The following is a 55,462-nucleotide window of genomic DNA, read 5'->3' as shown; positions in this document are numbered from 1 at the left end:
AGGGAGCCGATCGGGGGCTTTTCAAATCCTGAGTTCGACACCGGTTTTTCAGGTCGATGTAGCTCGAAAGAACAAATCGGTCGGCCCCCTCTCCTCAGAGGGGAGAGGGGGAAAGGGAGCCGATCGGGGGCTTTTCAAATCCTGAGTTCGACACCGGTTTTTCAGGTCGATGCAGCTCGAAAGAACAAATCGGTCGGCCCCCTCTCCCCTCTGGGGAGAGGGCTGGGGTGAGGGGTGGTTCTAAAGCAGAACGAAAAAATCCGCCCCTACCCCAACACCACCAACCGATTCGGCAATTCATTCCTCACCTGCGTCACCGGCACATGCACCTTGAGCAATTCGCCGCACGCTTCGATGCAGGTCACAAACCCTTGCAACGTCTGCCCCTGTTTCACCTGTTGGGTGAACGCCGCGACGATCGCGTCCCAGCTCTTGTTATCCAGTCGCTTGGAAATACCTTCGTCCACCAGGATTTCCACGTAACGCTCGGCTTCGCAGACAAAAATCAGCATCCCGGTACCACCGACGGTGTGATGCAGGTTCTGCTCCAGAAACTGTCGGCGCGCCAGGTTCGACGCACGCCAGTGGCGAACCCGACGCGGAATCAGGTGGGTGGTGACTTTGGGAATGCGAAACACCAGGCACAGCACGATAAAACTGGCCCATTGCACCAGCAACAGGCTGTGCATGGTCAGCGCACCAGTCAGGTAATGCACGACACCCGGCACCACCAGCGCCAGCAAACTGGCCCACAGCAACGGGATGTACGCGTAGTCATCGGCGCGGGCCGCGAGCACGGTGACCAGCTCGGCGTCGGTTTCGCGCTCGACCCGGGCGATCGCCTCGGCGACTTTGCGTTGTTCGTGTTCAGTCAGTAATGCCATGGTTAAAAATGCTCGTTCATTATTATTCTCACCAGCCGCCCGACGAACCGCCGCCCCCAAAACTGCCCCCGCCGCCGCTGAAGCCCCCACCGCCTCCACCGCCGCCGCCGAAACCTCCACCGCCGAAACCGCCGCTCGAACCACCGGAGCCACCCCGGCCGGCCGGCAGGATACCCAGCATTTGCAGGACGAAAATAGTCAGGATGAACAACATGACCAAAAAGATGAACACGCCGGGATGCCGCGAAACGAAATCGCTGTCCTCATCACCTCGCGGCTCATAGACAGTCGATGGCTCGTCCAGCGAACTGCCGCCCAACACCACCAGCATCGCCGCGACGCCATCGCTGATACCCTTGCTGAAATTGCCGGTCTTGAATGCCGGGGTGATCACCTGGTTGATGATCACCGAACTCTGGGCGTCGGTCAGGCGATCTTCCAGGCCGTAACCGACTTCGATGCGCAGCTTGCGCTCATCCCGAGCGACGATCAGCAGCGCGCCGTTGTTCTTGTCCTTCTGGCCGATGCCCCAGGCGCGACCAAGTTGATAACCGAAATCGGCGATGTCGGTGCCCTGCAAATCGGGCAGCGTCACCACCACCAATTGCTCGCCGGTCGCGGTTTCGTGGGCCTGGAGTTGCTGGGTCAACTGCTCGCGCACCGCTGGCTCGATCATCTGCGCGTTGTCCACCACCCGCCCGGTCAGCGGCGGGAACTTCAACTCGGCCTGGGCCGTGATCGCAACCACCCAGAGCAACAGCACCAGGCCCATCTTCAACACGCGCATTGGCAACCTCATCCGTGTACCGCCATCAACACCTCCCGTAGGAGCTGCCGAAGGCTGCTCCTATGGGGTTACTCGTCCGCCATTAAGCGGCGTCGATCAGAACTTCACTTGCGGCGCTTTTTCAGCATCCGGGCTGGTCGCCTCAAAGGTTTCGCGGATCGGCAAATCGCTGTACATCACGCTGTGCCACAGGCGACCGGGGAAGGTGCGGATTTCGGTGTTGTACTTCTGCACCGCGAGGATAAAGTCCCGGCGGGCCACGGCGATGCGGTTTTCGGTGCCTTCAAGTTGCGATTGCAGCGCCAGGAAGTTCTGGTTGGCCTTGAGGTCCGGGTAGCGTTCGGACACCACCATCAAACGGCTCAGGGCACCGGTCAGCTGATCCTGGGCTTGCTGGAACTGCTTGAGTTTTTCCGGATTGTCCAACGTATTGGCATCGACCTGGATCGACGTTGCCTTGGCCCGGGCTTCGATCACGGCGGTCAGGGTGTCTTCTTCGTGCTTGGCATAGCCCTTGACCGTTTCCACCAGATTGGGAATCAGGTCGGCGCGGCGCTGGTACTGGTTCTGCACCTGGCCCCAGGCGGCTTTGGCTTGTTCATCCAGGGTCGGGATGTTGTTGATGCCGCAGCCGGCCAGCAGCGTGGTCAGCAGCATCAGCGCTGCAACTTGCAGGCTCGAACGATAGTTGAGTCGAACATTCATGTAGGTGATGCTCCCGTGCACATTCCGTTGAAAAACAACCTGCGGCCTTCAAACCCGGCGGATGAGGCATAATCTGCCGCCACCACTGGATTGCATCGGGCCAATGGGCTAAAAGATGCCCTGCGCGAAAAAGAGTTCAGAAGTGTGCTGCATTTTCCTGAACAACGCCCGAACAACAATAGTCGCTCCCTAAATTTTGGCTGACCGGCGCGTATCCACTGCCGTTTAGGCCTTTGAGAAAACTATTCATGAAGAAGCTGTGTTTGCTGGGCCTGTTCGTCAGTCTGGCCAGTCATAACGTACTGGCCGCCACGACCCCCGCACCCCTGGAGAACAAGGACGCCTTCATCAGCAACCTGATGAAGCAAATGACCCTCGATGAAAAAATCGGCCAGTTGCGCCTGATCAGCATCGGCCCGGAAATGCCTCGGGAGCTGATCCGCAAGGAAATCGCCGCTGGCAACATCGGGGGCACGTTCAACTCGATCACCCGCCCGGAAAACCGTCCGATGCAGGACGCGGCCATGCGCAGCCGGTTGAAGATCCCGATGTTCTTCGCCTACGACGTGATCCACGGCCACCGCACCATTTTCCCGATCCCGATTGCCCTGGCGTCGAGCTGGGACATGGACGCCATCGGACGCTCCGGGCGCATCGCCGCCAAGGAAGCCGCGGCGGACAGCCTCGACATCACCTTCGCGCCGATGGTCGATATCTCCCGCGACCCGCGCTGGGGCAGGACTTCCGAAGGTTTCGGTGAAGACACCTACCTCGTCTCGCGCATTGCGGGCGTGATGGTCAAGGCCTTCCAGGGCCAGGGCGCCAATGCGGCCGACAGCATCATGGCCAGCGTCAAGCACTTCGCCTTGTACGGCGCGGTCGAAGGCGGTCGCGACTACAACGTGGTCGACATGAGCCCGGTCAAGATGTACCAGGACTACCTGCCACCCTACCGCGCCGCGATTGATGCCGGCGCTGGCGGGGTGATGGTTGCGCTGAACTCGATCAACGGCGTGCCGGCCACCGCCAACACCTGGCTGATGAACGACCTGTTGCGCAAGGAATGGGGCTTCAAGGGCCTGGCGGTCAGTGACCACGGGGCGATTTTCGAGCTGATCAAGCACGGCGTCGCGGCGGACGGTCGTGAAGCGGCGAAGCTGGCGATCAAGGCCGGCATCGACATGAGCATGAACGACACCCTCTACGGCAAAGAGCTGCCGGGGCTGTTGAAGTCGGGCGACATCGACCAGAAGGACATCGACAACGCCGTGCGTGAGGTGCTGGCAGCCAAGTACGACATGGGCCTGTTCAAGGACCCGTACCTGCGTATCGGCAAGGCCGAGGATGACCCGGCCGATACGTATGCCGAAAACCGCCTCCACCGTCCGGAAGCTCGCGACGTGGCGCGCCGCAGCCTGGTGTTGCTGAAAAACCAGAACGACACCCTGCCCCTGAAGAAAACCGCGAAAATCGCCTTGGTCGGTCCATTGGCCAAAGCGCCGATCGACATGATGGGCAGCTGGGCCGCCGCCGGTAAGCCGGCGCAATCGGTGACCCTGTTCGACGGCATGAACGCCGCCGTGGCCGACAAAGCCACGCTGATCTACGCCCGTGGCGCCAACATCACCAGCGACAAGAAGGTCCTCGATTACCTCAACTTCCTCAACTTCGATGCCCCGGAAGTGGTGGATGATCCGCGCTCGGCCCAAGTGCTGATCGACGAAGCGGTGAAAGCCGCCAAGGATGCTGACGTGGTGGTAGCAGCGGTGGGCGAATCCCGTGGCATGTCCCACGAATCGTCGAGCCGTACCGACCTGAACATCCCGGCCAACCAGCGCGAGCTGATCAAGGCCCTGAAAGCCACCGGCAAACCGCTGGTGCTGGTGTTGATGAACGGCCGTCCGCTGTCGATTCTCGAAGAGAAAGAGCAGGCTGACGCGATTCTGGAAACCTGGTTCAGCGGCACCGAAGGTGGCAACGCCATCGCCGACGTGCTGTTCGGCGACTACAACCCGTCGGGCAAACTGCCGATCACCTTCCCGCGTTCGGTGGGCCAGATTCCGACCTACTACAACCACCTGAGCATTGGCCGGCCGTTCACGCCGGGCAAACCGGGCAACTACACCTCGCAGTATTTCGATGACACCACCGGGCCGCTGTTCCCGTTCGGTTTCGGCTTGAGCTACACCACGTTCAGCGTGGACGACATGGCGCTGTCGTCGACCACCTTGAACAAGACCGGCAAACTCGACGCCAGCGTGATGGTGAAAAACACCGGCCAGCGCGACGGCGAAACCGTGGTGCAGCTGTACATCCAGGACGTGACCGGCTCGATGATCCGCCCGGTCAAGGAACTGAAGAACTTCCAGAAAGTCATGCTCAAGGCCGGCGAACAGAAAGTCGTGCACTTCACCATTACCGAGGACGACCTGAAGTTCTTCAACGCCCAACTCAAGTACGGCGCGGAACCAGGCAAGTTCAACGTGCAGATCGGCCTGGACTCCCAGGACGTGACGCAGCAGAGCTTTGAACTGCTGTAATTATCCAAACGCCACAAAACCTGTGGGAGCGAGCTTGCTCGCGAAAGAGGCCTGTCATTCAAAGTATTTATTGAATGTTAAGCCGCCTTCGCGAGCAGGCTCGCTCCCACAGTTGTTTCGGGTAGCGATCAAATTCTGCGCCCGACGCCAATCCCCCTGTAGGAGCGAAGCTTGCTCGCGAAGAGGCCGTCACATTCAGCATCTCTGTTGACTGTCAGGCCGCTTTCGCGAGCAAGCCCGCTCCCACAGTTGTTTTGAGTTGAAATCAAATTCTGTGCCCGACGCCAATCCCCTGTGGGAGCGGGCTTGCTCGCGAAAGCGGTGTGTCAGTCGACATCAATTTTGAATGACACACCGTCTTCGCGAGCAAGTCGAATCGTCGCACCGCCGCTCCCACATTGGCATGGGGTGTTAGCGATTAGCCGCGTCGATCCAGCAGGTTCACCACCAGCCGATCCACCCATCCCCAAATCCTTTGCTTTACCCGCCGCCACAGCGGTCGGCGTTGCCACGCCTCCAGGCTGACTTCCTGGCTAAGCGCAAAGTCCTTCTCGAAACTCGTTACCACCGCCGCCGTCAATCCGGGGTCCAGCGCTTCGAGGTTGGCTTCCAGGTTGAAGCGCAGGTTCCAGTGGTCGAAGTTGCACGAACCAATGCTGACCCAGTCGTCCACCAGCACCATTTTCAGGTGCAGGAAACACGGCTGGTATTCGAAGATTTTCACCCCGGCCTTGAGCAGCCGCGGGTAGTAGCGATGCCCGGCGTAGCGCACTGACGGGTGATCGGTGCGCGGTCCGGTCAGCAGCAGGCGCACGTCGATGCCCCGCGCGGCAGCCTTGCGCAATGAGCGGCGGACTTTCCAGGTCGGCAGGAAATACGGCGTGGCCAGCCAGATACGTTTCTGGCCGCTGTTCAACGCGCGGAACAGCGACTGCAGGATGTCCCGGTGCTGGCGGGCGTCGGCATAAGCGACCCGGCCCATGCCCTCGCCCATGGACGGCACTCGAGGCAAACGCGGCAGGCCGAAGTGCGATGCGGGTTTCCAGGCGCGGCGATGGCGGTTGGCGATCCATTGGCGGTCGAACAGTAACTGCCAGTCGAGCACCAGCGGCCCGCTGATTTCCACCATCACTTCGTGCCATTCGCTGGTGTCTTCGCCCGGCGTCCAGAATTCGTCGGTGACACCGGTGCCACCGACCACCGCCAGGTTCTGATCCACCAACAACAGCTTGCGGTGATCGCGATAAAAATTGCCGACCCAACGCCGCCAGCTCAGGCGATTGTAGAAACGCAGCTCAACCCCCGCCGCCATCAAACGTTGGCGCAGATTCAGCGTAAACGCCAGGCTGCCATAGTCATCGAACAGGCAACGCACCCGCACGCCGCGCTCGGCGGCTTGCACCAGCGCCTGGACCATCGCCTCGGCGCAGGCCCCCGCCTCCACCAGATACAGCTCCAGTTCGACCTGTTCTTCGGCGCGGGCAATCGCCACCAACATGCGCGGAAAGAACTGCGGACCGTCGATCAGCAACTCGAAATGGTTGCCTTCACGCCACGGAAATACGGCACCGGCCATGTCAGCGGGCCGTGAAAATCAGCACCGCACTCACCGGCACCGACAGACTGATGGCCGACAAACCGGCGACTTTACGCAAACCTTCCAGCCCCGGGGCCAGGTCGAAATCTTCAGCGTTGATCACCAGCGGCTCCAGGGTCACCACTTGAAAGCGCCGGTCATCGAGCCGGGTCGCCAACAGTTCGGCGGTGTATTCGTGTTGTTTGCCGTGAAGGTTGACGGTCAGCGGCAAACGCAATTCCAGCTGCGCGCCCGGTGCCAGATCGTTGATCGGGCGCAGGTCGATCTGCGCGGTGATCAGCGCTTCGGGGAAAGTCTGGATCTCGAACAGGTCCTTGCGCATCCGCTCGTCACGCAGCGGGATGCCGCTGTTCACCGAGTCCATCTCGACTTCCACGCGCGCCAGGCCCGTCGGCTCGACCTTGCCGTGCAGCACCAGAAAGCGCTGCACCTCGGACATATTGGCGTTTTTAGTGCTGATGAACGACAGCCGCGAAGACTCGCCGTCCAGGTACCAATCGGCCTGGGCCGACAGCGAGGCCCCGGCCAGCAGCAGGAAGGCGAGGGTTTTGCAAAGGGAGCGGTTGAACATAGACACTCGGGGGGCAGATAAACCTGAGCGAACCTTAACCGGGCGGAGACGGGTTGCAAACCATCAGTCACTGACACCCTGCTTTTTGTGGCGAGGGGGCTTGCCCCCGCTCGGCTGCGCAGCAGTCGCAAAACCTGTATACGCGATCTATCTGGAAGAAATCATTGTCCGTTTTTTGGGAGCGCTTCGCGCTCCAACGGGGGCAAGCCCCCTCGCCACAGCAAGCCCCCTCGCCACAAAAAGCATCATTGCCATCAGGGTTGCAGGCGGCAGCCCTGGCGCTCGCCGATCCACTGCGCGCTATTGCTGCGCCCCATGCCGCTGACCGTCACGCGTTTGGTCGCTTCATCATCGGTAAACCCGCTGAAGGGCAACCACTGCTTCACGTAGCCACGGCAGTACCCGGCGTCATTGTTCATCACGTAACGACACGAGCAATATTCCTTGGCGGTGTAGGCGCTGATGATGTCCGGAAACGCCCATAGCGCCACTCGCTCCTGCCAGATCCAGCCGAACAGCAAAATCAGCAGCAACAGGAAAACGCTGGTAAAGGGACGGCGGCGAATAAAGCGGCTCATGGCTGCCCCTTCCCGGCAAACGCCTTCAGCGCAAGCTTGAGCAATTCGTTGTGCCGGTAGCTGCCGTCGCGATCATCGCCATAGCGGACGATCACCAGATGCTCACTGGGAATCACATACAGCGCCTGACCCCAATGCCCCAACGCAGCGAAAGTATCGGCTGGAGCATCGGGCCAAGGTTGCTCCGCGCCATCCACCGCGCGATTGAGCCACCACTGGCCGCCGGGCACCGCCTCGTCCTGATGGGCGCGATAACCGGCAAACGGTTCGCGATTGAACGCGACCCAATCCTTGGGCAGCAATTGCCGATCACCCCAACGTCCATCGCGGGCCATCAACAAACCGACACGCGCCAGATCCCGAGCAGTGAGGTAGGCGTAGGACGAGGCGACGAATGTACCCGTCGCGTCGGTTTCCCAAACGGCATGGCGAATCCCCAAGGGTTCGAACAACGCCGTCCACGGATAATCCGGATAACGGCTCGGGCCGACGATGTTTTTCAGCGCCGCCGAGAGCAGGTTGCTGTCGCCGCTGGAATAGCGGAACGCCTGGCCCGGCGCTGCATATTCATCGTGCCCGGCGGTGAACGCCGCCATGTTCGAATGCCCACGGGTGTAGAGCATCGCCACCACCGAGGATTTCAGCGGTGCGTATTCGTAGTCTTCCTGCCAGTCCAGCCCGGACGCCCAGTGCAGCAGGTCGGCCAGGGTGATCGTCGGGTGATTTTCCAGCGCTGGGTAAAACTTCACCGCCGGGTCCTGCAACGAGAACAAGCCTTCGCCATACGCCACGCCGAGCACCGCCGCCATCAGGCTTTTGCTGATGGACCAGGTCAAGTGCGGGGTGTCGGCGGTGGTCGCGCCGGCGTAGCGTTCGTAGATCAGTTGCCCGTCGCGGATCACCAGCAAGGCGTCGGTGCGGATGCCGGTTCGCGTGGCGTCATCGCGGGTCGGGAAGGCGTAGGTTTCCAGGGCATCAAGGGCCGGGCCGGTCATTTCCGGGCCTTGCGACCATTGTTCGGCGGGCCAGTTTTCGGCGTGGGCCGTCAGGCTGAGCAGGAGTGTGAAAAGAAGGGACACGCCTTTGAACATGGTGGGTGCTCGGGGGGAAGGGCCTGCTGAGACTAGTTGAGGTTGGTTACAGTTTTGGCATTTTCAGTGTTTATGAGGCCGCTTTCGCGAGCAAGCCCGCTCCCACAGGGGATCTTCAGTGATCACAATATTTGTGTGCAATGGAGATCCCCTGTGGGAGCGGGCTTGCTCGCGAAGAGGCCAGTCAATCCAGCGAAGATCCCGCCAACGCCTTGGCCAGCCGCTTCCCCCGCGCCCCCGCCGCCAGATCCATCACCGCTTGATCCCGCTGCCACATCGCCGCCCACAACGGCGGCCCACCCGCCAACGCCTGATCCACCTCAGCCTTGAGCCCATCGAACTGCGCAAACAACCCTCCGAGCACCACATGCCCGGCCGCACTACTTGGCGCCTGGCGACTGGCCTCAGCACACCCGGCCAACAGCGCCAGCAAGCGCAGTTGCAGAGTTTGCGGCCAGTCACTGTCCTGACCGACGCCATACAACCACGCCGTCATGGCGCTCAGCACATAGATGTCTTCCAGGGTGCGGAACGGCTTGACGTAAGCATCCCAGCCATCCCCCGCCAGTAATTCGCAAAAAGCATTGTCGAGAAACACCCGACCATGGCTGATGTCCGGCATCAACGGGATGGCCGGAAGTTTTTCCAGGCGCACGCCCGGTTCGCCGGGATACACCACCGCCAGGCTCAGTCGCGGCTTTTCACCGGGCTCCTCGCTGCGGGCGGCAATCAGCAGCCAGTCGGCCGCATCGCCAGCGGTGACGAAATCCTTGCGCCCATTCAGCCGCAGGTCCTTGAGCCGGGTCTGCATGTCCGCCGGACGCAGGCTGCGTTGTTCGGTCGCGCACAGGGCGCCGAGGCTCTGCGGTGCGCTCGGCCAGAGCACGCGCAACGCCGCTTGATAACCCACCAGAAACGCCAGCCCCGGCGTCGCCATCAAGCGTGCGCCGGCCACCGCCAGTTCGAACGGCGTGACCGTGCCCAACTGATGCAACAAGGTCGCGAAGCCTTCGCCCAAGTCAGCGTTGGCGGGCAGGCGTTCGCGGCGATTGAGCAGGGTTTGCCAGGGCATAAGAGGCTCCTTGTGGGCTGTCATATAAGCATCACCAAAGCTTCATGGCGATGACACCGGGGCTACATAGCCTGACTTTGCACAACACGGCTGCATAAAGAAAGTCGATCGGCTGCAACCCACGACGGGTGCCCGGCCCGTACGGAGATTCGCAATGACTCAGATCGCCCGCATCAGCGACACCGGCAATGAACGCCGCCTGCAAGCCGAACGCCTGATCGGCAGCGAGGCCTTGCAAGAAGCCCAGGCCTTGCGCTTCAACGTGTTCAGCGGCGAATTCAACGCCAAGCTGAAAGGCGCGGAACGCGGTCTGGACATGGATGACTATGATGTTCACTGCGCCCACATCGGCGTGCGTGACTTGAACACCGGCCGTTTGGTGGCGACCACCCGTTTGCTCGACCACACCGCCGCCAGCAGCCTTGGCAAGTTCTACAGCGAAGAAGAATTCAGCCTCCACGGCCTGGTTTCTCTGAAAGGCCCGATCCTGGAAATCGGTCGCACCTGCGTCGACCCGGCCTACCGCAACGGCGGCACCATCGCCGTGCTCTGGGGTGAATTGGCCGAAGTCCTCAACCAGGGCGGCTACAGCTATTTGATGGGCTGCGCGAGCATCCCGATGCAGGACGGCGGGATTCAGGCCCACGCGATCATGCAGCGCCTGCGCGAACGTTACCTGTGCACCGAGCACCTGCGGGCAGAGCCGAAAAAGCCGCTGCCGACCCTGGATATTCCCTCGAACGTGATCGCGGAAATGCCGCCACTGCTCAAGGCTTACATGCGCCTGGGCGCGAAGATCTGCGGCGAGCCGTGCTGGGACGAAGACTTCCAGGTCGCCGACGTGTTCATCCTGCTCAAGCGCGACGAACTCTGCCCGCGTTATGCCAAACACTTCAAGGCGGCCATGTAATGAGTCGTCTTCGGGTGTACGCGCGAATTGCGCGAGTGCTTTTCGTGGTCGCGTTGGGGTTGACCATGGCCAGTGTGTTCGGCTTGTTCGAACGCGCGGGAATTGCTCATTCGATGGTTCGGCGTCAGCGCTGGTCACGGTTTTTCATGGCGCGGTTGAGCAACGCCCTACCCTTTCGCGTAACGGTTCACGGTGAGCTACCGAAGACGCCGATGCTGTGGGTCAGCAATCACGTGTCCTGGACCGACATTCCGCTGCTGGGCATGATCACGCCGCTGTCGTTCCTGTCCAAGGCCGAAGTGCGCACCTGGCCGGTGGCCGGCTGGTTGGCGGCCAAGGCTGGCAGCCTGTTTATCCGCCGGGGTTCGGGCGACAGCCAGTTGATCCGCAAACAGATGACCCATCACTTGGAACAACAACATCCGCTGCTGATGTTCCCGGAAGGCACCACCACCGATGGCCGCTCGCTGCGTACCTTCCACGGTCGTCTACTGTCAGCGGCGATTGATGCGGAAGTGGCGATGCAGCCGGTGGCGATTCGTTATTTGCGTGACGGGGAAATCGATGCGCTGGCGCCGTTCATTGGCGACGATGATCTGCTCTCGCACCTGATGCGGTTGTTCGCCAATGATCGGGGGGATGTGGAGATTCATCTGCTCAAGCCGATTGCGTGCGAAGGTCGCGAGCGTGCGGCGCTGGCATTCGAGGCGCAGCAGGCGGTGCAGAAGGCGTTGTTTGGGGCGATCCCGGAAAAACAGCAAATCCCGATGCGTCCCGCGATTGCAGCTTGATCCTGATCTCCCTGACAAAACAATATCCCCTGTGGGAGCGGGCTTGCTCGCGAATGCGATGTGTCAGTCGACAGCAATGTTGAATGTCAGTCCGCTTTCGCGAGCAAGCCCGCTCCCACATGGGTTTGTGCAAACTGTTGCAACTGCGGATAGAACAACCTGAAATCCTCGCTCAACGGCTCATACAACCCCCGCAATTCCTGCATCGCCCCGGCCAGTTCCTCAGGCTTGCTCAAGCGCCGGGAAATCCCCCGCAGCACCTGCGCCAGCACTTCGAAATCCTCATAAGAGCCCAACCAGTCATTCGCCACCATGTGCGGTGCAATTTGCGCCAGGCGTTCCGGCAGTTGCGGCTCGCTGGACAGCACCCGGTACACATCCGACGTAAACAGTGCCAGCGGCTGGTCGGCGTAAAGCGTCCAGTCCCGAGCCAGGCAATGATCGAAAAACACGTCGAGGACGATCCCGGCATAACGCCGACGGGTGACGGAAAACCGCGACAAGGCGATGTCCACCAACGGATGGCGATCGGTAAACACGTCGATGCTGCGATGCAGCTGGATGGCGGCTTCGATCTCCGGGTCGAACTGCCCTTGCAGCCGCCCTTTGACGAAATCGCCGTAGAGGCTGCCGAGCAATTGACCGGGGCGCTGGCCACCGAGATGCAGATGTGCGAGATAATTCATGGGCGCAGCTTAGCACTGCGCATTCGTATCGACATCCAACGTATCGTTATAACCCGATATACCGATTTATGCGGTCGTCAGACCAAAATCATATTGGTATATCGGGATATAGCGATTTAAAGTTCGCCCCATCGCGATATAGCGTTTTACTCATCACGAGCCCACACCATGACCCTAGACCTCGACGAAATAATAAAAGCCCTGGCACACCCAGTACGCCGAGACATTCTCATCTGGCTGAAAGACCCCAAGGTCCAGTTCCCGGAACAGATCCACAACCACGAGTACGGCATTTGCGCCGGGCAGATCGATCAACGCTGCGGCCTGTCGCAATCGACCGTGTCCGCGCATTTGGCCACGTTGCAACGTGCGGGTCTGATCAGCAGCCAGAAAGCCGGTCAATGGCACTTCTTCAAACGCAACGAGGACGTGATCCAGGCGGCCCTCGACGCCATCGTCAAAGAGCTCAGCGCTCCGACAAGGAATTAACAATGCCCCTCTCGCTACTCATTCTGGCCCTGAGCGCCTTCGCCATCGGCACCACCGAGTTCGTCATCATGGGCCTGCTGCCCGATGTGGCGGCTGACCTGGATGTATCGATCCCGGGTGCCGGCTGGCTGGTGACCGGTTACGCCCTGGGCGTGGCCATCGGTGCGCCGTTCATGGCTCTGGCCACCGCCCGCTTGCCGCGCAAAGCCGCACTGGTAGCGTTGATGGGGATTTTCATCATCGGCAACCTGCTGTGTGCCCTGGCCAGCGACTACAACGTGCTGATGTTTGCCCGTGTGGTCACCGCCCTGTGCCACGGTGCGTTCTTCGGTATCGGTTCGGTGGTGGCGGCTGGCCTGGTGCCGGCCAACAAACGTGCTTCGGCCGTGGCTTTGATGTTCACCGGTCTGACCCTGGCCAACGTCCTCGGCGTACCGCTCGGCACCGCGCTCGGTCAGCAAGCCGGCTGGCGTTCGACTTTCTGGGCGGTGACTGTGATCGGCGTGATTGCACTGATCGGCCTGATCCGCTTCCTCCCCGCCAAGCGCGATGAAGAAAAACTCGACATGCGCGCTGAACTGCGTGCCCTCAAAGGCGCCGGGATCTGGCTGTCGCTGAGCATGACCGCGTTGTTCGCCGCGTCAGTCTTCACCCTGTTCACCTATGTGGCACCGCTGTTGGGCGAAATCACCGGCGTCTCGCCACGCGGCGTGACCTGGACCCTGATGCTCATCGGCCTGGGCCTGACCGTCGGTAACATCATCGGCGGCAAGCTCGCGGACAAAGGCATGGCGGCGACGCTGATCGGTGTGTTCATCACCATGGCCGTGGTGTCCACCGTGCTGACCTGGACCAGCGTTGCGCTGATCCCCACCGAAATCACCCTGTTCCTCTGGGCCACCGCATGCTTCGCCGCCGTCCCGGCCCTGCAAGTGAACGTGGTGACCTTCGGCAAAGCAGCACCGAACCTGGTGTCGACCCTGAACATCGGCGCGTTCAACGTCGGCAACGCACTCGGTGCCTGGGTCGGCGGCAGCGTCATCGCCCACGGCTTCGGCCTGACCAGCGTGCCGCTCGCGGCTGCCGCACTGGCGGTACTTGCCCTGCTGGTAACCCTCATTACTTTCCGTCAGAGCGGCGATCCCGAACTGGCCCCTGCCACTACTAATTGATCTTCAAAAGAGAGCTATTTTCATGACGACTATTTTCGATCCGATCAAACTGGGCGACCTCGAGTTGGCCAACCGCATCATCATGGCTCCGCTGACCCGCTGCCGCGCCGACGACGGCCGTGTGCCGAACGCGCTGATGGCCGAATACTACGTACAACGTGCCTCGGCCGGCCTGATCCTCAGCGAAGCCACCTCGGTCACGCCGATGGGCGTCGGTTACCCGGACACCCCGGGCATCTGGTCCAATGATCAGGTACGTGGCTGGGCCAACGTGACCAAAGCGGTCCACGCGGCCGGCGGCAAGATAGTCCTGCAACTGTGGCACGTCGGCCGGGTTTCCCACCCGTCGTACCTGAACGGCGAAGCGCCGGTTGCACCGAGCGCCATCCAGCCGAAAGGTCACGTCAGCCTGGTTCGTCCACTGGCCGACTATCCAACCCCACGTGCCCTGGAAATCGAAGAAATCGCTGACGTCGTCGACGCTTATCGCGTCGGTGCCGAAAACGCCAAAGCCGCCGGTTTTGACGGCGTGGAAATCCATGGCGCCAACGGTTACCTGCTCGACCAGTTCCTGCAAAGCAGCACCAACCAGCGCACCGACAACTACGGCGGCTCCCTGGAAAACCGTGCTCGCCTGCTGCTGGAAGTGACGGATGCCGCGATCGAAGTCTGGGGCGCCGGCCGTGTCGGTGTACACCTGGCGCCACGCGCCGACTCCCATGACATGGGCGACGACAACCTGTCCGAGACCTTCACCTACGTGGCTCGCGAACTGGGCAAGCGTGGCATCGCCTTCATCTGCTCCCGCGAGAAAGAAGCCGGCGACAGCCTGGGCCCACAATTGAAAGAAGCCTTCGGCGGCCCGTACATCGCCAACGAGCGCTTCACCAAGGACAGCGCCAACGCCTGGCTGGCTGAGGGCAAGGCTGATGCGGTTGCGTTCGGCGTGCCATTCATTGCCAACCCGGACCTGCCTGCGCGTTTGAAGGCCGACGCACCGCTTAACGAAGCGCGTCCGGAACTGTTCTATGCCAAGGGTCCGGTCGGTTATATCGACTATCCAACGCTGTAAGGATGTCCGACGGCGCAAACGCTGCGCCTGCTGTCATGAAAAAGCCCCGGTTCGAAAGAGCCGGGGCTTTTTTTCCACTTTTTTACAGGTCTTCACAGGGCGGAAACAAAATCCCTACAAAATACGTAGCTCGCTACCTATCAACCTGCTACTAGTCCGTATATAAAAGCACACCACAACGCGAAGGTGAGCCAAGCTGTTTCTGCCGCCTGGCGTGTTGACACAACCTGTTCCAATTACGCATTTTGTTTCATTTGCGCAGGCTGGGGCTCAAGCGCAGCATATCCAACCCTGTATCGACCCACCGCTCGGCTTCGGCGTGCAGCTCAAAGCTGTCCGGCGCCAGCAACCACTGGTACAGGATGCCGTCGATGTAGGCATGCAGGCTGATCGCCGCGCGGGCCGTGTCGAGATCTTCCGGCAACTGCCCCCGGTTCACGGCATTGGTCAGGGCCAGGGCAATTCTCACATTGCAGTCTAGGCTGACCGCCCGACGTTGCTGGCGCAGGTCACACATTTCATCGGTGAATTCGCACTTATGAAACAGAATTTCGTTGATGCGTCGGGTCTTCGGGTCCAGGGCAACTTGATGAAACAAATGAGTCAGCAGCTTGCGCATGCAGCCCAGCGGGTCGAGCTCGTGCTCGCTCTCACTGGCCTTGGCCATTTCATCCAGTGGCTCATGCAGGGTATCGAGCATCGCCTGCACCAAGTCCGCCTTGTTGCTGAAATGCCAGTAGATCGCCCCGCGAGTGACGCCAGCCAGGGTAGCGATGTCCGACAGCGTCGTGCGCGCCACGCCCCTTTCATAAAAGGCTTTCTCTGCCGCTTCGAGTATCTGGCTACGGGTTTCTTGAGCTTCCTCTTTGGTACGACGGACCATGGCAGTACAACCTCAATCAGGATGCTTCAGCGATGTCTGAACAACCGCTGAATAAAAGTGGGGCGAGCGCTCTTGGGAGTCGTCCCCGGCCTACAATTCAAACCTTCGAACGGCTTTTGTAACGGTATGGGTACGCAGCCAAGGTATTTACAAACAACCATGAACGAAGTATATTCCTTAGCAAGCTACTTATCCACTCAGCGCACATTTTTTACCCTTCCACATTTCTAGTGCGCATCTTGCGCGCCTGACCCGAGGATTTTCATGCAATTCAAGCCAGCTGTTACCGCTCTGGTCACCGCCGTCGCCCTCGCATCGCTGCTCAGCGGATGTAAAAAGGAAGAGGCTCCTCCTGCCCCTCCCGCCCCTCAGGTCGGCGTCGTAACCCTGCAACCTCAAGCCTTTACCCTGACATCCGAACTTCCAGGCCGTACCAGCGCGTACCGCATCGCCGAAGTCCGTCCACAGGTCAACGGCATCATTCTCAAGCGCCTGTTCAAGGAAGGCGGCGACGTCAAGGCTGGCCAGCAGCTCTATCAGATCGATCCGTCGGTCTATGAGGCCACCCTGAAAAGCGCCGAAGCCAATCTGCAACAGACCAAGTCGATCTCCGATCGCTACAAGCAACTGGTCCAGGAGCAAGCCGTCAGCCGTCAGGAATACGACACCGCCACGGCCAATCGCCTGCAATCGGAAGCGTCCCTGCAAAGCGCCCAGATCAACGTGCGCTACACCAAGGTCTACGCACCGATCACCGGTCGCATCGGCCGTTCTTCGGTGACCGAAGGCGCGCTGGTCACCAGCGGCCAGACCGACGCGATGGCCGTCATCCAGCAACTGGACCCGATCTACGTCGACGTTACCCAGTCCTCGGTCGAGCTGCTTGAACTGCGCCGCGAACTGGAAAGCGGTCGCTTGCAAAAGGCTGGCGACAACTCCGCAGCGGTCAAACTGACCCTGGAAGACGGCAGCCAGTACAAGCAGGACGGCAAACTGGAGTTCTCCGAAGTCTCGGTTGACCAGACCACCGGTTCCGTGACCCTGCGCGCCGTGTTCCCCAACCCTGATCACACCCTGCTGCCGGGCATGTTCGTGCACGCCCAGCTGCAATCCGGTGTGAACAGCGCGGCGATCCTGGCTCCGCAACAAGGTGTGACCCGCGACCTCAAAGGCACCCCGACCGCACTGGTCGTCGGTCCTGACAACAAGGTCGAGCTGCGTCAGCTCAAGGCCAGCCGTACCGTCGGTAGCCAATGGCTGATCGAAGACGGTCTGAAGGCGGGCGATCGCCTGATCACCGAAGGGCTGCAATTCGTCAAGCCTGGCATTGAAGTCAAGCCCACCGAAGCCACCAACGTTGGCGCAAAGAACCCGGCCCCCGCTCAAACAGCTGACAAGGCTTACAGCGGCAAAGGGGAGTAAACCATGTCGAAATTTTTTATCGACCGTCCGATTTTCGCCTGGGTAATTGCCCTGGTGATCATGTTGGTCGGGGCACTATCGATCCTCAAACTACCGATTAACCAGTACCCGAGCATTGCGCCACCGGCCATTGCGATCCAGGTAACCTACCCAGGCGCGTCCGCACAAACCGTGCAGGACACCGTGGTGCAGGTCATCGAGCAACAGCTCAACGGTATCGATAACCTGCGTTATGTCTCGTCGGAAAGTAACTCCGACGGCAGCATGACCATTACCGCCACCTTCGAGCAGGGCACCAACTCCGATACCGCGCAGGTTCAGGTCCAGAACAAACTGAACCTGGCCACCCCGCTGCTGCCGCAAGAAGTGCAGCAACAGGGGATCCGCGTGACCAAGGCAGTGAAAAACTTCCTGCTGGTCATCGGCGTGGTATCGCAAGACGGCAGCATGTCCAAGGACGACCTGTCCAACTACATCGTGTCGAACATGCAGGACCCGATCTCCCGGACCGCCGGTGTCGGTGACTTCCAGGTCTTCGGTGCCCAGTACGCGATGCGCATCTGGCTCGACCCGGCCAAGCTGAACAACTACAACCTGACCCCCGGCGATGTCAGTGCCGCGATCTCGGCGCAGAACGTTCAAATCTCCTCCGGTCAACTCGGTGGCTTGCCGGCCATGCCTGGCCAGCAACTGAACGCCACGATCATCGGCAAGACCCGTCTGCAAACTGCCGAGCAGTTCAAGGCGATCCTGCTGAAGGTCAACAAGGATGGTTCGCAAGTCCGTGTCGGTGATGTCGCCGATGTCGGTCTGGGTGGCGAAAACTCCAGCATCGCGGCGCAGTTCAACGGCAAACCGGCTTCCGGTCTGGCGGTGAAACTGGCCAACGGCGCCAACGCCCTCGATACCGCCAAGGCCCTGCGTAAAACCATCGACGACCTGAAGCCGTTCTTCCCGCAAGGGATGGAAGTGGTGTTCCCGTACGACACCACTCCGGTGGTGACCGAATCGATCAAGGGTGTGGTTGAAACCCTGGTCGAAGCGATCGTGCTGGTGTTCCTGGTGATGTTCCTGTTCCTGCAAAACTTCCGCGCCACCGTCATCACCACGATGACCGTGCCCGTGGTATTGCTGGGTACGTTCGGGATCCTCGCGGCCTTCGGTTTCAGCATCAACACCTTGACCATGTTCGGTATGGTGTTGGCCATCGGCTTGCTGGTGGACGATGCCATCGTCGTGGTGGAAAACGTCGAGCGGGTGATGAGCGAGGAAGGCCTGTCACCCAAGGAAGCCACCAAGAAATCCATGGGGCAGATCCAGGGCGCGCTGGTCGGTATTGCGCTGGTGCTGTCGGCGGTACTGCTGCCGATGGCGTTCTTCAGCGGTTCCACCGGTGTGATCTACAAGCAGTTCTCGATCACCATCGTCTCGGCAATGGCCTTGTCGGTAATGGTCGCCCTGATCTTCACCCCGGCGCTCTGCGCCACCATGCTCAAGGCGATTCCGAAAGGTGAGCACGGCACCCCGAAACGCGGCTTCTTTGGCTGGTTCAACCGCAACTTCGACCGTGGCGTTAGAAGCTACGAGCGCGGTGTCGGCAACATGCTCAAGCACAAGATCCCGTACCTGCTGGCTTACCTGCTGATCATCGTCGGCATGATCTGGCTGTTCACCCGCATCCCGACCGCGTTCCTGCCGGAAGAAGACCAGGGCGTACTGTTCGCCCAGGTGCAAACCCCGGCCGGTTCCAGTGCCGAACGCACCCAGGTTGTCATCGACGAGATGCGTTCCTACCTGCTGGAGAAAGAGTCCGGCGCGGTGGCCTCGGTGTTCACCGTGAACGGCTTCAACTTCGCCGGTCGCGGCCAGAGCTCCGGCCTGGCGTTCATCATGCTCAAACCATGGGGCGAGCGTAACGCTGACAACAGCGTGTTTGCCCTGGCAGGCCGTGCCCAGCAGCACTTCTTTACCTTCCGCGATGCGATGGTGTTTGCCTTCGCCCCGCCGGCGGTACTGGAGCTGGGTAACGCCACCGGTTTCGACGTGTTCCTGCAAGACCGTGCCGGTATCGGTCACGACAAGCTGATGGCTGCACGTAACCAGTTCCTCGGCATGGCGGCACAGAGCAAGGTGCTGTATCAGGTGCGTCCGAACGGCCTGAACGACGAGCCGCAATACCAGCTGGAAATCGACGACGAGAAAGCCAGCGCCCTGGGCCTGACCCTCTCCGACATCAACAGCACGCTGTCGATCTCCTTCGGTAGTAGCTACGTGAACGACTTTATCGACCGTGGTCGGGTGAAGAAGGTTTACGTACAAGGCAAGCCAGGCTCGCGGATGAGCCCGGAAGACCTGAAGAAATGGTATGTGCGCAACAGCGCGGGCACCATGGTGCCGTTCTCCGCGTTCGCCAAGGGTGAGTGGGTATACGGTTCGCCGAAACTGGCCCGTTACAACGGCGTGGAAGCGATGGAAATCCTCGGGGCTCCGGCGCCAGGCTATTCCACCGGTGAAGCCATGGCTGAAGTCGAAGCCATTGCCAAGAAACTGCCGGCGGGCGTGGGCATTTCCTGGACCGGCCTGTCCTACGAGGAACGACTGTCCGGCTCCCAGGCCCCAGCGTTGTACGCCTTGTCGCTGCTGATGGTGTTCCTGTGTCTGGCGGCCCTGTATGAAAGCTGGTCGATTCCGATCGCGGTCATGCTGGTGGTGCCGTTGGGGATCATCGGTGCGCTGATGGCTACCAGCCTGCGCGGGTTGTCCAACGACGTGTACTTCCAGGTGGGTCTGTTGACAACCATCGGTCTGGCCTCGAAAAACGCCATTCTGATCGTCGAGTTTGCCAAGGCGCTGCATGAGCAAGGCAAGTCCCTGCGCGAGGCGGCCATCGAGGCCTGCCGCATGCGTCTGCGACCGATCATCATGACGTCGCTGGCCTTCGTTCTCGGTGTGGTTCCACTGGCAATCTCCACCGGCGCCGGTTCGGGTAGCCAGCATGCGATTGGCACCGGGGTAATTGGCGGTATGATCACCGCCACGATCCTGGCGATCTTCTGGGTCCCACTGTTCTTCGTCACCGTGTCGTCCATCGGCCAGCGCAATAAAGCTGATGAGGATGACGCCAATGAAACTCCTAAAGAGGCTGGCCAATGAGCAAGTCGCTACTCTCCCTAGCTGTTGCCGCTTTCGTGCTCGGTGGCTGCTCGCTGATTCCTGACTATCAGCAGCCCGCGGCACCGGTGGCGAATCAGTTCCCGCAAGGTCCGGCGTATTCGCCGGCCCAGGCGCCGAGCCAGGCTGCGGCCGAACAGGGCTGGAAGCAGTTTTTCCATGACCCGGCATTGCAGCAGATGATCCAGGTCGCCCTGGAAAACAACCGTGACCTGCGTGTCGCGGCCCTGAACATCGACGCTTTCGCGGCGCAGTACCGCATCCAGCGCGCCGATCTGTACCCGGCCATTTCGGCCAATGGCACCGGTAGCCGCCAACGTGTTCCGGCGGATGCTTCGCAAACCGGTCAGGCGGGCATCACCAGTTCCTACTCGGCCACCGTCGGCATCAGCGCCTATGAACTCGACCTGTTCGGTCGGGTTCGCAGCCTGAGCGAAGAGGCTCTGCAGAAATACTTCGCCACCGAAGAAGCACGGCGCAGTACCCAGATCAGCCTGGTGGCCAGTGTGGCCAACGCCTACCTGACCTGGCAGGCCGACAAGGAACTGCTGAAGCTGACCCAGGACACCCTCGGCGCGTTCGAGGAGAGCTACAAGCTCACCTCGCGCAGCAACGAAGTCGGTGTCGCCTCGGCGCTGGACCTGGCGCAGTCGCGTACCTCGGTGGAAAACGCCCGGGCACAACTGGCCAAGTACACCCGTCAGGTTGCCCAGGACGAAAACAGCCTGGTGCTGCTGCTCGGCACCGGCGTCCCGGCCAACCTGCAAGCGGCCAAGCCTTTGTCTGATGACCTGCTGAGCGACGTACCACCCGGCCTGCCGTCGGACTTGCTGCAACGTCGTCCGGACATCCTCCAGGCCGAATACAACCTGAAGGCCGCCAACGCCAACATCGGCGCCGCGCGGGCTGCGTTCTTCCCGAGCATCAGTCTGACCGCCAATGCCGGCACCCTGAGCCCGGACTTGTCCGGTCTGTTCAAGGGTGGTTCGGGGACGTGGTTGTTCTCGCCACAGATCAACCTGCCGATCTTCAACGCCGGCAGCCTGCGCGCCAGCCTGGATTACTCGAAAATCCAGAAAGACATCGGCGTGGCGAACTACGAGAAGTCCATTCAAACGGCCTTCCAGGAAGTCGCCGACGGCCTGGCCGCGCGCCAGACCTACACCGAGCAGCTGCAAGCCCAGCGTGATTTCGTCGCCGCCAACCAGGACTACTACCGTCTGGCCGAGCGTCGCTACCGCATTGGTGTCGACAGCAACCTGACCTTCCTCGATGCCCAGCGTCAGCTGTTCAGTGCCCAACAGACACTGATCACCGACCGCCTGGCGCAGCTGAACAGTGCCGTGAATCTGTACAAGGCGCTGGGGGGTGGCTGGAACGAACAAACGGCGAAGAACGAGCCGTTGAAAGAAGAAGCGCCGAAGTTGAAGTTGTTCTGATAGCGCTTTGAACACAAGAAGCCCACCGATTGGTGGGCTTTTTGTTGGCTGCCAGAAAGTGTGCGTTGTCTGGTCTGGCGCCTTCGCGAGCAAGCCCGCTCCCACATTCGAATGCGTTCCTTCAGGGAGAACACGGTCACCTGTGGGAGCGGGCTTGCTCGCGAAGAGGCCAGCACATTCACCCCAAAATTCAAGCCAATCTTACGTTCGATAACCGCCCAAAACCCGCTTCCCCCAATTGAATCCCTCCGCCCATCCCCCGCACCATTCGCCCCACAAAACCAATAACAACAGGTTCGACACCATGCCCCCGCGCCCTGCCCTGTCCGGCTGATCCCGCCCGATTCCTCGACGATTTCAAACCTTGTGTCTGCACCCTCAGGTTGCGGCAGCGCCCCGTTTCACCCCTAACAATTAGAGAGACCCGAGCCCATGAAGCCTTCCACCGCGCAGTACGTGTTTCCCAGCCTTATCGCCGCCGCACTGGCCGGCAGCGCCCTGCCTGCCACCGCCGAGGAATCGGGTTTTGTCGATGGAGCCAAGGTCAACCTCAACCTGCGCAACTTCTACATCAACCGTAACTTCACCAACCCGACCAAAGCCCAGGGCAAGGCTGAAGAGTGGACACAGAACTTCATCCTCGACGCCAAGTCCGGTTTCACCCAGGGCACGGTCGGGTTCGGCATGGATGTGCTGGGGCTGTACTCGGTGAAGCTCGACGGCGGCAAGGGCACCGGCGGTACGCAGTTGTTGCCGCTGGATCACGACGGGCGCCCGGCGGATAACTTTGGCCGCACCAACGTGGCGTTCAAGGCCAAGCTGTCCCAGACCGAAGTGAAGGTCGGCGAATGGATGCCGGTGTTGCCGATCCTGCGTTCGGACGACGGCCGCTCCTTGCCGCAAACCTTCCGTGGCGGGCAGATCACCTCGAAGGAAATCGATGGCCTGACGCTCTACGGCGGCCAGTTCCGCGCCAACAGCCCACGGGACGACAGCAGCATGAGCGACATGTCGATGGTCGGCAAAGCGGCGTTCACCTCCGACCGCTTCAACTTCCAGGGCGGCGAATATGTGTTCAACGACAAGCACACCCAAATCGGCCTGTGGAACGCCGAACTCAAAGACATCTACAGCCAGCAATTCGTCAATCTGATCCACACCCAGCCTCTCGGCGACTGGACCCTGGGCGCCAACCTCGGTTTCTTCTACGGCAAGGACGACGGCAGCGCCCGGGCCGGCGAGCTGGACAACAAGACATGGTCCGGGATGTTCTCGGCCAAATACGGCGGCAACACCTTCTACGTCGGCCTGCAGAAACTCACCGGCGACAGCGCCTGGATGCGCGTAAACGGCACCAGCGGCGGCACCCTGGCCAACGACAGTTACAACAACAGCTACGACAACGCCCGGGAACGCTCCTGGCAACTGCGCCACGACTACAACTTTGTCGCCCTCGGCATCCCCGGCCTGACCTTGATGAACCGCTACATCAGCGGTGACAACGTGCACACCGGCGCCATCACCAACGGCAAGGAATGGGGCCGCGAGAGCGAACTGGGCTATACGGTGCAAAGCGGCACGCTCAAGGACTTGAACTTCAAATGGCGCAACTCGACCATGCGCCGGGACTTCAGCAATAACGAGTTCGACGAAAACCGCTTGATCGTCAGCTACCCGGTCAGCCTGCTGTAAGGCAGAACCCAATGTGGGAGCGGGCTTGCTCGCGAAGGCAGTGTGTCAGGCACATTGATGTTTAATGTGCCGCCGCTTTTGCGAGCAAGCCCGCTCCCACATTGTGTATCGGCGGCCACCCGTCAGCTCGGCTGGCACTTTGCCGCCCATCCATTACAGTAAAAAAACCTGACAGGACTCAGGTGTTGTTCAACCCTCCCCGCTTCCGTTATCTGTTGTTGTGGGTCCCAGGACTTAGCCAGGCTGTCATCGGAAGACACCGCTGATCACCAGAGGACCACCTCATGATCACTCGACCCAACCCCGCACCGGGCAATAACCGGTGGGATGCCAAGGCTTACCAGCAGTTTTCCGGCCTCAGGCAACGACCGGTCAATGAATTGCTCGACCGCGTCCAGCTCAAACACCCCAAATGCATCTATGACCTGGGCTGCGGCACCGGCATTGCTACGCAGCTACTTGCCAAACGCTGGCCCCGGGCCCGATTGATGGGCGTCGACAGCTCGGAGCAAATGCTTTCCGAAGCCCGCAACCTGCCCATCAAGGCCTTGTGGAAACACTGCGATCTGCTGGACTGGCAACCGGAACAACCGGCCGATTTACTGCTCGCTGCGGCAGTGCTGCACTTTGTCACCGGCCACGAGCAGCTGCTGCCAGGGTTGCTTGGCCAGCTAAATTCCGGTGGTTGCCTCGCCGCCCACATGCCCGACTGGCGGGATGCGTTGTGGTATCAACTGATGCTCGAAACCCTCGACAAAGGTGGTCCGGGTGGCGCGCCCTTGGGCTCACTGGAACTGCGCCAGAAAATGGCCGCGCGACCGTTACTGTCGCTGGAAGACTATTACCGATGGCTCGCGCCGATCACCCGGACACTGGACATCTGGGAAACCGAACAGCTGCAGGTGGTGGACGGCAAGTCGCCGATCTACGACTGGGTCAAGGTCTCGGCGCTACGCCCGGTGATGCAGGGGCTCAAGGAAGACGAACTGACACGCTTCATTTATCACTACCTGATGCGCGTGCATAAGCATTACCCGCCAGAGCATGACGGGCGCACGTTGTTTCCGTTCAAACGGGTTTTCATTGTCGCCACCGTCTAAAGCCACCGAAAACCTTGTGGGAGCGGGCTTGCTCGCGAAGGGGCCATGTCAGGCAACATCAATGCCGACTGACACACCGCCTTCGCGAGCAAGCCCGCTCCCACATTGAATCTGTGCATCAACACAAATCCCTGTGATTGCCCCCGACGCTTACTCCCGCGACTCAACCCCCAACTCATCCCACACCGATTCCGCCAGGTGGAACGTGGCATTCGCCGCCGGGATCCCGCAGTAGATCGCGCTTTGCATGATCACTTCCTTGATCTCGCCACGGGTCACGCCGTTGTTGGCGGCGGCGCGCAAGTGCAGCTTGAGTTCTTCGTTGCGGTTCATGCCGATCAGCATGGCGATGGTGATCAGGCTGCGGGTGTGGCGCGGCAGGCCGGGGCGGGTCCAGATGTCACCCCAGGCGTGGCGGGTGATCATTTCCTGGAACTCCGAGTTGAATTCGGTCAAGGCGTTCAGGCTGCGATCGACATGCGCATCGCCGAGCACTGCGCGACGGACTTCAAGGCCCTCGTCGTAACGTTGTTTCTCGTCCACAAACATTTCCTCAATGATTCGCCAGAAACGCCAGCACCCGCTCGCTGAACGCGGCGCCGGCCTGGACGTTGGACAGATGCGCGGCGTAGAACTCGGCGTACTCGGCGCCCGGCACGTGTTGCTGGATAAAGTGCCCACCGGACGGCGGCGTGACCGCGTCTTCGGTGCCGGCGATCACCAGCAGCGGCACCTTGATCGAGGACAACTGATCACGGAAATCGGCATCGCGCACGGCGGCGCAATTGGCTGCGTAACCTTCAGGCGAAGTGGCCGCGAGCATGTCGGTGATCTTCTTCGCCGCCGCCGGATTGGCTTCGGCAAAGTCCGGGGTAAACCAGCGCGCAATCGATGCATCACGCAAGGCCACCATCGCCGCCGGACCGTCCCGCAGCACGGTTTCGATTCGCGGATTCCACACCGACGGATCGCCGATTTTCGCCGCTGTGTTGCACACGATCAGTTTGTTCAGCCGCTCGCCGGCATTGACCCCCAACCACTGACCAATCAAGCCGCCCATGGACAAGCCGCAGAAATGCGCACGCTCGATGTGCAACGCATCCAGCAGCGCCAGCACGTCGTGGCCCAGTTGCTCGATGGTGTACGGCCCCGGCGTCACCAGCGACTGGCCGTGACCACGGGTGTCGAAACGCAGCACCCGGAAATGCTCGGTGAACGCCGCAATTTGCGCGTCCCACATGTGTAGGTCGGTGCCCAACGAGTTGGACAGCACCAGCACCGGCGCATCGTCCGGGCCATTGAGTTCGTAATGTAGTTCGCCCTCGGCGAGTTGTACGAATGCCACAGCAGTCTCCTTCAGGCAGTCAACGCAAAATGTTCAGCCACGGCACGCTCGACCCAGGTATGGGCCTGGCCGAGGTAATGGGCAGGGTCCAGCAATTGATCCAGTTCAGCGTCCGACAGTTGCGCCGTCACATGCGGCTCATCGCCGAGGACCGCACGCAGATGACGTTGTTCGGCCACCGCGCGTTTGCAGCAGTGTTCCAGCAGATGATGCGCGGTATCGCGGCCAACCCGCTGGGCGAGGACGATGCTCACCGCTTCGGCCAGCACCAGGCCCTGGGTCAGGTCGAGGTTGCGTGTCATGCGGGTTGCGTCCACTTCCAGTCCATCGGCCAGCAGCAACGCTTGTTTCAGGCTGCCGGACACCAGGCAGCAAATCTCCGGCAGGGTTTCCCACTCGGCATGCCACAGGCCGAGGCTGCGCTCGTGTTCTTGCGGCATCGCACTGAACAGGGTCGAAAGCAAACCCGGCACCCGGGTTGCCGCGCCGATCAACACCGCCGCGCCCACCGGGTTGCGCTTGTGCGGCATGGTCGAGGAACCACCCTTGCCCGGCGCCGCCGGTTCGAACACTTCACCGGCTTCGGTCTGCATCAACAGGCTGATGTCGCGACCGAATTTGCCGAGGCTGCCAGCAATCAAACCGAGCACCGCACCGAACTCCACCAGGCGATCACGCTGGGTGTGCCAGGGTTGTTCCGGCAGCGTCAGTTGCAGCTCTTCGGCCAAGGCGTTGGCAATCGGCATGGCCTGATCGCCAAGGGCCGCGAGGGTCCCGGAGGCACCGCCGAATTGCAGCACCAACAAACGTGGCTTGAGTTCGCGCAGACGCTGGCGACTGCGGGTCACCCCGCCCAACCAACCGGCGATCTTCATGCCGAGGGTCACTGGCGTGGCGTGTTGCAACCAGGTGCGTCCGGCCAGCGGCGTAGCGACGTAGCGCCAGGCCTGGGTCGCCAGGGTTTCCCCCAGTTGCGCCAAATCGTTTTCGATCAGCTCCAGCGCCCGGCGCAGTTGCAGCACCAGACCGGAATCCATCACGTCCTGGCTGGTCGCGCCCAAATGCACGTAGCGCTCGGCCTCGACATCGTTCGCAGCAATCTGTTTGCCCAAGGCCTTGACCAGTGGAATCGCCGAATTGCCCGCCGTGGCGATCGCTTCACCGAGGGCGGCGAAATCGTAATGCCCGGCCTGACACGCCGCCTCGATGGACGCGACAGCGCTGTGCGGAATCAAGCCGACCCGCGCTTCGGCCCGGGCCAGCGCCGCTTCGAAATCGAGCATGGCCTGCACCCGGCCCTGATCGCAGAACACGTCGCGCATATCACGGGCAGTGAAATAGGCATCGAACAATTGATTGTTCGGTCGCTGGTTCATAAACAATCCTTGAGGGCGTGGGCCGCTGGGGCCCACGGGTAAAGATCAAAGGTCGTGGTGCAGATATTTCGCCTGTTTCGGCAGGCGCAGGCTGAACAGGAACGCCACCGCCATCATCACCGTCACGTACCAGTAGAAGGAGTTTTCCATGCCCACGGCTTTCAGGCTCAGGGCCACATATTCCGCCGAGCCGCCGAAGATCGCATTCGCCACTGCGTAAGCCAGGCCCACGCCCAGTGCGCGCACTTCCGGCGGGAACATTTCGGCTTTCACCAAGCCACTGATCGAGGTGTAGAAACTGACGATCGCCAGCGCCACGGTAATCAGCACAAAGGCCAGGAACGGACTGCTGACACTTTTCAGGCTGAGCAGGATCGGCACGGTAAACAGCGTCCCCAAGGCACCGAACCACAGCATCGAGTTACGCCGGCCGATCTTGTCCGCGAGCATGCCGAACAGCGGTTGCATGCACATATAAAGGAACAGCGCGCCGGTCATGATGTAACTGGCGGTCTTGGCGTGCATGCCGGCGGTATTCACCAGGTATTTCTGCATGTACGTGGTGAAGGTGTAGAAAATCAGCGAACCGCCGGCGGTGTAGCCGAGCACGGTGATGAACGCGGCTTTATGGTCGCGGAACAGCGCACGAATGCTGCCGGCGTCCTTGTTTTCGCGCATTTCCTTGCTGGTGGTTTCCTTGAGCGAACGACGCAGGAACAGCGAAATCACCGCCGCCACCGCGCCGACCACGAACGGAATCCGCCAGCCGTAGGCACGCAGGTCATCTTCGGTGAGGAATTGTTGCAGGATCACCACCAGCGACACCGCCAGCAATTGCCCGCCAATCAAGGTCACGTACTGGAAAGAGGCGAAGAAACCGCGCTGCCCCCTGAGGGCGACTTCGCTCATGTAGGTCGCGGTGGTGCCGTATTCGCCGCCCACCGACAAGCCCTGGAGCAGGCGCGCGAACAGCAACAGGATCGGCGCCCAGACGCCAATGCTGGCGTAAGTCGGCAAACAGGCGATGAGCAATGAGCCGAAGCACATCATCAGCACCGAAATCATCATCGAGTTCTTGCGCCCGTGCTTGTCCGCCACACGGCCGAAAATCCAGCCACCAATGGGCCGCATCAGGAACCCGGCGGCGAACACACCGGCGGTGTTGACCAACTGCACCGTGGGGTTGTCGGAGGGAAAAAAGGCCGGCGCGAAATAGATGGCGCAAAAGGCGTAAACGTAAAAGTCGAACCATTCGACCAGGTTGCCGGACGAGGCGCCGACAATGGCGAAGATGCGCTTGCTGCGCTCTTCCCCGGTGTAGTGCTCTGTAGAAGCAGTGGTAGTTGTCATTGTTTTTCACTCAATGGGGACAGTGAGAGTCTAGACACACTTCGCAACAGTCCCGTTCCGCAGATGCATTAGCTGAACGCAACATAGCCCTGTGGGAGCGAGCCTGCTCGCGAAAGCGTCGGCACAGGCAACATTGATGGTGACTGATACGACGCCTTCGCGAGCAGGCTCGCTCCCACAGTTGGACAGCGTTACTTAATAATCGAAGAACACCGTCTCCGCATCGGTGCCCTGCAAAATCACATTCCACTGGTAAACACCTGCCGCATCAGCCTTGGCCAGCAAGGTATCGCGACGATCCGCCGGCACACACTCCAACAACGGATCCGCCACGTTCGCCGGCTCCCCGTCAAAGTAAATCCGCGTCAGCAAGTGCTTCACCAACCCGCGTGCAAACACCAGCACCACCAGGTGCGGCGCCTGGGTCGTGCCGTTCAAACCTTCAACCGTACCCGGTTTGATCGTGGTGAAACGAAAGCGCCCTTCGGCATCCACCGGCACCCGGCCAAAGCCTTCGAAGTTCGGGTCCAGGGGTTTGTCCTGTTCGTCTTCGGGGTGGTCGTACTTGCCGGCGGCGTTGGCCTGCCAGACTTCCAGCATCGCGTCGTTGACGACATCGCCATTGCCATCGACAACTTGCCCGGTGATCGCCACCCGTTGGCCGAGGGTCTGTGCGACGGTCAGGTCTTCGCGGTTCAGCCAGGTCAGGCCGATGTGGTAATACGGCCCGACGGTGTGGGACGTGGTCGCGTTCAGCGTCATCTTATTTCTCCATCGGCGTGGCTTCGCGGCCGCGCAAGACGATGTCCCAGCGATAACCGAGGGCATAGGAAGGAATGGTTTTTTCCAGGTCGAAACTGGCGATCAAGCGCTCTTTGGCGCTGGTATCGGGTACGCAGTTGTAGATCGGGTCATAGGCCAGCAACGGATCACCCGGGAAATACATCTGGGTGACCAGGCGCGTCAGAATACTCGGCCCGAACAGTGAGAAATGGATGTGCGCCGGGCGCCAGGCGTTGTGGTGGTTGCCCCACGGATACGCGCCGGGCTTGATGGTCTGGAACTGATACCAGCCGTCGGCGTCGGTCACGGTGCGGCCGGTGCCGGTGAAGTTCGGGTCCAGCGGCGCATCGTGCAGGTCGCGGGCATGGTTGTAGCGACCGGCGGCGTTAGCCTGCCAGATCTCCACCAGAATCCCCGGCACCGGCAAGCCGTCTTCATCCAGCACGCGGCCGTGAATGATGATGCGCTCGCCCAAAGGTTCGCCCGTGTGCTGGGCGGTCAGGTCATTGTCCTGCTCATTGATGCGCTCGGCGCCGATGGTCGGACCGGTGATTTCCGACAGCGAATGGGGCAAAAACACCAACGGCTTGGACGGTGAACGTTTGTTGGTGGATTGGTAGGTCGGGTGCAGGTATTCCGGCTGGGTGCCTTCCTTCGGACGACGGTAACCAGGCTTGTCAGTCATTTCGCTTTCCTCTGTTCTTATTAGTCGGCGGCGGTCAGACGCGTTCGATGGCGAGTGCCAGACCTTGGCCGACACCGACGCACATGGTCGCCAGACCTTTCTTGCCGCCGATTTTTTCCAACTGATGCAGCGCGGTCAGCACCAGACGCGCACCGCTCATGCCCAACGGATGGCCCAAGGCAATAGCCCCGCCGTTCGGGTTGACCTGCGGGGCGTCGTCCGCGATGCCCAGTTCGCGCAGCACGGCCAAACCCTGGCTGGCGAAGGCTTCGTTGAGTTCGATCACGTCGAAATCGCTGACGGCCAGACCAAGGCGTTCGGTGAGTTTGCGCACTGCGGGCACCGGGCCGATGCCCATGATCCGAGGAGCGACGCCGGCGCTGGCCATGCCGAGCACTTTGGCCCGGGCAGTCAGACCGTGTTTCTTCACCGCTTCGGCGGACGCCAGGATCAGCGCCGCCGCGCCATCGTTCACACCTGAAGCATTACCGGCAGTGACGGTTTTGTCGGGACCGTTGACCGGTTTCAGTTTGGCCAGGGTTTCCAGGGTGGTGTCGGCACGCGGATGTTCGTCCTGGGTAACGACAGTTTCCCCTTTCTTGTGGGCAATTCGCACTTCAACGATTTCTTCAGCGAAAAATCCTGCGGCTTGCGCGACGGCTGTGCGCTGCTGACTGCGCAGTGCGAAAGCGTCCTGATCCTCGCGGGACACTTCGTAGTCGTCCGCCACGTTATCAGCGGTCTGCGGCATCGCATCGACGCCGTACTGGGCCTTCATCAGCGGGTTGATAAAGCGCCAGCCGATGGTGGTGTCTTCCAGTTTCATGTTGCGCGAGAACGCGGCATCAGCCTTGCCCATCACGAACGGCGCGCGAGACATCGACTCGACGCCGCCGGCAATCGCCAGCTCCATCTCACCGCTGGCGATGGCACGGAACGCGGTGCCGATGGCGTCCATGCCCGACGCGCAAAGGCGATTGAGCGTGACGCCGGGAATACTTTCCGGTAAGCCCGCCAGCAGCAGCGCCATGCGCGCCACGTTGCGGTTGTCTTCGCCGGCCTGGTTGGCGCAACCGAGGAACACTTCGTCGACCGCGCTCCAGTCCACCGACGGGTTGCGTTCCATCAACGCCTTGATCGGCACGGCGGCCAGGTCATCGGCGCGAACCGCTGAAAGGCCACCGCCGAAACGGCCGATGGGGGTGCGAATCGCGTCGCAGATATAAACGTCACGCATCACGCTTCTCCGGGTGCTTGGCCGTGGGCCGCAGCGGTGCGGGCTTCCAGATCCCGCAGCGCCTTGAGTTCGATCTCGGTAGGCTCGGCGGTGTTTTCAACGTGCTCGGCAAAACGAATCGCCCAACCGGTGGCGGCAGTCACTTGCTCGCGGGTCACACCCGGGTGCAGCGCGGTGACCACAAATTCATGGGTGCCGGCTTCCGGCTCCATGATGCACAGGTCGGTGATGATGCCAACGGGACCGGCGCCCGGCAGGCCCAGACGCTTGCGCGAATCACCGCCCTCGCCATGGCCGACCGAGGTGATGAAGTCGAGTTTGTCCACAAACGAACGCGCCGACTGTTTAAGGATGATCAACACACTCTTCGCCGAGCCGGCAATCTCCGGCGCACCACCGGCACCCGGCAGGCGAACTTTCGGCTGGTGATAATCGCCAACGACCGTGGTGTTGATGTTGCCGAAGCGGTCAACCTGCGCCGCGCCGAGAAAACCGACGTCGATGCGCCCGCCCTGCAGCCAGTAGCGAAAAATCTCACCGGTCGGGACTACGGTGTCAGCGGTTTCCGCCAGTTCGCCGTCACCGATCGACAGCGGCAGTACGCTCGGCTTGGCACCGATCGGACCCGATTCGTAGATAAGGACTACGTCTGGCGAGGAAGTCAGCCGCGCCAGGTTGGCGGCTTTCGACGGCAGGCCGATGCCGACGAAGCACACCGAACCGTTTTTCAAACGGCGGGCTGCGGCGACGGTCATCATTTCATTGGTGGTGTAAGTCATTATTTGGCCTCCGAAGCAGCGGCCAGCTTGGCCTGGAACTCGCTGAAGTCAGCGCAGCCGTGGATGTACTCGTTGATCCAGGCGGTGAAGGTGTCGCGGTCCCGGGCAATCGGGTCCCAGGCCTGGTAGAAGCGGTTGTCACGCTCGTTGTAACCGTGGGCGTAGGACGGATGCGCGCCGCCGGGGACATGGCACACCGCGCTCAAGGCCCAGGTCGGCAGCACGCAGGAGTTCATCGGTGCATTGAGGTCATCGACAATTTCTTCAACGGTGACGATGCAACGCTTGGCGGCCAGCGCCGCTTCTTTCTGCACACCGAGAATGCCCCAGAGCAATACGTTGCCCTTGCGGTCAGCCTTCTGCGCGTGAATCACGGTGATGTCCGGGCGCACGGAAGGAACGGCGGCCAATACTTCGCCGGTAAACGGACAGGTCACGGTTTTGATCAGCGGGTTGACCTTCGGCAGGTCGGAACCGGCGTAGGCCCGCAGCACCGCGAACGGTAGGCCCGAGGCACCGGCGACGTAGGCATTGGCCAGGTCGGCGTGGCTGTGTTCTTCGATTTCCAGTGGATGCGGCCACTGTTTCTCGACGGCGTCACGCAGACGGTGCAACGAACCCACGCCAGGGTTGCCACCCCAGGAAAAAATCAGCTTGCGAGCACAACCGGCGCCGATCAACTGGTCGTAGATCAAGTCAGGCGTCATCCGCACCAGCGTCAGATCTTTCTTGCCCTGGCGAATGATTTCATGACCCGCCGCCGTCGGGATCAGGTGAGTGAAGCCTTCGAGCGCGACGGTATCGCCGTCGTTGACGAATTGCTTCACCGCGTCATGCAGCGAAAGGATTTCAGCCATGGGGCAGGCTCCCGAGTTGTGTACCGACAGTGAAAGAAAAAGGCGCGAGGTTCAGCGCCGAAGTCACTGAAGAGTAAGCCGCGGAAAATCGCCAAACAATCCGATAATCGACTGAGTGTTCGTTTATCGAACAGATTGTTGTTTGCCTATCGACCCTTAAAAGCTTCGCGAGCAGGCTCGCTCCCACAGTAGATCGCGTAACCCTGTGGGAGCGAGCCTGCTCGCGAAGAGGCCCTAACACTCAACGAAGAATCAGAAACCTGCCTCAGGTCGCATCCGCATGACTGACCATGCCCTTGATCACCACCGCCGTGGTCGCCAATGCCGCCGGAATCACCAGCGCCGTCAGCACCTGCTCGAAATTCCAGCCCAGGCCCAGCAACGTCGCGCCCATCCACGCCCCGAGAATCGCGCCGAAGCGACCAATCCCGAGCATCCACGACACACCGGTCGCCCGACCCTGGGTCGGATAAAACCGCGCCGCCAGGGAAGGCATCGCTGATTGCGCACCGTTGACGCACATCCCCGCCACCAGCACCAACGTGGCCAACAGCGTGATGTGCCCCAGGCTCTGCCCGACCGCGTAGGCAAACACCCCGGCCAACAGGTAGAAAGTGCCGATCACCTTATGCGGATTGAACCGGTCCATCGCCCAGCCGACACCGACCGCGCTCAACACCCCGCCGAACTGGAACAGCGCACCGATAAACGCGGCCTGCTCCATGCTCGCGCCGCTATCCCGCATCAGCGTCGGCAACCAACTGGTCAGCAGGTAAACGATCACCAGGCCCATGAAGTAGGTTAGCCACAGCAGCAAGGTGCCGGTGCTGTAGGTGCCGGAGAAAATCACCGCGAACACATTGCGCGCCTTCACGGTTTTCTGTTCCGGCACGCTGAAGCTGGAGGCCTGGGCCACCACTGTCGGGTCAATCGGCGCCAGGGTTTTGCGTACTTTGTCGGTGCCGCGGTTACGGACGACAAGGAAACGCGCCGATTCCGGCAGCCAGAACAGCAAAACCACCGCAAGGATCAGCGGCAGAATCCCACCGATCAGCAACAGGCTGTGCCAGCCGAACGCCGGGATCAGCTTGGCGGAAATGAATCCGCCACCGGCCATGCCGAGGTTGAAGCCGCAGAACATGCTGGTCACCAGCAGCGACTTTTTGCGCTCCGGGGTGTATTCCGACAGCAGCGTGGTGGCGTTCGGCATGCCGGCGCCCAGGCCCAGCCCAGTGAGGAAACGCAGCACCAACAATTGATCGACGTTGCTGCTGTAGGCCGAGGCCAGGCTGAAGATGCCGAACAGGAAGACCGCGCCCACCAGTACGACTTTTCGCCCGAAGCGGTCAGCCAATGGCCCGGAACCGAGTGCGCCGAAGACCATGCCGATCAGCGCGGCGCTCATGACCGGGCCAAGGCTGGCCCGATCGATGCCCCAGTCCTGGGACAGGGCCGGTGCAATGAAACCCATGGCCGCGGTGTCGAGGCCATCGAGGAAGACAATCAGGAAACACAGGATCACCACTCGCCACTGGTAGCGCGAGATGGGTTGGGCGTTGATGAAGGACTGCACGTCGAGGCAGTTTCCTACAGCAGACTGAGGCTGATTCATTATTTTTATTCCACGCAAGGAGCGCGTGGCCTCTTCTCATTATTATTGGGGGGGTCGTCGTCCGGCGTGACTGAGGGTCGAGAGTGCCGGATGACGCTGCCGCGACATTAATGATCCGAGGGAAACAGCGTCAATTCGATAAACGCGACTCTGTGCGTTTATCGAACAGCTTAGGCGAAGAGTTGCGCGCTCAGATCGCGGCTGGCGCTCAGTAAACCGGGCAGGAAGCGCTGTTCCAGCTCGTTGCGACTGACCCGTCCGGCGTGGGTGCTGACATTCAGCGCCGCCACCACCTGGCCGGACGCGTCGTACACCGGCACCGCAATCGAGCGCAGGCCTTGTTCCAGTTCCTGATCGACGATGCACCAGCCTTGCTGTCGCACCTCTTGCAGGCATTCGAGCAACGCCTCGGGGGTGTGCAAGGTGCGGCTGGTCTTGGCTTGAAATTCCGCGTGATCGAGGTACTCCCCCAGCGTCGTGTCGTCCAGGGCCGCGAGCAGGATTCGACCCATGGACGTGCAATAGGCCGGCAGACGCCCGCCAACCGACAGGTCCACGGAAATCAGGCGCTGGGTGGTCGCGGAGCGGGCGATATATAGAATGTCATCGCCTTCCAAGGTCGCCATGTTGCACGCCTCGTGCAGTTGCTCGCTCATGCGGTCCAGATACGGCTGCGCGGACACCGCCAGTGGCGTCGAAGACACGTAGGCATGCCCCAGGGTCAGGACTTTGGGCAGCAGCGAATAGGTCCGGCCATCGGTGGTGGCGTAGCCGAGTTTGATCAGGGTGTGCAGGCAACGTCGCACCGCGGCGCGGGGAATTTCCGTGCGGTGGCTGATCTGGGCGATGGTCAAGTGGCGCTTGCGCTCCTGGAATGCTTGCACCACCGCCAGGCCACGGGCCAGGGAGGTCATGAAGTCCGGGTCGCCGGTCATGGCCTGTATTCGCTTGGCGGGCGAGGCGACGATCGGCGGCGCCACTGAAGCGAAGGAGTTGCGCAGTTGATCGTTCATATCAGGTCCTTTTCCTACACGTATCAATGGCTATTACAGGCGGCTCACGGTCGGGACACAAGCCGCCGGTAGCAAGATTGGGCGATTATCGAACCATCGACCGGCAATCGCAATCGACAGCCGACACGTGCGAGGCTGTTGTTCTTACTCACGAGCGGCACGGACTTACAGATAACTGTAACGGTTAGAACTTGTCCGACTTGTTGGCGTCAGAAACAGGGCGCTGAAAAGTAGCGCCCCGGAACACATTAATTACCCGCAAAAGTTACGAGTAACAAAATCATCACACACCAGGAACCACTTTTAACTCGGCGGAGATAGTGTTCTTCGAATCGACCGCTATAATGCACCTCAGTGGCCGGCCGGTTTCTTACTTGCCGATGACGCCACCCGGAGCGCGATGTCCCATCGCCGCCGCCCGCAGCAAGCGCCTGACGCTCATTTGTTATGCACCGCCAACGCGCACGCTGAAACAGGATACTGAAGCTACGTCAGCTGTTTTTCTCTGGTGCCGTGGCCGCCTGCAACATGGAAGTGTTGATTATTGTGTCGTTAAAAGCCGATGCCCTTTCCGGTATTGTCCTTTCGACGAACGTGGTCAATAAACTTGGTGCAGCGCGTTTCACCAGAATTTATCTCAACTCAATCAGGTAGCACTGTGACGAAAGACGAACTGCGCGCGGAACTTGAGCGCCAGGAACAACGTTACAAGGAAGTTTACGGCGGGGAAGTCACCACCTACGCCGCCCAGCCCGAACCGGAGCGCAAGCCCTGGCGTAAACGCGCCACCGTTCAGGATCAGGCTTTCACCCAGGAACTGCAGAAGATGGAAAAGGAACTCAAAGCCGAAGAGCCTTGACCGGCCCGGCCTGAATCCTTCAAGGGTCTGCGTCTGCATCCGCTAAAAGCGCGGTGTATCGACCATGCCTTTCGCGCCCGCTACAAGCGGGCAGCGGCCACCTCACCCACCGGATGAGGCAAATGGCGCATGTCCGACCCTCTTCTCAGATATTTCACACAAGCGTTTTCGCCTCTCGCGTCTTCGAGAGAAGCCCTTGTGGATGCTCGCTTTTCAAAGAAAATCAACAAGTTGCAAAACCCAGTAAAAACCTGGGGCTTAGGGCTTTGCAACAAACTAATTCGTTGAAGAATGTTACCGATGAGCAGCTAGTGCATCGATTTCTAGTCTTTTCTGGCATAATCGCGCCCCCTTACGACCGGGTCAGAAAACCTTCATGATCGATTTATTCAGCGGACTAGATGCTTGGGTGCTTGTGAGCCTCTTGCTCGCCCTGGCCTTTGTCCTCGCCTTCGAGTTCATCAACGGCTTTCATGACACTGCAAACGCGGTGGCCACTGTTATCTACACCAAAGCCATGCCGCCTCACCTGGCGGTGTTCTTTTCCGGTGTGTTCAACTTTCTCGGCGTTCTGCTGGGCGGTGTGGGCGTGGCATATGCCATCGTCCATTTGCTGCCGGTAGAGCTGCTGATCAATGTGAACACCGGACACGGACTGGCCATGGTGTTCTCGTTGCTCGCCGCCGCCATCACCTGGAACCTGGGCACCTGGTACTTCGGTATCCCCGCCTCCAGCTCCCACACGCTGATCGGTTCGATCCTCGGTGTCGGCCTGGCCAACGCCCTGATCAACGACATTCCGTTGGCCGATGGCGTGAATTGGCAGAAGGCGATCGATATCGGCGCATCCCTGGTGTTCTCGCCAATGGCCGGCTTCATCGTGGCCGCGCTGGTGTTGATCGGCCTTAAATGGTGGCGTCCGCTGTCGAAGATGCACAAGACGCCGGACCAGCGCCGCAAGCTCGACGACAAGAAGCACCCGCCGTTCTGGAATCGCCTGGTGCTGGTGATTTCGGCCATGGCCGTGAGCTTCGTGCACGGGTCCAACGATGGCCAGAAAGGCATCGGCCTGATCATGCTGGTGTTGATCGGTATCGTGCCGGCGCAGTTCGTTCTCGACCTGAGCAGCACCACCTACCAGATCGAACGTACCCGCGACGCGACCCTGCACTTGAGCCAGTTCTACAAGCGCAACGCCGACACCCTGGGTGAGTTCCTGGCCCTGGGCAAAAGCGTGGAAGGCGATCTGCCGGAGAAATTCCGTTGCAACCCGCAACAGACCGAACCGACCATCAGCGCCCTGCTCGACACCCTCAAGGGCGTAGCCGACTACCATTCGCTGCCGGCGGAAAGCCGTATCGAAGTGCGTCGCTACCTGCTCTGCCTGGACGACACCGCGAAGAAAGTCAGCAAATTGCCAACCCTGGCCGCCCGTGAAAAGGCTGACCTGGACAAGCTGCGCAAAGACCTGACCACCACCACCGAATACGCCCCGTTCTGGGTGATCCTGGCCGTTGCACTGGCCCTGGGCCTGGGCACCATGGTTGGCTGGAAACGCGTGGTGCTGACCATCGGCGAGAAGATCGGCAAGCAAGGCATGACCTACGCACAGGGCATGTCGGCGCAGATCACCACCGCCTGCATGATCGGCCTGGCCAACATCTTCAGCCTGCCGGTGTCCACGACCCACGTCCTGTCTTCAGGCGTGGCGGGCACCATGGTCGCCAACAAAAGCGGCCTGCAAGGTGGCACGGTCAAGACCATCCTGCTGGCCTGGGTCCTGACCCTGCCAGCCACCGTGGCCCTGTCGGCCGGCCTGTTCTGGCTGGCGTCGAAGGCGCTGGGTAGCTGATCCATCGCTGCAACGAAAAAGGCGCGCCTCGCAAGAGTCGCGCCTTTTTCATGTCTGCTGCTTTCTACCAAACACTGTAGATCTCACAGGGGGTTGGTGTGATCCCTCTAAATCGCGGGCAAAAAAAAGGGCAACCGAAGTTGCCCAAAATGCCTTGCGTGCTCATTGCTCTGGAAAGAACTACGGTTTGCGCTTATGCGAATCCTTCCAGATGAAATATCCAAACCCTGCAAAAAACAGAACCATGAGGCCGACTGTCAGCACTCCGGCGATCACCACGTTGTCGAAAAACATGACTGGCCTCCTGCACTTGCCCTGTTGCGATGGGGCTAAGTTAACCAATCGGGCAGGAGAGAAAATTGACCGGGATCAATGTCGCCCGAGACTGGGCGTAAAGGAGGGGAAATAACTGACCTGCATCAAACGATGCAGGGGGTTTCAACGCTTTTTCGGTTTGTTCTTCGGCTTTTTCTTCGCTTTACCCAACGGCATGGCCTGTTCGAAGGCCTGGCGCACTTCGTTCAGGCGCTTGTCGTTGAGGTCATGCACCCGCTTGGCGCGTTCGGCATTCAGGTCGATCAGTTTGTCGTCTTGGCTCATGGCGTTCAGTGCATCGCAGTAAAAGGACGTTCAGTCGGGAATGCGTCAATAATGCGGTCTGCCGCCCGCGCTGACCAGTCACCCGCGCAACGGGCCGTTAACAAAATATGTGCTCAGGCCGGTTTTTCACCGCACAATCGGCGCTTTGCGATGGACCCAAAGGACCCGACCGTGGAATTGCACCAGGATCTGCCGCCCTTGATGGCCCTGCGCGCCTTCGAGGCCGTGGCGCGCCATTTGAGCTTTATCAAGGCTGCCGATGAACTGTCGGTGACCCAAAGTGCGATCAGCCATCAGGTGCACAAACTCGAAGAATTCCTTAACCAACGGCTGTTTATCCGGCGCACCCGGGCCATCGATCTGACGCCGGCCGGCGAAACGTACTACCGCAAGATCCAACCCGCGCTGGAAGCCATTGCCTCGGCCACCCGCGAACTGCGCGGTCACGAACAGCAGGAAACTTCCCTGCGCATCGGCCTGCTCGCTTCGTTCGCCACTTTATGGCTGGCCCCGCGACTGGCCGGGTTCAACGCGCGCCATCCGCACATTCATGTGGAACTGCTGCCTTCGGTGCAACTGGCCGACGTCAATGGCGGCGAAGTGGACCTGGCCATCCGTTATGGCAAGGGCGGCTGGCCCAAGGTCAGGGCCCGCCGCTTTATGGGAGAAACACTGACGCCCGTATGCAGTCCGGCGTTCAAGGCCCAAGGCGTCGACAAAGGCCCGCTGTTGATGGCCAAGTCCCTTCAGCCGTTCGAGTGGATCGATTGGAGCGCGCAAAACGGTATCGACCTCGGCCCCTACCCCAGCGTGATGCTTCACGACTACAACATCGTCGTCGAAGCCGCCGTGGCCGGCCAGGGCATCGCCATGGGTCGCCAGCGCTTGATCGAGCGCCGACTCAAGGAAGGCGCATTGGTAGAAGCCTTCGACACTCCGCCGTTCAACAGCGAGATCGGCTATTGGCTGGTTACCCCGGATCGCCCGCCGAGCCATGCGGCCGAATGCTTCGCCCAGTGGCTGGACGACATCGCCGACACATGAGCCATATGAATACGTCGGATTAAATCTATCCGTTTGTCGCGCCGCCCAGACGCCAACATGCTGAACCCTTCATTCAGGAGGATTCACCATGACCGACTCTCTCGCACAACGTGTCCAGCAACTCGGCCTGGCCCTGCCAACCCCGAGTCAGCCGGCCGCCAACTATGTCACTCATGTGATCAGCCAGAACCAGCTGTTCATTTCCGGGCAGATCCCGTTGCTCGATGGCAAGCCAGCGTTCATCGGACGCTTGGGTGAGTCGATCAGCGACGAAGAAGGGGTTAACGCCGCCGAACTTGCTACCCTCGGCCTGTTGTCACAGCTCAGCAACATATTGGGCGATGACCTGAGCAAACTGGTGCGCATCATTCGCCTCGGCGTGTTCATCGCCAGCGCCGGTGATTTCAAGAACCAGAGCGCGGTGGCCAACGGCGCGTCCAACCTGGTGGTCAACGCCCTCGGCGAAAAAGGTAAGCACGTACGCACGGCGGTCGGCGTGTCCAGCCTGCCCGCCGGTGTAGCGGTTGAGGTTGACGCGATTTTCGAGCTCAAACCATGAACCGCGCCGAAGTGGCGCGTGTGCGGGCCACCACTCCAGGTTGCGCCAGCGTGATTCACTTCAACCACGCGGGCGCTTCGTTGCCCAGTCAGGCGACCCTCGACGCCATCCTTGAGCAATTGCAACGCGAAGCCCTCGGCGGCCCAATGGAGGCCGCCGATCAGACCATCCAGGCCCGCGCCCGCGCAGCGGCAGCCAGACTGCTGAATACCGTGCCCGAGGCCATTGCCTTCGCCAGCAGCGGTTCGGCGGCCTGGGGCATGGCGTTCAATGCGTTGGGGCCGTGGCAAAACGGCGACCGGATTCTGATCGGTCGCCACGAATGGGGCGGCAATCTGGCGTGCATCGCCCAGGCTGTCGCCGCCGGGGCACAACTGGAGGTGATCCCTTGCGATGAGTCAGGCGCCGTGTCTGCGACCGCTCTCCAGCAAATGATCGACCCGAAGGTGAAGCTGATCGCCCTGACCTGGCTCCCCGCCAACAGTGGCCTGATCAACCCCGCCGAAGCGATTGGCGCCGTGGCGCGAGAGCACGACATCCCCTATTTCATCGACGCGGGCCAGGCGCTGGGGCAACTGCCTTGTGATGTACAGGCGCTGAACTGCGATGTGCTCAAGGGTGCCGGACGCAAATTCCTGCGCGGGCCACGGGGTACGGCGCTGCTTTATATACGGCCGGGATTTATGCAGCGGCTCCAACCCACGCAACTCGATGTGCTTTCCGCCCCTTGGGACGGCGAAGGGTTTGCCTTGCGCGGCGATGCCCGGCGCTTTGAAACCAGTGAAGTGTCCGTGGCGTTACTGGCCGGGTTGGCCAATGCCCTGGAGGAATGCATCGGTTTGGGACCGGCCAATATTCGTCAGCGAATTGATTCGCTCAACCGAGGTTTACGCGAACGCCTGAGAACAATACCCGGCCTGACGCTGCACAACCTCGGCCCGGCGGACCATCAATCCGGGCTGATCGCGTTTACGCTCAAGGGCTGGGACAGTGTCGAGCTGAAGCAACGGCTGGCACACAACGGGATCAATATCGGCGCCAATGGCGTGGCATATACGCCGCTGGATATGCAGGCTCGCGGCCTGGACAGCATTGCGCGGATTGCGCTGAGTTACTTGAACACTGAGGAGGAGATCGAGGTGTTGCTCGGGCGTTTGCGGGCATTGGCCGATGAGGGCGGCGTCTGAAAAGATCGCAGCCTTCGGCAGCTCCTAAAAGGGCCGAGTCAGATATCAGATCTGGATATCGACCCAGAGGCCCTGGCGCGGCTCGTCTTCGATCAGCGGCACGACCGGCACGGTGTTGTCGGCATTGAGTTCGTCACCGGGGATCGCCAGGTGGACTTCCGGGTCTGCGTCGGCTTCATGGCGACGGCGATCCTGTTCCTGGCGGCGGCGTTGTTCCTCGCGCAGTTGCAGGGCGGCCTCTTCCGGGTCGCGCTTTTGCAGGTCGATCATGCTTTCGCTGGAGCTTTCCTGCACAGGCACCACCGGCGGAATGTCCGGGCGCTGGCGGATCGGGTCCTGCTGAGAGGTGATCGGCACGGCACTCAAGGGGAGCATCGGTTGCAGCATAATGTTTAGTCTCCTGTCTTCAGGCTGTCGGCTGCTGCTGCGGCGACTTGAGCCATCGGTCGCAAAGTTGTGAACCAGCGCACGCGCGAGCAGCGATGTTTTATCCGACAACACAGAACTCAGGTGTTCCCGAACATCGAAAAATCGCGGCCTTCACCCGCACCGACGCGAGTTATCCTTTGGCCCTGAAGGCTCATTCCGTTAAGATAGCCCGCTTTTTCAAGGTGGGAGTCAGGCAGCATGGCGCAGCAGTATCAACCGGGGCAACGCTGGATTAGTGACAGCGAAGCCGAGCTGGGTTTGGGCACCGTTCTGGCACAGGACGGCCGCTTGTTGACCGTGCTCTATCCGGCCACTGGCGACACTCGTCAGTACGCGCTACGGAATGCGCCCCTCACACGTGTGCGGTTTTCCCCGGGTGACTCGATCACTCACTTCGAAGGCTGGAAACTGACCGTACAGGAAGTCGACGATGTCGATGGCCTGCTGGTCTACCACGGCCTCAACGCGCAAAACGAAGTGGTGACCCTGCCGGAAACCCAACTGTCGAACTTCATTCAGTTCCGTCTGGCCAGCGACCGTCTGTTCGCCGGGCAGATCGACCCGCTGGCTTGGTTCTCCCTGCGTTATCACACCCTGGAACACACCAGCCGTCAGTTGCAATCTTCCCTTTGGGGCCTGGGCGGCGTGCGTGCACAGCCGATCGCGCACCAATTGCACATCGCCCGTGAAGTCGCTGACCGTATCGCGCCGCGGGTTTTGCTGGCGGACGAAGTGGGCCTGGGTAAAACCATCGAAGCCGGTCTGGTGATCCATCGTCAACTGCTGTCGGGCCGCGCCAACCGCGTGCTGATCCTGGTTCCAGAGAACCTGCAGCACCAGTGGCTGGTGGAGATGCGCCGCCGCTTCAACCTGCAAGTCGCGCTGTTCGACGAAGAACGCTTTATCGAAAGCGATGCCGCCAACCCGTTCGAAGACACCCAGCTCGCCCTCGTGGCACTGGAGTGGCTGGTGGACGACGAGAAGGCCCAGGACGCGCTGTTCGCCGCCGGTTGGGACTTGATGGTGGTCGACGAAGCCCACCACTTGGTCTGGCACGAAGAGAAGGCCAGCGCGGAATATTCGCTGGTGGAGCAACTGGCCGAAGTCATTCCCGGCGTGTTGCTGCTGACCGCGACCCCGGAACAACTGGGTCAGGACAGCCACTTCGCGCGTCTGCGCCTGCTCGACCCGAACCGTTTCCATGACCTGCACGCCTTCCGCGCCGAGAGCGAAAACTATCGCCCGGTGGCCGAAGCCGTTCAGGAATTGCTGGATAAAGGGCGCCTGTCGCCCGAAGCGCACAAGACCATCCACGGTTTCCTCGGCAACGAAGGCGAAGCGCTGCTCACCGCCGTCAACGATGGCGACGTCGAAGCCAGCGCCCGTCTGGTGCGAGAGCTGCTCGACCGCCACGGCACCGGCCGAGTGCTGTTCCGTAACACTCGCGCCGCCGTGCAGGGTTTCCCGGAGCGCAAACTGCACCCGTACCCGCTGCCGTGCCCCGACGAATACCTCGAACTGCCCCTGGGCGATCACGCCGAGCTGTACCCGGAAGTCAGCTTCCAGGCCCAGCCGGACGCCAACGAAGAAGAACGCTGGTGGAAATTCGACCCGCGCGTCGAGTGGCTGATCGATCAGCTGAAAATGCTCAAGCGCACCAAAGTGCTGGTGATCTGCGCCCACGCCGAAACTGCGATGGACCTGGAAGACGCCCTGCGCGTGCGTTCCGGCATCCCGGCCACGGTGTTCCACGAGGGCATGAACATCCTCGAACGTGACCGCGCCGCCGCTTACTTCGCCGACGAAGAGTTTGGCGCGCAAGTGCTGATCTGCTCGGAAATCGGCAGTGAAGGTCGCAACTTCCAGTTCTCGCACCACTTGGTGTTGTTCGATCTGCCGTCCCACCCGGACCTGCTGGAGCAGCGGATCGGGCGTCTGGACCGGATCGGCCAGAAGCACATCATCGAACTGCACGTGCCGTACCTGGAAACCAGTCCGCAAGAGCGCCTGTTCCAGTGGTACCACGAAGCGCTGAACGCCTTCCTCAATACCTGCCCGACCGGCAACGCCTTGCAGCATCAGTTCGGCCCGCGCCTGCTGCCGCTGCTGGAAAACGCTGACGATGGCGAGTGGCAAGCGCTGATCGACGAAGCACGCAGCGAGCGTGAACGTCTGGAAGCCGAGCTGCACACCGGTCGCGACCGTCTGCTGGAACTCAACTCCGGCGGTTCGGGCGAAGGCGATGCGCTGGTCGAGGACATTCTTGAGCAAGACGATCAGTTCGCTCTGCCGATCTACATGGAAACCCTGTTCGACGCGTTCGGCATCGACAGCGAAGACCATTCGGAAAACGCCCTGATCCTCAAGCCGAGCGAAAAAATGCTCGACGCCAGCTTCCCGCTGGGCGACGACGAAGGCGTGACCATCACCTACGACCGCAACCAGGCGCTGTCTCGCGAAGACATGCAGTTCATCACCTGGGAACACCCGATGGTGCAGGGCGGCATGGACCTGGTGCTGTCCGGTTCGATGGGCAACACCGCCGTGGCGCTGATCAAGAACAAGGCGCTGAAACCTGGCACCGTATTGCTGGAACTGCTCTACGTCAGCGAAGTGGTCGCCCCGCGTTCACTGCAACTGGGCCGTTACCTGCCGCCGGCCGCCCTGCGCTGCTTGCTCGATGCCAATGGCAACGACTTGTCGGGCCGGGTGTCGTTCGAAACCCTGAACGATCAACTGGAAAGCGTGCCCCGCGCCAGCGCCAACAAGTTTATCCAGGCCCAGCGCGATCAGCTGACGCCACGGATCAACGCCGGCGAAGAGAAGATCGCCCCGCGTCACGCCGAACGTGTGGCCGAGGCGCAGCGTCGCCTGGCCGCCGACACCGACGAAGAACTGGCGCGCCTGACCGCGTTGCAAGCGGTCAACCCGACCGTGCGCGACAGCGAGCTGGTAGCCCTGCGTAACCAACGCGAGCAAGGCCTGGCCATGCTCGACAAGGCGGCGCTGCGACTGGAAGCGATTCGGGTGTTGGTGGCGGGTTAATCGCCCTCCTCTACTCCGTAGAAACAAAGAAGGCCCACAGTGATGTGGGCCTTTTTTTATGCTTTGCCTTTGTGGTGTGGCTGATGGCGCCTTCGCGAGCAAGCCCGCTCCCACAGGGGAATGCATTCCAAATGTGGGAGCGGGCTTGCTCGCGAAGGCCGTTATGCAGTCACCGCAGTAACCTCTGGTTCAACGACAGCCACCAACCCTTCTTTCATCCGCTTCGCATCCCGCACAAAACACCGCGACGCCATAAACAGAAACACCATGGTGAGAAACAGCGCCACCGGGATCAAATACATCGCGTCATGCAAGCCGACCGCCTTGAACGCCTCGGTCATCTCTGCGGCGCCCGCCGCCAGCATTGCGGTGTGGGCAAAGTGATCGGACAAACCGCCCACCACCACCGGCCCCAAGCCACCACCGAGCAAATACAACCCGGCAAAAAACAGCGCCATGGCCGTGGCCCGCAGGCGCGGTTCGACCACGTCCTGAATCGCCGTGTACACGCAGGTGTAGAAGTTGTACGCGAACAGCCAACCCAGGCTGAACACCGCGACAAACAGCCCGATGTCGATACGCCCGGCATGCAGCGCCCAAGCGGTGCACACGGTGGAGATGATCAAACTGAACGCGGCAAACAACAGTCGCCCATTGGCCACGCGTTGATGGATCTTGTCCGCCACCCAACCGCCCAGCGTCAGGCCGAACAGCCCGGTCACGCCAACGATCACGCCAGTCGCCACCGCCGCTTCATGCAACGGCATCAGGAAATAGCGTTGCAGCATCGGCACCAGGAAGGAGTTGCAGGCATAGGTCGCGAAGTTGAAACACAGCCCCGCCAGCACCAGCCACAGGAACGTCGGCACCGCCAGCACCCGACGGATCGGCCGGTCCACACGTTCCTGGGAGACTTGCACGCTTTCCGCCGCGCCGCGTTTCGGTTCTTTAATGAAGAACATGAAGATCGCCAGGATCAGCCCCGGCACCGCCGCGATGAAGAACGGCGCCCGCCAGCTATCGAACGCCTTGACCATCGCGCCGATGGTGAAGAACGCCAGCAACAAGCCCAATGGCAGGCCCAGCATGAAAATGCCCATGGCACGGGCACGGCGGTGGGCCGGGAACAGGTCGCCGATCAGCGAGTTGGCGGCGGGGGCGTAGCTGGCTTCACCGATACCGATGCCCATCCGCACAATCAGGAAACTCCAGAAACTGCCCACCAGCCCGTTGACCGCGGTGAGCCCGCTCCAGACCGCCAGCCCCCAACCCATCAACTTGGCCCGGGAACCGGTATCGGCCATCCGCCCCAACGGCAGGCCGGCAATGGCATAAACGATGGTGAAGGCCGTGCCGATGATTCCCAGCTGAAAGTCGCTGAGGTGCCATTCCATGCGGATGGGCTCAATGATGATGGCCGGAATGGTGCGATCGAAGAAGTTGAACAGGTTGGCCAGGAACAGCAGGAACAGAATGCGCCAGGCATTCGCCGCTTGGGTCGAGTTCTGCATGGGGTCCGTCTCTTTTATTGTTATGAAGGCGTCGCTGCCCCCGGAATCTGCAATCTAGTCAGGCGCGCCAGAGCTGTCTGTAATTATTCGTAATGCTGATACCTGCCCATGGCAACCGCCCCCTCCAAACACCACAAAACCCTGTGGGAGCGGGCTTGCTCACGAAGGCGTCGTATCAGTCGATATCAATTTTGGCTGACACACCGCCTTCGCGAGCAAGCCCGCTCCCACAGGGGAATTGTGGTGTTTTCCATCGTCCGACCAACCGTTGAAAAATACCTGCGCGCCCCCCTTCCAAACCCCAAGCCGAAGCCTAGAATAGCGACCTGTTCTGCCCCACCGTGTCCCCCATCCCTCTTTGACTATCGCCCATGTCCGAAGCCAGTCCGTGTCTGAATTGCGGTGCCTGCTGTTCTCATTTTCGCGTGTCTTTTTTCTGGGGTGAATGCACCTCGGCCGGGGGAACGGTGCCCGACGAGCTGGTCGCGCCGATCAGCCCCAGCCGGGTCGCCATGCTCGGCACAGACTGCAAACCTACCCGCTGCATCGGGCTGGTGGGTGAAGTCGGCAGCCAGGTGCAGTGCTCGATTTACGATCAACGGTCCAGCACTTGCCGGGAGTTCGACGCGTCCTGGGCCAATGGCGAGGCGAATGTGGATTGTGATGCGGCGCGGGCGGCGTTCGGGCTGCCGGCCCTGCAACCGGCGTTTGAAATCCCGTTTGAACAGAGCGCTTGAGGCTTAGCGCCAATCGCTATTAGTGCCATACCGAAATCATTGGCGTCACCGTGCCATCACGGCTTGCGCTCTGTACATGACCTCTATACTCCAAAGCATTCGCCAGGGTTCATGGCGCAGAGACGGGGCATGCTATGGAGTGGCTTGGTTTGCAGTTCCTTACCGAGCTGCCGGAAGGCGGACAGGTCGTACTCAACTGCACCCACAACCCTTTTTTGGTGCTGCTGGCCTACGTGGTGGCTTGTGCGGCAGGCTTTGCCACGCTGGACATGACCGAACGGGTCGGCCACGTGGAAAAATCCGGCACCCAGCGGCTATGGCGCTGGGTCGGTGCCGGGTGCCTGGCGGGCGGTATCTGGGCCATGCATTTCATCAGCATGCTGGCGTTCCAGGCGCCAGTGGAAATCAACTACCTGTTGCCCGTCACCCTGCTGTCGCTGGTCTTCGCCCTGACGGCGTCCTATCTGGCAATGCACACCCTCAGCCACCCGGTTCTCAATGTCTGGCAATACCTGCGCGCCGCACTCTGGATCGGCCTGGGCATCGCGACCATGCACTATGTGGGCATGGCCGCCATGCATTCGATTGCGACGGCCTATTACAACCCTGTCCTGTTCGCCCTCTCCATTCTCATCGCGATTGGCGCCAGCCTCGCCGCCCTGCTGATTTCAAGGCACCTGCGCGATGGCACCGGTCTGTTTCATCAACTGCGCAAATTCACCGCCAGCCTCGTGCTCGGGGCCGGCATCGTCAGCATGCATTTCACCGGCATGGCGGCGCTCACCCTGGTGCTGCCGGTTGGCAGCCTGCCGATCCTGCCCAGTGAAAATAACCACCTGCAATTGGGGCTGACGGTGGCGGTCATGACCCTGTTGATCATCGGCAGTTGCATCAGCGCGGCACTGGCCGACAAGAAACTGCAAAACAAGGAACACGACCTGCGGCGGGTCAACACCCTGCTCAGTCAACTCGACCAGGCGCGCATGTCGCTGCAACAGGTGGCGCACTACGACGCCCTGACCAACCTGATCAACCGCCGTGGCTTCAATCAGATCTTCGCAGAGAAACTGATCGAGAAAACCAACGAGGGCGGCATGCTCGCGGTGATGTTCCTCGACATCGACCACTTCAAACGCATCAACGACAGCCTGGGCCACGACGCCGGCGACGAATTGCTCAAGGTGCTGGCCGCCCACATCAAAGGCGCGGTGCGCAGCCATGACGATGTGGTGGCGCGTTTCGGTGGCGACGAGTTCTGCATCCTCATCGGCCTGCACGACCGCGAAGAAGCCCGGCACATGGCCCAGCGCATCATGTTCAAAATGAAAGAGCCCATTGAGCTGTCCGGCCGGCGCATGGTGATGACCACCAGCATCGGCATCAGCCTGTTCCCCGAAGACGGCAAGACCTGCGAAGAACTGCTGAAAAACGCCGACCTGGCGCTGTATCAGTCCAAGGGCAGCGGCCGCAACAGCCTGCATTTCTTCAGTGCGAACCTGCGCACCCGGGCCACGATGGAGCTGCAACTGGAAGAAGAATTGCGCCATGCCCTGCGCGAAGACACCGGGCTGAAGCTGTATTACCAACCGATTTATGAGCTGAAAACCGGCCAGGTCACCAAGCTCGAAGCGCTGGTTCGCTGGCAACACCCGATTCATGGCTTGCTCACGCCGGATCGTTTCATCGCCATTGCCGAGGCCAACGGGCTGATCGCAGAACTGGACAATTGGGTGCTGTGCAAAGCCTGTGAAGACCTGGGCGAGTTGTCCCGCCACGGCTGTGAAGCCTTGAAAATAGCGGTGAACTGCTCGCCCTTGAACCTGGCCCGGGAAGAACTGGCCGACGAAATCGAAGAGGTCCTGCGCGTCACCGGCGTTGCGCCCGAGCGCCTGGAACTGGAAGTCACGGAAAACGCGCTGATGGGCAACATCGCCAATACGCTGGTGCTGCTACGGCAGATCCGTGCTCTGGGGGTGTCGCTGTCGATCGACGACTTCGGCACCGGCTATTCATCCCTGGCCTACCTCAAGCGCCTGCCACTGAACACGCTGAAAATCGATCGCTCATTTATCCAGGACATTCCCAAGGCCACCGCGGACATGGAGATCGTCCAGGCCATTATCGTCATGGCCCACACCCTGCATTTGCAGGTGGTCACCGAAGGCGTCGAGACGCTGGAGCAATACGAGTTTCTCGAACGCCACGGCTGCGATTTCGTCCAGGGTTACCTGCTCAGCCGTCCGGTGCCGCTGGAGGAACTGCGCCCGGTGCTGAACGAAATCAACCAGCGCAAACACGCGCACACGGTCAGTCCGTTGAGTCTGGCTCGCGGTATAACCGGACTAACGTTGACGGATCCTTTTCCAAAAAGCCCTGGCCCCCATGCAGGCGCATCAATTGTGCGGCCAATCCGCTGATCGGCGTGGCCGAGCCCTGTTCGCGAGAGAACTTCACCGCGGTGTCCAGATCCTTGAGCAGCGTGCGCACGTGCCATTTCACCGGTTCGAAGCGGCTCTCGGCCATTTGCGGGGCGAGGATCTGCAACGGTTTGGAATCGGCGAAACCGCCGGCCAACGCTTCGGCGATCAGGCTGACATCGACGCCAGAACGTTCGGCCAGCGCCACCACTTCAGCGATGACCAGGGCATTGCAGGCGACGATCATCTGATTGCAGGCCTTGGTCACCTGACCGGCACCGACGGCGCCCATGTGCGTGACCCGTTGCCCCAGACTTAGCAGCACCGGCCGCACGCGCTCAAGGTCCGCCGCGTCGCCACCGACCATGATCGCCAGGCTGCCCGCCTCGGCGCCAACCACCCCGCCCGACACCGGCGCATCCACCCAGGCCATGCCAGATTGGCTGGCGAGTGCGGCGGCCATTTCCCGCGTGGCGGTAGGCTCCAGGCTGGAAAAATCCACCAGCAACTGGCCACTTTTCCCTCCCTCGGCAACACCTGCCGGGCCGAACACCACCTCGCGCACCACCGCCGTGTCCGCCAGACACAGCATCACCACGTCCGCGTGCCGGCACAGTTCGGCGGGCGTCGCCACTTGCCGCGCCCCCGCTTCGACCAAGGCCGCGCACTTGGCCGGATTGCGGTTCCACACCGTCAGCGGATAGCCCGCAGCCAACAGACGCCGGCACATCGGCAAGCCCATCAAGCCAATTCCGGCGAATCCGAGGGAAGGTAAAGCGGCCATCATTTTGCCTCCTTTTGATTAAAGATCGCCGAATACTGGCCGATCCATCATAAATCAGGAATGGACTCCCCTGAGCGACGCACGGTCAACGCCCTGTCGCTTGGGCAAATTACACGCGCAAAAAGACGCGAAAACCCATTCCGTGAAGTTCGATGACAGCTTGTCGTTGAACCAACCCGTCCAGGCACATGGCGCACAATGACTTCTAAAAATAATCCGGCCACTGCGGTATCCGATTTGACGTTGAGCCCAGCGGCCAACAGCCCTTCATCGTCGAAGCCATTGATCCCGTCGCGCCCGCTGGCGACCCAGCAGTACCTGTACTTCACCGAAACCAATACCGACCGCATCCTCGATAACCTCGACGGCCTGCGTGACATGGTGTTCCCGCGCCCAACGCACCTGGAAGGCGACAACGAGCAGCACAACGAGCAGGAATTCCCGTCGGTGTGCCTGATAGGCCTCGGTCGTTGCGGTTCGAACATCGCGCTGGACGTCGCCGAACTGGTGTACAACGCGCGCAAGTTCTACCTCAACGAATTCAACAACGAAGATCGCCTGTCGCCGGACAAACGCTACGCCGAAAAAGGCTACAGCCCGGCGCAGTGGATTCGTAACAACCTGCGCCTGGGGCCGAACAAGGCCACTAAACCGGTGTTCCTGGTCGAGCCATTGGTCATGCTCGGCGACCTGGATAAAGACATCGCCGGTCGCATCCGTTTCTCGCGCAAGGGCGAAAAAAGCGGCTTCCTGCGCGACTACAGCAAAATGAAAATCATGGACTTATCGGAAGTCCACGCCGGTGGTGCCGGTAACGCGCCGATCCTCGGCCAGTACTTGGCCAAGATCATCCTGAACAAGGACACCCAGCGTTTCTCCAGCCCGGACTGGAAGATGATTCACTCGTACCTGATCGACAGCTGCGGGATCAAGGCCAACCAGTCGCGCCTGTATTTCTCGATTTTCAGTGCCGGCGGCGGTACCGGTTCGGGCATGGCCTCTGAATTCGGCCTGGCCCAGCAGCACTCGTACATGAACAAGACGTTCGACACCAAGCCAATGGACGAGCACGACAGCAAAAGCGGCCACGCCTTTGTCTTCGAGCCGATCTTCACCAGCGGCATTTGCGTACTGCCGAACATTTCCGACCACCGCAGCGAAATGTCCGAAGCGCTGCACATCAACGCCGGTCGCCTGCTGTGCAAATACCTGTCGGAGGAATGGGACTTCTCCTACAACTTCGACAATGAAGACAGCAGCGAAGCCAGCGTCATGGGCCGTATCCGACCATGGAACGCGATGATGCTGATCTCCAACGACATCATGCGTTACGCCGAAGAAAGCGATGACGGCAACATCCAGAACATTGATGTCAATGCGATGGAAAAGCACGCCAACCAATACATCTCGCAGCAGATCTTCAACATTCTGACGGCGCAGGCGGTCACGACTGACTACGACCAGAACTATTTCCGACGCGCCGGCATCGACATTGGCGAAACCATTCGCCTGGACGCCAACGACCTGTTCATGAGCCTGGCCGGTCCGGTGGCGATTGCCTACGCCGAATCCGTGGTGCCGGAAACCCCGGCGCCGAGCAGCGACAAGTTCAAGGTGTTCGATAAAGAGCCGCAGCGCCTGAACATCGATGACCTGTTCTTCCGCTCCATCGACCTGCCGCACTTCAACAAGGTTACCCAGGCCATCGAAGGCATCAGCCTGTTGCCGATCGAGTCCAAGCGCTATCGCGCGTCCCTGGAGCAATACAAGAATTCCGGTTATGACGCGGCCGCGTTGCACGACCTGCACTTCTTCAAGAACTGCTCGTCGGTGGTCTCGATCGTGTCGCTGCCCAAGGACTACAAGCTGTCCTACATGGACCTGAACCGCTTGAAGACCCACCTCAACAGCCTGTTCCCCAACACCACACTCAAGCGTTATGCACTGGTGATCGGCGCCTCGGCCAACCTGTCGCTGACCACGCTGATCGCCAAGAGCCCGTGCCTGTCGGACGACTTCCTGACCCTGATCGTGGCCTTCATCAAGCGCTGCTTCGCGAAGAATCCGTACCGCTTCGACGAGACCCTGGACAACTCGATCCTCGACTTCATCATCCATGAAGACTTCGACGAAGACCTGATCGACGACTTGCTCAACGAATTCGAAAACCCGGCGAAGATCCTCGACACCAACTGGTACGCGATCAAGCCGATGTACGAGAAGAAATACCGCGAGCTGATCAACGACAAGGACAAGTTTGTGTCGATCAACGACATTCGCCTGTCACGGGATTGCGTGAAGAAAGCGATCAAGTACCTGCGCGAGATTTATCGTCACCGGATTGGCAAGACCAAGGTTATTTCCCTTAATAACCACACCGGTAAAACCTTCTAATACCGAGTCGCCGCCCTTCGCGAGCAAGCCCGCTCCCACATTCGACCGCATTCCTCCAGGAAGAACGCGGTTACCTGTGGGAGCGGGCTTGCTCGCGAAGGGGCCCTGACATTCACCGCATCTGTCACTTTTTACTCACACTCAGAAACAATTAAGCAGCCCGCAGGCCGCTCATAAAACTGTTCCCGTTACGTTTACGTCACCCTCGTCAAAACCCTTCTGTGGCCTTTCTCTACGGCAACATGCCATCACGCTACTCGGCTACACACTTTTAGCCGGTGAAGCCGCGCACCATTTTAGTGCCGACTGTCAGCTCGTCGCCCTTTCCTGGATCAGAATCCACGGCGAAACCACCACGGCCCACAACTGCGGATCACGTTCGAAAAGATCCAGCGCCCGCGTTTCAGAGAGCTTGGCGAGGGTGTCGGCGGCCAGCCAGGCAGCCACTTTCTCGCCTTCGTCCGTGGCCACGGCTTCGGCCGCTGCGATCAAATCCAGGCTCGGGTCGACCCACAATAGGGCACCCTTGGCGAAGAACGGTTCCAGTTCCTTCCAGGTAATAGATGCGGTCTCACCAAGCAGCTTGGCATAGAGGGTGCTAGGTTCTTGAGTCATGGGTCCTGTCCGGAAAAGAAATCGGCGTGAATGATAACGTCGGTGGTCTGGCAGAAAAACCCGGATGCAATTGAGTCACCGAACGAAAAGCGCAGGAAAGCCAAGGAATGCTGCTGAATCAAGCGATTAGCCAGCTAACAACCCGCCGCAATTCTGTATTTTTCTTTCAAAAAAGCGACACCCTTTGGTTTTGCCCCTCGGCGCCAGCTTCCCACGCTGACAATCGGCGCTCTACACTGTACCGGTACAGTTGCCGGGGGCATTTTCCGGAGGATATCCAAGATATCTGACCCGGTTCTGCTGCTACGGCGCCAGGACTATAAAAACTACAACAGTAAGAGTGGAGCACTATGACTAAGGCTACTAAGCAGATTTCCAAACTGTTTGCCGCTATGGTTCTGGCCGGGGTTGCCAGCCATTCGTTCGCAGCTGACACCATCAAGATCGGTATCGCCGGCCCTAAAACCGGCCCGGTAGCCCAATACGGCGACATGCAGTTCAGTGGCGCCAAAATGGCCATCGAACAAATCAACGCCAAGGGCGGCGTCGACGGCAAGAAACTCGAAGCCGTTGAATACGACGATGCCTGCGATCCGAAACAAGCGGTTGCTGTAGCGAACAAAGTCGTCAACGACGGCGTCAAGTTCGTGGTCGGTCACCTGTGCTCCAGCTCCACTCAACCCGCTTCGGACATCTACGAAGACGAAGGCGTGATCATGATCACCCCGGCTGCCACCAGCCCGGACATCACCGCCCGTGGTTACAAAATGATCTTCCGTACTATCGGTCTGGACAGCGCCCAGGGCCCTGCCGCCGGTAACTACATCGCCGATCACGTCAAACCGAAAATCGTTGCCGTCCTGCACGACAAACAGCAATACGGTGAAGGCATCGCGACTGCCGTCAAGAAAACCCTCGAAGGCAAAAACGTAAAAGTTGCCGTATTCGAAGGTATCAACGCCGGCGACAAAGACTTCTCCTCGATCATCTCCAAGCTCAAGCAAGCCAACGTCGACTTCGTCTACTACGGCGGCTACCACCCGGAGCTGGGCCTGATTCTGCGTCAATCCCAGGAAAAAGGCCTGAAAGCCAAGTTCATGGGTCCGGAAGGCGTGGGTAACGACTCCATTTCGCAGATCGCCAAGGACGCTTCCGAAGGCCTGCTGGTGACCCTGCCGAAATCCTTCGACCAGGATCCGGCCAACGTCGCCCTGGCTGACGCGTTCAAAGCCAAAAAAGAAGATCCAAGCGGTCCGTTCGTGTTCCCGGCCTACTCGGCTGTTGAAGTCATCGCCGGTGGTATCACTGCCGCCAAGAGCGAAGACCCTGCCAAAGTGGCCGCGGCCATCCACGCAGGTTCGTTCAAGACGCCTACTGGCGACCTGAGCTTCGACGCCAAGGGCGACTTGAAAGACTTCAAATTCGTGGTTTACGAGTGGCACTTCGGCAAACCTAAAACTGAAGTTTCGCCTCAGTAAGGCTTTGCCTGACTGACTGCCAATAAAGCCCACGGCGTGCCGTGGGCTTTGTTTTACGAACGTATTGGGCCGCGCTGGCGTGATCCGCCAGTCTCCCCACCTGAAAATCTCAAAACCGTCATCAGCGGTTCGCTGGCAAACCTCGAATTCGAAGTGGATGCAGATCCACGGGGCTCGAGCGGGAAAATGACTCCACCAGTGAAATGCGTATCAGGTTTTTAGGAGCGCAGTAATGCCTGACATCTATCACTACTTCCAGCAG

Annotated in this window: 48 protein-coding genes; 21 read left to right on the top strand and 27 right to left on the bottom strand. The window is 60.6% G+C overall.

Annotated features, from left to right (window positions below; all coding sequences use genetic code 11):
• Positions 1 to 266: 266 nt before the first annotated feature.
• The 3 genes from ACIQY3_RS04790 to ACIQY3_RS04780 form a co-directional block, all read right to left on the bottom strand.
• Positions 267 to 884 (bottom strand): TPM domain-containing protein, encoded by a 618-nt coding sequence (locus ACIQY3_RS04790; protein WP_403017771.1) that lies wholly within the window; start codon positions 882 to 884, stop codon positions 267 to 269.
• Positions 885 to 912: 28 nt separating this feature from the next.
• Positions 913 to 1,671 carry a TPM domain-containing protein gene (locus tag ACIQY3_RS04785; RefSeq protein ID WP_403017770.1) on the bottom strand — a complete coding sequence of 253 codons (759 nt, stop codon included), beginning with the start codon at positions 1,669 to 1,671 and terminating at the stop codon, positions 913 to 915.
• A gap of 96 nt (positions 1,672 to 1,767) precedes the next feature.
• The gene (locus ACIQY3_RS04780) at positions 1,768 to 2,376 is read right to left on the bottom strand and encodes a LemA family protein (protein ID WP_054046835.1); all 609 of its coding nucleotides are present in this window, start codon (positions 2,374 to 2,376) and stop codon (positions 1,768 to 1,770) included.
• Between the two features lie 248 nt (positions 2,377 to 2,624).
• On the opposite strand from ACIQY3_RS04780, the gene bglX reads away from it, so the two are divergent.
• The gene (gene bglX / locus ACIQY3_RS04775; protein ID WP_403017768.1) at positions 2,625 to 4,916 is read left to right on the top strand and encodes a beta-glucosidase BglX; all 2,292 of its coding nucleotides are present in this window, start codon (positions 2,625 to 2,627) and stop codon (positions 4,914 to 4,916) included.
• Positions 4,917 to 5,334: 418 nt separating this feature from the next.
• On the opposite strand, the gene ACIQY3_RS04770 is transcribed toward bglX, so the two are convergent.
• From ACIQY3_RS04770 to ACIQY3_RS04750, 5 genes are all read right to left on the bottom strand, one after another.
• Complete coding sequence (locus ACIQY3_RS04770) at positions 5,335 to 6,492, bottom strand: phosphatidylserine/phosphatidylglycerophosphate/cardiolipin synthase family protein (protein WP_403017767.1); 1,158 nt, start codon at positions 6,490 to 6,492, stop codon at positions 5,335 to 5,337.
• A gap of 1 nt (position 6,493) precedes the next feature.
• Positions 6,494 to 7,084 carry a YceI family protein gene (locus ACIQY3_RS04765; RefSeq protein WP_403017766.1) on the bottom strand — a complete coding sequence of 197 codons (591 nt, stop codon included), beginning with the start codon at positions 7,082 to 7,084 and terminating at the stop codon, positions 6,494 to 6,496.
• Positions 7,085 to 7,338: 254 nt separating this feature from the next.
• On the bottom strand, positions 7,339 to 7,662 hold the full coding sequence (locus ACIQY3_RS04760; RefSeq protein WP_403017765.1) for an amidase: 324 nt from the start codon (positions 7,660 to 7,662) through the stop codon (positions 7,339 to 7,341).
• Complete coding sequence (locus ACIQY3_RS04755; protein ID WP_403017764.1) at positions 7,659 to 8,753, bottom strand: serine hydrolase domain-containing protein; 1,095 nt, start codon at positions 8,751 to 8,753, stop codon at positions 7,659 to 7,661. Before ACIQY3_RS04755 ends, ACIQY3_RS04760 begins: the two co-directional genes overlap by 4 nt.
• A 184-nt stretch (positions 8,754 to 8,937) precedes the next feature.
• On the bottom strand, positions 8,938 to 9,825 hold the full coding sequence (locus ACIQY3_RS04750) for an acyl-CoA dehydrogenase (protein ID WP_403017763.1): 888 nt from the start codon (positions 9,823 to 9,825) through the stop codon (positions 8,938 to 8,940).
• A gap of 154 nt (positions 9,826 to 9,979) precedes the next feature.
• Between ACIQY3_RS04750 and olsB the strand changes: the two genes are divergently transcribed.
• Positions 9,980 to 10,735 carry an L-ornithine N(alpha)-acyltransferase gene (olsB, locus tag ACIQY3_RS04745; protein WP_054046852.1) on the top strand — a complete coding sequence of 252 codons (756 nt, stop codon included), beginning with the start codon at positions 9,980 to 9,982 and terminating at the stop codon, positions 10,733 to 10,735.
• A complete protein-coding gene (locus ACIQY3_RS04740; protein ID WP_403017762.1) occupies positions 10,735 to 11,526 on the top strand; it encodes a lysophospholipid acyltransferase family protein in 792 nt (263 codons plus the stop codon). Before olsB ends, ACIQY3_RS04740 begins: the two co-directional genes overlap by 1 nt.
• 86 nt (positions 11,527 to 11,612) lie before the next feature.
• Here the strand turns inward: ACIQY3_RS04740 and ACIQY3_RS04735 are convergent, their stop codons facing one another.
• The gene (locus tag ACIQY3_RS04735) at positions 11,613 to 12,212 is read right to left on the bottom strand and encodes an ACP phosphodiesterase (protein ID WP_403017761.1); all 600 of its coding nucleotides are present in this window, start codon (positions 12,210 to 12,212) and stop codon (positions 11,613 to 11,615) included.
• A gap of 168 nt (positions 12,213 to 12,380) precedes the next feature.
• Between ACIQY3_RS04735 and ACIQY3_RS04730 the strand changes: the two genes are divergently transcribed.
• From ACIQY3_RS04730 to ACIQY3_RS04720, 3 genes are read left to right on the top strand one after another with little or no spacing between them, the layout of a single operon-like run.
• Positions 12,381 to 12,701, top strand: coding sequence for a helix-turn-helix transcriptional regulator (locus tag ACIQY3_RS04730; RefSeq protein ID WP_054046859.1), 321 nt, complete (start codon positions 12,381 to 12,383; stop codon positions 12,699 to 12,701).
• 2 nt (positions 12,702 to 12,703) lie between these two features.
• Positions 12,704 to 13,873 carry an MFS transporter gene (locus tag ACIQY3_RS04725; RefSeq protein WP_403017760.1) on the top strand — a complete coding sequence of 390 codons (1,170 nt, stop codon included), beginning with the start codon at positions 12,704 to 12,706 and terminating at the stop codon, positions 13,871 to 13,873.
• A 22-nt stretch (positions 13,874 to 13,895) separates the two neighbouring features.
• Complete coding sequence (locus ACIQY3_RS04720) at positions 13,896 to 14,945, top strand: alkene reductase (protein WP_403017759.1); 1,050 nt, start codon at positions 13,896 to 13,898, stop codon at positions 14,943 to 14,945.
• A gap of 250 nt (positions 14,946 to 15,195) precedes the next feature.
• On the opposite strand, the gene emhR is transcribed toward ACIQY3_RS04720, so the two are convergent.
• Complete coding sequence (gene emhR / locus ACIQY3_RS04715) at positions 15,196 to 15,828, bottom strand: efflux system transcriptional repressor EmhR (RefSeq protein ID WP_403017758.1); 633 nt, start codon at positions 15,826 to 15,828, stop codon at positions 15,196 to 15,198.
• A gap of 264 nt (positions 15,829 to 16,092) precedes the next feature.
• Here emhR and emhA point away from each other — a divergent pair, with 264 nt between their 5' ends.
• The 5 genes from emhA to ACIQY3_RS04690 all read left to right on the top strand — a co-directional run bounded on the left by emhA (position 16,093) and on the right by ACIQY3_RS04690 (position 24,652).
• The gene (emhA, locus tag ACIQY3_RS04710) at positions 16,093 to 17,250 is read left to right on the top strand and encodes an efflux RND transporter periplasmic adaptor subunit (protein WP_213937408.1); all 1,158 of its coding nucleotides are present in this window, start codon (positions 16,093 to 16,095) and stop codon (positions 17,248 to 17,250) included.
• Positions 17,251 to 17,253: 3 nt separating this feature from the next.
• Positions 17,254 to 20,403 (top strand): efflux RND transporter permease subunit EmhB, encoded by a 3,150-nt coding sequence (gene emhB, locus ACIQY3_RS04705; RefSeq protein WP_403017757.1) that lies wholly within the window; start codon positions 17,254 to 17,256, stop codon positions 20,401 to 20,403.
• Positions 20,400 to 21,860: an efflux RND transporter outer membrane subunit EmhC gene (emhC, locus tag ACIQY3_RS04700; RefSeq protein WP_403017756.1), complete on the top strand. Its 1,461-nt coding sequence runs from the start codon at positions 20,400 to 20,402 to the stop codon at positions 21,858 to 21,860. The genes emhB and emhC overlap by 4 nt, the downstream gene beginning before the upstream one ends.
• 432 nt (positions 21,861 to 22,292) lie before the next feature.
• Positions 22,293 to 23,552 carry an OprD family porin gene (locus ACIQY3_RS04695; RefSeq protein WP_403017755.1) on the top strand — a complete coding sequence of 420 codons (1,260 nt, stop codon included), beginning with the start codon at positions 22,293 to 22,295 and terminating at the stop codon, positions 23,550 to 23,552.
• A 284-nt stretch (positions 23,553 to 23,836) separates the two neighbouring features.
• The gene (locus ACIQY3_RS04690) at positions 23,837 to 24,652 is read left to right on the top strand and encodes a methyltransferase domain-containing protein (RefSeq protein ID WP_403017754.1); all 816 of its coding nucleotides are present in this window, start codon (positions 23,837 to 23,839) and stop codon (positions 24,650 to 24,652) included.
• Between the two features lie 150 nt (positions 24,653 to 24,802).
• On the opposite strand, the gene pcaC is transcribed toward ACIQY3_RS04690, so the two are convergent.
• The 11 genes from pcaC to pcaR form a co-directional block, all read right to left on the bottom strand.
• A complete protein-coding gene (gene pcaC / locus ACIQY3_RS04685; RefSeq protein WP_010462533.1) occupies positions 24,803 to 25,195 on the bottom strand; it encodes a 4-carboxymuconolactone decarboxylase in 393 nt (130 codons plus the stop codon).
• A 10-nt stretch (positions 25,196 to 25,205) separates the two neighbouring features.
• On the bottom strand, positions 25,206 to 25,997 hold the full coding sequence (gene pcaD, locus ACIQY3_RS04680; RefSeq protein ID WP_403017753.1) for a 3-oxoadipate enol-lactonase: 792 nt from the start codon (positions 25,995 to 25,997) through the stop codon (positions 25,206 to 25,208).
• An 11-nt stretch (positions 25,998 to 26,008) separates the two neighbouring features.
• Positions 26,009 to 27,373: a 3-carboxy-cis,cis-muconate cycloisomerase gene (locus ACIQY3_RS04675; protein WP_403017752.1), complete on the bottom strand. Its 1,365-nt coding sequence runs from the start codon at positions 27,371 to 27,373 to the stop codon at positions 26,009 to 26,011.
• 45 nt (positions 27,374 to 27,418) lie between these two features.
• Positions 27,419 to 28,723 (bottom strand): MFS family transporter, encoded by a 1,305-nt coding sequence (locus ACIQY3_RS04670; protein WP_403017751.1) that lies wholly within the window; start codon positions 28,721 to 28,723, stop codon positions 27,419 to 27,421.
• 195 nt (positions 28,724 to 28,918) lie between these two features.
• Entirely contained in the window at positions 28,919 to 29,485 is a 567-nt protein-coding gene (gene pcaG, locus ACIQY3_RS04665) for a protocatechuate 3,4-dioxygenase subunit alpha (protein WP_403017750.1), read from the bottom strand.
• A gap of 1 nt (position 29,486) precedes the next feature.
• The gene (pcaH, locus tag ACIQY3_RS04660; protein ID WP_403017749.1) at positions 29,487 to 30,191 is read right to left on the bottom strand and encodes a protocatechuate 3,4-dioxygenase subunit beta; all 705 of its coding nucleotides are present in this window, start codon (positions 30,189 to 30,191) and stop codon (positions 29,487 to 29,489) included.
• 34 nt (positions 30,192 to 30,225) lie between these two features.
• Complete coding sequence (pcaF, locus tag ACIQY3_RS04655; protein WP_403017748.1) at positions 30,226 to 31,431, bottom strand: 3-oxoadipyl-CoA thiolase; 1,206 nt, start codon at positions 31,429 to 31,431, stop codon at positions 30,226 to 30,228.
• Positions 31,428 to 32,210 (bottom strand): CoA-transferase subunit beta, encoded by a 783-nt coding sequence (locus ACIQY3_RS04650; protein ID WP_403018129.1) that lies wholly within the window; start codon positions 32,208 to 32,210, stop codon positions 31,428 to 31,430. The genes pcaF and ACIQY3_RS04650 overlap by 4 nt, the downstream gene beginning before the upstream one ends.
• On the bottom strand, positions 32,207 to 33,064 hold the full coding sequence (locus ACIQY3_RS04645; protein WP_054046891.1) for a CoA transferase subunit A: 858 nt from the start codon (positions 33,062 to 33,064) through the stop codon (positions 32,207 to 32,209). The genes ACIQY3_RS04650 and ACIQY3_RS04645 overlap by 4 nt, the downstream gene beginning before the upstream one ends.
• Positions 33,065 to 33,329: 265 nt before the next feature.
• Positions 33,330 to 34,676 (bottom strand): MFS transporter, encoded by a 1,347-nt coding sequence (locus tag ACIQY3_RS04640; protein WP_403017747.1) that lies wholly within the window; start codon positions 34,674 to 34,676, stop codon positions 33,330 to 33,332.
• Positions 34,677 to 34,846: 170 nt separating this feature from the next.
• Positions 34,847 to 35,689 carry a pca regulon transcriptional regulator PcaR gene (gene pcaR / locus ACIQY3_RS04635; RefSeq protein WP_054046895.1) on the bottom strand — a complete coding sequence of 281 codons (843 nt, stop codon included), beginning with the start codon at positions 35,687 to 35,689 and terminating at the stop codon, positions 34,847 to 34,849.
• A 658-nt stretch (positions 35,690 to 36,347) separates the two neighbouring features.
• Here pcaR and ACIQY3_RS04630 point away from each other — a divergent pair.
• Positions 36,348 to 36,548, top strand: a complete 201-nt coding sequence (locus ACIQY3_RS04630; protein ID WP_007935837.1) for a hypothetical protein — start codon at positions 36,348 to 36,350, stop codon at positions 36,546 to 36,548.
• Positions 36,549 to 36,924: 376 nt separating this feature from the next.
• Positions 36,925 to 38,400, top strand: coding sequence for an inorganic phosphate transporter (locus ACIQY3_RS04625; RefSeq protein WP_123507415.1), 1,476 nt, complete (start codon positions 36,925 to 36,927; stop codon positions 38,398 to 38,400).
• 180 nt (positions 38,401 to 38,580) lie between these two features.
• On the opposite strand, the gene ccoM is transcribed toward ACIQY3_RS04625, so the two are convergent.
• Both ccoM and ACIQY3_RS04615 read right to left on the bottom strand, forming a co-directional pair.
• Positions 38,581 to 38,694 carry a cytochrome c oxidase subunit CcoM gene (gene ccoM / locus ACIQY3_RS04620; RefSeq protein ID WP_054046898.1) on the bottom strand — a complete coding sequence of 38 codons (114 nt, stop codon included), beginning with the start codon at positions 38,692 to 38,694 and terminating at the stop codon, positions 38,581 to 38,583.
• A gap of 144 nt (positions 38,695 to 38,838) precedes the next feature.
• Positions 38,839 to 39,000, bottom strand: coding sequence for a hypothetical protein (locus tag ACIQY3_RS04615; RefSeq protein WP_008016476.1), 162 nt, complete (start codon positions 38,998 to 39,000; stop codon positions 38,839 to 38,841).
• 171 nt (positions 39,001 to 39,171) lie between these two features.
• Between ACIQY3_RS04615 and ACIQY3_RS04610 the strand changes: the two genes are divergently transcribed.
• The 3 genes from ACIQY3_RS04610 to ACIQY3_RS04600 all read left to right on the top strand — a co-directional run bounded on the left by ACIQY3_RS04610 (position 39,172) and on the right by ACIQY3_RS04600 (position 41,790).
• Entirely contained in the window at positions 39,172 to 40,044 is an 873-nt protein-coding gene (locus ACIQY3_RS04610) for a LysR substrate-binding domain-containing protein (RefSeq protein ID WP_403017746.1), read from the top strand.
• Positions 40,045 to 40,132: 88 nt separating this feature from the next.
• Positions 40,133 to 40,603 carry a RidA family protein gene (locus ACIQY3_RS04605; RefSeq protein ID WP_403017745.1) on the top strand — a complete coding sequence of 157 codons (471 nt, stop codon included), beginning with the start codon at positions 40,133 to 40,135 and terminating at the stop codon, positions 40,601 to 40,603.
• The gene (locus tag ACIQY3_RS04600) at positions 40,600 to 41,790 is read left to right on the top strand and encodes an aminotransferase class V-fold PLP-dependent enzyme (RefSeq protein ID WP_403017744.1); all 1,191 of its coding nucleotides are present in this window, start codon (positions 40,600 to 40,602) and stop codon (positions 41,788 to 41,790) included. The genes ACIQY3_RS04605 and ACIQY3_RS04600 overlap by 4 nt, the downstream gene beginning before the upstream one ends.
• 45 nt (positions 41,791 to 41,835) lie before the next feature.
• Here the strand turns inward: ACIQY3_RS04600 and ACIQY3_RS04595 are convergent, their stop codons facing one another.
• A complete protein-coding gene (locus ACIQY3_RS04595; RefSeq protein WP_403017743.1) occupies positions 41,836 to 42,177 on the bottom strand; it encodes an aspartate-semialdehyde dehydrogenase in 342 nt (113 codons plus the stop codon).
• A gap of 240 nt (positions 42,178 to 42,417) precedes the next feature.
• Here ACIQY3_RS04595 and rapA point away from each other — a divergent pair, with 240 nt between their 5' ends.
• Positions 42,418 to 45,264, top strand: a complete 2,847-nt coding sequence (rapA, locus tag ACIQY3_RS04590) for an RNA polymerase-associated protein RapA (RefSeq protein ID WP_403017742.1) — start codon at positions 42,418 to 42,420, stop codon at positions 45,262 to 45,264.
• Between the two features lie 161 nt (positions 45,265 to 45,425).
• Here the strand turns inward: rapA and ACIQY3_RS04585 are convergent, their stop codons facing one another.
• The gene (locus ACIQY3_RS04585) at positions 45,426 to 46,775 is read right to left on the bottom strand and encodes a spinster family MFS transporter (protein WP_403017741.1); all 1,350 of its coding nucleotides are present in this window, start codon (positions 46,773 to 46,775) and stop codon (positions 45,426 to 45,428) included.
• A gap of 371 nt (positions 46,776 to 47,146) precedes the next feature.
• On the opposite strand from ACIQY3_RS04585, the gene ACIQY3_RS04580 reads away from it, so the two are divergent.
• A complete protein-coding gene (locus ACIQY3_RS04580) occupies positions 47,147 to 47,512 on the top strand; it encodes a YkgJ family cysteine cluster protein (protein WP_403017740.1) in 366 nt (121 codons plus the stop codon).
• 134 nt (positions 47,513 to 47,646) lie between these two features.
• Positions 47,647 to 49,929 (top strand): putative bifunctional diguanylate cyclase/phosphodiesterase, encoded by a 2,283-nt coding sequence (locus tag ACIQY3_RS04575; RefSeq protein WP_403017739.1) that lies wholly within the window; start codon positions 47,647 to 47,649, stop codon positions 49,927 to 49,929.
• Here ACIQY3_RS04575 and ACIQY3_RS04570 read toward each other — a convergent pair.
• The gene (locus tag ACIQY3_RS04570) at positions 49,820 to 50,716 is read right to left on the bottom strand and encodes an NAD(P)-dependent oxidoreductase (protein WP_403017738.1); all 897 of its coding nucleotides are present in this window, start codon (positions 50,714 to 50,716) and stop codon (positions 49,820 to 49,822) included. The genes ACIQY3_RS04575 and ACIQY3_RS04570 overlap by 110 nt on opposite strands.
• 195 nt (positions 50,717 to 50,911) lie before the next feature.
• Between ACIQY3_RS04570 and ACIQY3_RS04565 the strand changes: the two genes are divergently transcribed.
• The gene (locus ACIQY3_RS04565; RefSeq protein ID WP_403017737.1) at positions 50,912 to 53,107 is read left to right on the top strand and encodes a hypothetical protein; all 2,196 of its coding nucleotides are present in this window, start codon (positions 50,912 to 50,914) and stop codon (positions 53,105 to 53,107) included.
• Between the two features lie 309 nt (positions 53,108 to 53,416).
• Here ACIQY3_RS04565 and ACIQY3_RS04560 read toward each other — a convergent pair whose 3' ends face one another.
• Positions 53,417 to 53,722 (bottom strand): DUF2288 domain-containing protein, encoded by a 306-nt coding sequence (locus ACIQY3_RS04560; protein WP_054615938.1) that lies wholly within the window; start codon positions 53,720 to 53,722, stop codon positions 53,417 to 53,419.
• A gap of 350 nt (positions 53,723 to 54,072) precedes the next feature.
• Between ACIQY3_RS04560 and ACIQY3_RS04555 the strand changes: the two genes are divergently transcribed.
• Positions 54,073 to 55,200 (top strand): branched-chain amino acid ABC transporter substrate-binding protein, encoded by a 1,128-nt coding sequence (locus ACIQY3_RS04555; protein ID WP_403017736.1) that lies wholly within the window; start codon positions 54,073 to 54,075, stop codon positions 55,198 to 55,200.
• Positions 55,201 to 55,462 lie beyond the last annotated feature (262 nt).

It is taken from the genome of Pseudomonas sp. NPDC096950 (assembly GCF_044762525.1).
Classification (GTDB): Bacteria; Pseudomonadota; Gammaproteobacteria; order Pseudomonadales; family Pseudomonadaceae; genus Aquipseudomonas.
Note: the sequence above shows the minus strand (reverse complement) of the source record. Positions and strands in the feature narration are given on the sequence as shown.

Excerpts from the sequence above, each read along its gene's own strand:
- ACIQY3_RS04580 (WP_403017740.1), top strand. The coding sequence starts at position 47,147 with ATGTCCGAAGCCAGTCCGTGTCTGAATTGCGGTGCCTGCTGTTCTCAT.
- ACIQY3_RS04730 (WP_054046859.1), top strand. The coding sequence starts at position 12,381 with ATGACCCTAGACCTCGACGAAATAATAAAAGCCCTGGCACACCCAGTA.
- ACIQY3_RS04640 (WP_403017747.1), bottom strand. The coding sequence starts at position 34,676 with ATGAATCAGCCTCAGTCTGCTGTAGGAAACTGCCTCGACGTGCAGTCC.
- emhB (WP_403017757.1), top strand. The coding sequence starts at position 17,254 with ATGTCGAAATTTTTTATCGACCGTCCGATTTTCGCCTGGGTAATTGCC.
- ACIQY3_RS04600 (WP_403017744.1), top strand. The coding sequence starts at position 40,600 with ATGAACCGCGCCGAAGTGGCGCGTGTGCGGGCCACCACTCCAGGTTGC.
- ACIQY3_RS04615 (WP_008016476.1), bottom strand. The coding sequence starts at position 39,000 with ATGAGCCAAGACGACAAACTGATCGACCTGAATGCCGAACGCGCCAAG.
- emhR (WP_403017758.1), bottom strand. The coding sequence starts at position 15,828 with ATGGTCCGTCGTACCAAAGAGGAAGCTCAAGAAACCCGTAGCCAGATA.
- ACIQY3_RS04675 (WP_403017752.1), bottom strand. The coding sequence starts at position 27,373 with ATGAACCAGCGACCGAACAATCAATTGTTCGATGCCTATTTCACTGCC.
- ACIQY3_RS04740 (WP_403017762.1), top strand. The coding sequence starts at position 10,735 with ATGAGTCGTCTTCGGGTGTACGCGCGAATTGCGCGAGTGCTTTTCGTG.
- ACIQY3_RS04790 (WP_403017771.1), bottom strand. The coding sequence starts at position 884 with ATGGCATTACTGACTGAACACGAACAACGCAAAGTCGCCGAGGCGATC.
- ACIQY3_RS04585 (WP_403017741.1), bottom strand. The coding sequence starts at position 46,775 with ATGCAGAACTCGACCCAAGCGGCGAATGCCTGGCGCATTCTGTTCCTG.
- ACIQY3_RS04755 (WP_403017764.1), bottom strand. The coding sequence starts at position 8,753 with ATGTTCAAAGGCGTGTCCCTTCTTTTCACACTCCTGCTCAGCCTGACG.
- pcaH (WP_403017749.1), bottom strand. The coding sequence starts at position 30,191 with ATGACTGACAAGCCTGGTTACCGTCGTCCGAAGGAAGGCACCCAGCCG.
- ACIQY3_RS04695 (WP_403017755.1), top strand. The coding sequence starts at position 22,293 with ATGAAGCCTTCCACCGCGCAGTACGTGTTTCCCAGCCTTATCGCCGCC.
- ACIQY3_RS04670 (WP_403017751.1), bottom strand. The coding sequence starts at position 28,723 with ATGACAACTACCACTGCTTCTACAGAGCACTACACCGGGGAAGAGCGC.
- emhA (WP_213937408.1), top strand. The coding sequence starts at position 16,093 with ATGCAATTCAAGCCAGCTGTTACCGCTCTGGTCACCGCCGTCGCCCTC.
- ACIQY3_RS04625 (WP_123507415.1), top strand. The coding sequence starts at position 36,925 with ATGATCGATTTATTCAGCGGACTAGATGCTTGGGTGCTTGTGAGCCTC.
- ACIQY3_RS04785 (WP_403017770.1), bottom strand. The coding sequence starts at position 1,671 with ATGCGCGTGTTGAAGATGGGCCTGGTGCTGTTGCTCTGGGTGGTTGCG.
- pcaR (WP_054046895.1), bottom strand. The coding sequence starts at position 35,689 with ATGAACGATCAACTGCGCAACTCCTTCGCTTCAGTGGCGCCGCCGATC.
- ACIQY3_RS04720 (WP_403017759.1), top strand. The coding sequence starts at position 13,896 with ATGACGACTATTTTCGATCCGATCAAACTGGGCGACCTCGAGTTGGCC.
- olsB (WP_054046852.1), top strand. The coding sequence starts at position 9,980 with ATGACTCAGATCGCCCGCATCAGCGACACCGGCAATGAACGCCGCCTG.
- ACIQY3_RS04770 (WP_403017767.1), bottom strand. The coding sequence starts at position 6,492 with ATGGCCGGTGCCGTATTTCCGTGGCGTGAAGGCAACCATTTCGAGTTG.
- ACIQY3_RS04725 (WP_403017760.1), top strand. The coding sequence starts at position 12,704 with ATGCCCCTCTCGCTACTCATTCTGGCCCTGAGCGCCTTCGCCATCGGC.
- ACIQY3_RS04570 (WP_403017738.1), bottom strand. The coding sequence starts at position 50,716 with ATGATGGCCGCTTTACCTTCCCTCGGATTCGCCGGAATTGGCTTGATG.
- ACIQY3_RS04760 (WP_403017765.1), bottom strand. The coding sequence starts at position 7,662 with ATGAGCCGCTTTATTCGCCGCCGTCCCTTTACCAGCGTTTTCCTGTTG.
- bglX (WP_403017768.1), top strand. The coding sequence starts at position 2,625 with ATGAAGAAGCTGTGTTTGCTGGGCCTGTTCGTCAGTCTGGCCAGTCAT.
- emhC (WP_403017756.1), top strand. The coding sequence starts at position 20,400 with ATGAGCAAGTCGCTACTCTCCCTAGCTGTTGCCGCTTTCGTGCTCGGT.
- ACIQY3_RS04575 (WP_403017739.1), top strand. The coding sequence starts at position 47,647 with ATGGAGTGGCTTGGTTTGCAGTTCCTTACCGAGCTGCCGGAAGGCGGA.
- ACIQY3_RS04565 (WP_403017737.1), top strand. The coding sequence starts at position 50,912 with ATGACTTCTAAAAATAATCCGGCCACTGCGGTATCCGATTTGACGTTG.
- ACIQY3_RS04765 (WP_403017766.1), bottom strand. The coding sequence starts at position 7,084 with ATGTTCAACCGCTCCCTTTGCAAAACCCTCGCCTTCCTGCTGCTGGCC.
- ACIQY3_RS04750 (WP_403017763.1), bottom strand. The coding sequence starts at position 9,825 with ATGCCCTGGCAAACCCTGCTCAATCGCCGCGAACGCCTGCCCGCCAAC.
- ACIQY3_RS04560 (WP_054615938.1), bottom strand. The coding sequence starts at position 53,722 with ATGACTCAAGAACCTAGCACCCTCTATGCCAAGCTGCTTGGTGAGACC.
- pcaG (WP_403017750.1), bottom strand. The coding sequence starts at position 29,485 with ATGACGCTGAACGCGACCACGTCCCACACCGTCGGGCCGTATTACCAC.
- ACIQY3_RS04555 (WP_403017736.1), top strand. The coding sequence starts at position 54,073 with ATGACTAAGGCTACTAAGCAGATTTCCAAACTGTTTGCCGCTATGGTT.
- ACIQY3_RS04645 (WP_054046891.1), bottom strand. The coding sequence starts at position 33,064 with ATGGCTGAAATCCTTTCGCTGCATGACGCGGTGAAGCAATTCGTCAAC.
- ccoM (WP_054046898.1), bottom strand. The coding sequence starts at position 38,694 with ATGTTTTTCGACAACGTGGTGATCGCCGGAGTGCTGACAGTCGGCCTC.
- ACIQY3_RS04595 (WP_403017743.1), bottom strand. The coding sequence starts at position 42,177 with ATGCTGCAACCGATGCTCCCCTTGAGTGCCGTGCCGATCACCTCTCAG.
- ACIQY3_RS04690 (WP_403017754.1), top strand. The coding sequence starts at position 23,837 with ATGATCACTCGACCCAACCCCGCACCGGGCAATAACCGGTGGGATGCC.
- ACIQY3_RS04780 (WP_054046835.1), bottom strand. The coding sequence starts at position 2,376 with ATGAATGTTCGACTCAACTATCGTTCGAGCCTGCAAGTTGCAGCGCTG.
- rapA (WP_403017742.1), top strand. The coding sequence starts at position 42,418 with ATGGCGCAGCAGTATCAACCGGGGCAACGCTGGATTAGTGACAGCGAA.
- ACIQY3_RS04735 (WP_403017761.1), bottom strand. The coding sequence starts at position 12,212 with ATGAATTATCTCGCACATCTGCATCTCGGTGGCCAGCGCCCCGGTCAA.
- ACIQY3_RS04605 (WP_403017745.1), top strand. The coding sequence starts at position 40,133 with ATGACCGACTCTCTCGCACAACGTGTCCAGCAACTCGGCCTGGCCCTG.